This window comes from Vibrio sp. SCSIO 43153 (genome assembly GCF_023716625.1).
GTDB classification, from domain to species: domain Bacteria; phylum Pseudomonadota; class Gammaproteobacteria; order Enterobacterales; family Vibrionaceae; genus Vibrio; species Vibrio rotiferianus.
Genome location: NZ_CP071856.1, coordinates 1,038,085 through 1,095,755 on the forward strand (window position 1 = coordinate 1,038,085; position 57,671 = coordinate 1,095,755).

The window sequence follows — 57,671 nt, forward strand, 5'->3', positions numbered from 1 at the left end:
AGGCTTCGGCAAAGTGCAGTGCCATACCGATAAGAATCAAACGAATGGTGTTATTGCGTGACCATCGCCATTGATGTTGTCTCGCTAAATAACCAAGCACCACCAACAAAGTACTGAAGAACGGACCATTACGAGTGAAGAATGGGGCTGGTAGCTCTGTGAGCGTGATGTAACTGCCGGCGAATACACCATAGACATAAAGCAATACTGCTGTGGGAAGTAGTAGCTGTGTCATGCCAATTCGAACCAGAAATGCAATAAATGCCACCGCAATCACAAGGGCTGGTAGGAACCATAAATGGACTAAGCCACCCTCCAATAGCGAATTAATTGGGTTCGACATTAGATAACCCCAGTAACCCTGTCGCTCAGTGAGATAACCTACTTCAGCAACTACTTGCCAACGGAAGGGAACTAACAAACAGATCGCACTCCAAACCAGCCATATCTTAAGCAGAGGTTTGGCGTAGTTTTTCAGTGTTTCAACAGGATGTGTGCTGAGCTTAGGTTGGATTAGATAGCCGGAGATGAGGAAAAAAAGTGGCACAGCAAAGCGAGCCAACTGGTTGAGTATGTACCCAATCCAAGGCACTCCATCCCACTGCCAATAAGTGAGAGCCATCTGACAGTGAAGCCCAACGATCGCAAACATTGCGATGATCCGAGCGAACTCTAAACTGGCAATTTTCTTTGTGGTTGCCATAAATACTTACCTAAAAAGTGAAAAATCGCTGAGAAATTAGCAGCTAATAGCCCACTCATCGTGGTAAAAAATCAACTCATGTGCAATTGATGGTAACCAGTTTCCGAAATTCAGACCCATCTCAAATTTCGAAAATTTGTATTCATTGAGTTGCTCAATGTATTGCGAACGAGAGTGTGCCTGATCGTAATAGTTGGTTTGACCAGTAAACTTAACATTGAAAAATAGGACGATCGTGCTAAAAATGGTGTTATGAAAAAAGGAAAAGTAACCAAAGAGCTCATACTGCAGCGCGCGTTCCAACTGGCGAGTGAAAACGGCTTGGAAAGTCTCACCATTGGTGAGCTCGCAAAGCAGTGTGGTATGTCGAAAAGTGGCTTGTTTGCTCACTTCAATTCCAAGTTGAACCTTCAACTGTCGGTGTTGGAATTTGCCAATCAAGTATTCGCTGAGCGCGTAATTGCGCCTGCGCGCGAGTTAGGCGATAGCAACATTGAGCGTAAAGTACGTGGCTTGTTGGACACTTGGATGACGTGGAATCACTCTTTTCAAGGCAGCTGTATGTTCCTTGATGCTTGGAACGACACCGCAGAAGAAGGCTGTGCGTTGCAAGCAGCATTGCGCAAATCGATTGATACTTGGTTGAATTACTTAGAAATTCAGATCAAGAAAGGTAAAGAAAACCAAGAGTTTGTCGTCGATTTAGACACGCGGCAAGCGACCTTTGATTTGTACGGGCAGTACTTAAGTGCACACGTATTTTACTCGATCAAAGGGCAAGAAGAGAGCCAGAGACTGTTCTGGCAGGGCATCGATAACTTGTTTACTCGATGGAAGCGCTAACCCCGCGGTAACGGGTATAGTAAAAGATTCAAAATGAAGAGCGACAACGAGCGCTCTTTCTTATCAGCATAAAAAGCACGACCGTTCTATTTTGTGCAAAGCTGATAGTTAAGGAAATGATCATGAGTGAGAAAATTTACTTCAATACTTCGCAGAAATTCAGTGTTAAACGCAGCTTGGTCAACATCAGTACCCGCCTGCATCACACGTTGGCGCCGTCACATGCAAAAAAGACCGCGCGTAAACTGCTGCTTACTCCCGCTCGTACTCAGCCAAAAAATGTCGAGCCACAGGGGCTTATCAAAAGCGAAGTGCAAGGTCATGCCGGTGCAATTAAAACCTATCAGCTTGGTAGCGGTCCGGTATGGGTTTTGACTCACGGCTGGTCAGGAACTGCGAGTCAGTTCTACCCGTTGATGGAGCATATTGCGGCATCGGGTTACACGGCATTAGCGTACGATCATCCTGCTCATGGTGAGAGTGAGGGACAATACGGACATATTCCTGCGTTTGTGTGCGGTCTTGAAGATGTATTAGATTCTGTCGATGAGGTTGCAGGTTTGGTGGGGCACAGCATGGGTACCGCTTCAGCGCTAGAGTGCCGCCACAGTAAATTAGAAAACAAGCCTTTGCTGTTGATCGCGCCAGTGCTTAACTACGTTGAAAACCTATTTGGCAGCATTGCACGTTCGGGTTACTCAATGAAGTTATTCAAAGCGGTGGTTTCGGAAGTGGAAGACCAGTTTGGCTACCCATTGCAATCTATTGACCCGGAGAGGCGCTTAGCTGAGCGAGAAGCAAAAACTATTATTGTTCATGATGAGCAGGATAAGTTCACCAAACACAGCGTGTCTGCCAAAGCGGCGGACGAGATTGAACGAGTGGAACTGGTTACCACGCAGGGCCAAGGCCATGGTCGTGTGATGAAGTGTGATGAGGTATTCCAGAGTTTCGACCGTTTAATTGAAGCGAGCTGATCATTAAAGAGTGTTGAATAAATTCTGTTAGAACAACAAAGGACAGCCGAAGCTGTCCTTTTCTTGTTTTGACAATATTCAAAGCGAGTGATGTTGAATCACAACGCTTTTTAGTAGTGCTTAGTTACAGTTAGCTGGACCAACTTCTTTCCAAACACCCCATTCGCCAGATTGGCTAGGATCTTGGCCTTGAGTCCACCATTTCGCTTCCCAAGTCATACCAGCGTGTGTCACTTGGTCACCGCCAGTGTAAACCGCTGCTGCATCCCAAGCGTTAGTACAAGTGCCACCACCTGTGCTGTGCTTAGATACAACAACGGTTGCACTTGCTGAAGACGCTGCCTGACCATCGCTCACGCTGACAGTGAAACTTAAGCTTGTGTCTTGTGAGTATTCTGCTGCTGTGAACGTCACTTTCGCGCCGTTAACTGTTGCGTTTAGACCTTGAGGTAGCGTCCAATCAAACGTTAGTGTGTCGTTGTCAGCGTCGCTAGAAGCTGAAGCATCAATCACGACTACGTCACCAGCTTTCGCTGTTGCAGGTGCAGAAACTTTTGCAACTGGCGCTGTGTTTGGTGGATCAATCACGCCTGCTGGCTTAACCGTTACTACAACGAGATCAGAAGCGGTAGCGCCTTCGTTATCAGTTACCGTTAGTTTGAACGTTAGCTGCTCTTCTGCAGTCACTTCCGCTACATCAAAGCTTGCTGTCGCAGTGCTCGCGCCAGATAGAGCTACTCCAGTACCTGATACTTGCTCCCAAGCGTAGCTTGCGATTGTGCCATCAGAGTCAGTTGAGTTGCTGCCATCAAGAACAACACTTGCAGGACCTGTTACTGCTTGGTCTGCACCAGCTGCTGCCGTTGGTTTGCGGTTTGGTGGAACAACCACACCACCAGCCATGCCTTCGTGCATTGCGTTAAGGATGTCGCCGTTATCGGCATCAATTTCCCAAGAGAATAGACCTGCTAAACCTAGCGTTTTCGCGTAGTTACCTTTTGCCAATACAGAGCGGTGATCGTCAAATGTAATCAGTTCACCCGTTGAACGGTTCCACACCCAAGGTGCTTCTGCTTGATCATCATAGCCGTATTCAAAGCCGTTAATGCCTGTGTTGTTGGCGCCTAGCATGAATGACTTAATACCTTTGTAGTCAATCACGCCATCTTCCCAAACGCCTTGAGTCGTGCTGCCTTTCAGTTTACCTGTCGCAGTACCTGTCATTGGGTCGTTTGGATCCGTCAGCGTATCCGGTGTTACGCCTTCCCAACCACGACCGTACATTGCCGTACCTAGAACCAGTTTGTTCGCAGGAACGCCTTGCGCTAGGAGAAGTTGGATGCCGTTGTCAGCCGTGTAAGCTGGGCCTTTGTACGGTTCGCCGTTTTCATCAACGCCGCTACCATCACACTGACCAGGACGCATGAATGAGCCACAGTAAAGTGCCGTTTGGTGACCAGGAACGTTGTTCCAACCGCCGTAGAAGTCGTAAGTCATCGCGAAGATGTAATCCATGTATTGCACGGCATCTGCGTAATCAACGTCTTCAATTTTGTCGTAACCAACGCCAATTGCTGAAGTTAGTTCGTAGGTGCGGCCTGTTTCCGCTTCTAGCTCATCCAGCATTGCACGCAGTTCACGCATCAATGCAATGTACGCTGGGCCATCGTTTACTGGGTCGCCTTTATCTGCTGCAGCACCGCCACCACCAGGGAATTCCCAGTCGATATCCACACCGTCGTAGAACTTCCAAGTTTTTAGGAATTTCTTAACTGACGCGACAAATGTGTCACGGTTTTTCTTATCAACGAAGTCGTAGAATGGGTCAGAAAGCGTCCAACCACCGATAGATGGGATGATTTTTAGATCTGGGTTACGTTGCTTCAATGCCATCAGCATTGCGTAGTTACCCTTGATCGGTGTGCTGTATTCATGACCCGCTTGAGCAAAGCTCTTCTGGTATGCTGCCCATGGATCATGGATAACTACTTCATAGTCATTTACACCACGACAGGCGGTTTGTAGAGCGTTGAAGCTGTTACCACCAACCGATTTTACCGACTCGTTTGGACCACAGATTGGGATGAAGCCGTAAAGGATGTGAGTCAAGTTGTCGACAGGCATGTTATCAACTGTGTAATTACGGCCGTAAATACCCCATTCAACAAAGTAAGTACCCATCACAACGCTTGGGTCTGTATTGTAGGTTTTGTTGTTCGGGTCAACATTCATGGTTAGAGGCGGTAAGTGAGAACCGTCGGTATCCGCGATAGTGATCTCTGCTGGTGCGCTCTTAGCACAACCAGTCGCGTCACACGCTTCGATTTCCATTTGGTACAAGCCACCTTGGCCGTATTCAAATGATGCCGTGGTTTGGCTACCAGTGATAGGGCCTGTTGCCACTTTTACGCCATCAAAGTAGATGTTGTAAGTGTCGCCAGAAGTGCCACTCCACTGATTAAATTTCACGTTGATCTTAGCTAGCTCATGGTACTTAACCATGTCGTTGTAGCCAGATGTGGTTTCCATTGCCAGCTCAATTTTAGAAAACTGCAGGTTATTGGAACCGTACATATCGATACTTGGTGCGGTTGGAGCCGCGTGTGCAGCGCTAGAAAGTGCGAGGGCAACCCCTACTGCGCATAGGTTAAATCGAATCATAACTTTTCTCTCAATCCTTGAATTCATGCTCGCGAGTGAGCACAAGCTGTTTCTGCGCAAAGAAAATAGATCACTGCTGTTGATGCGCAAAAACATCATATTCAGCATTTCAGAGTCTTTTTTTTCGTCAAAAAAAATTAAAACGCTTTTCGAGTCACTTGCGAGAACTTTCTATCCATTCAACAGTTTGTTGCAGTCAAAATTGAATATCGAGTCAAGAATTTATAAATTTAATGCAAAGCTATTAATAATTGTTATGTTAATGCCGGTGGTTAAAAAATGAGATGTTTATCAATATTCTTCGCAAAAATAGAGGGGAATCAAAAGGAGGGCGACAGACCTTGAGCTGTTTGGTTAATAGTTCAAGATCTGACTCAATTGAAATGTGGCTATTTGTTGCCAAAGTGCTCACTTAATGCTGCTCGGCGTTTTGATGCTGAGCCAATATCTGAACCTTGAACTGTGTGCTCAAACCCTTTGAGAATAAAACGTTGATCCGGAATTCGGGGTTCAATACGTCGAATTTGAGGAGACAGGTGTGATCCCGAGATTTGATAAACCGTTTTACCCAAGCCTGTATTGAGAGTTATGAGCTTTCCATCAAATTCAAAATTGGTTGCAACAAAGCGATTGTTTCTGAATACGCCATCTGCGGAAAACAGTAATACTTCTGTTTGATAGGGCGGTGCACCAATCTCGATCCATTCTCCATAGATTTTGTCAGGATCGATGTAATCTAAATAAGACAGATGCAATAGGTAGCCAAATATGCCCAAGACCCCGCAAGCAACCGTCAAGAAGATACTCTTGATCAACGCGAACTTATTGCGTTGAAAGAAAGAAGGTGGGGCTTCTTTTTTCTCAATTTTTCTTCGCCGAGTATTTGAGGTCATGGTTCCAATTCCTTTTGGTTTCTTTATATCGTGGAAAGCACAGAGATAAAAAACAAACAATCTCGTCAGTTGAATGTGTGTTTTATGATTCCTTGCCCATTTTTACATTCAGTCACAATAATTTTAACAAGTGTATAGGCCATTTTCATATTGAAGGTAAAAGCTTGAGTGAAGGATAAAAACAAGGTACAACGAAGGCGACGTTATTAAGAGGAACGAAAAATAATGACTATTAAGGAAAATAGCTACTTTGCGGGAATGGTAAAGTCTTTGGGTTTTCAACAAAAAAACCAAGACGTAAGTGTAGGGGTAATGGAAACTGGAGAATATACCTTTGGAACCCAAGCGCCAGAGCGAATGACAGTTATCAAAGGGGCACTGCGCGTTAAGTTAGCGGATGAAAGTGATTGGAATACATATCAATCAGGGGAGTCGTTTGAAGTCGCGGGTAACTCATCATTTGATGTAGAAGTAAAAGACTCAACAGCCTATCTTTGTGAATACCTCTAATGTTGAAAACAGCCACTACTTAGTGGCTGTTTTCTTATCCCTTGTATCGAACTTCCACACACATTTGTGACTCGGTCACTTAACTGTTTGTAACTTAGGTATATACTTATTAATAAACTTACGTTTACAAAACAGAGGGGGCAGATATGGCAGTTCAACCTAAACACTCTGATCTACCTCCACGTTATGAGGCTACAGACTTCACGAAAGATCAGAGACAGCGATATACATCTGTTGCCAATGCAGCAGTAAAGAGGCGTGACTTTTACAAGAAAGCACTAGAAAAGAGTTTGGTTGGAAAGGTCAAGGAGCGAGCTCTTAAGCCTGTAATACAACCTAAGTCTGAAAAGCCCGGAAAAATGCGTCAGGCTATTTGGCTTGTCGTTATGATGGTCGTTGGTCTGTGGTTCATGTATATGTACGCGTAGCTAGGGTCTGTTGCTTTTTCGCGGTTAGATTTTGTTCGGATGGGGACGCCTAGTCATTTCACGGACTTTCTACTTAACGGTGTTACATTTGAGCATTGTGTCATCGTGCCAAGTAGGCTGTGTGATTCCTTGAGTGCTTGGATGTTTTGAGAGCAATCTTCATAGAAAGCGAATCGATTCTTACCTGTGTGTTTAGCGGTGTACATTGCTTTATCTGCGCATCGGGTGAGCTCAGAGAGATCATGTGCATCTTGTCTATAGATAGCGACGCCGACACTCATTGTGATTTCATTTATGGAGTCACAACTGTGGTACCCACCATGAAACAAGTTAACGATGCGAGAGAGGATATTGTTTAGATCCTTTTTGCTCCGTACGTCATAGAGCATGATGACAAATTCATCCCCAGCAAATCTTGCAATAGAATAATCGTATTGGTTTGTGTTTCTGTCTTTGTTTCTAATGCTATTTTTTAGCCGGGTGGCGAAATGCTGTAATACTTGATCACCCACATCATGACCGTAGCTGTCGTTAATTAACTTAAAGTCATCGATATCAAGAAAAACTAAAGCGGTTACTTTATCTCTGCCTTGCGCGTCTACCTCTTCCAGTTTTGATCTTGCCCACTTCTCGAAGCTCCAACGGTTCGCTAGCCCCGTTAGTTGGTCAAGGTATGCGAGCTCTTCAATGCCTTCACGATATAGATTTTGTATGTAAAGTATGACTTTTGAATAGTAATAAGCAAAGGTGTGACAGATAACACTAGCGGCGATCAACGAAAAAACAAATCGTTGGTATGAGTAGCTTTCCCCTTCAAAAATAGATAGAGGAAGGTTGGAAGCAATAATGATTAAACCTACAAATATGCCGTTTAAGATTAATCCTAGTTTAAATTCATTGATGAGAATTAGCGTTGCCAGTATTGGGTATAACCACAATAACTTACCCGTCTCGCTATCGTTATAGAAAAACAGCAGCAGCCCATCACATATTAATAGAGCACTGAGTATCAGATCGGAATGACTATGGCTATCATGGCATCGAATAGCATAACAGTTGATCAAACATCCTAAGGCACAGATGCCATTTAGTACGCTCAACCCATAGCTGCCTTGATTGTAGTGCGCTACCAAGCCGTATGACATAAACATTGACGCGAGAAAAGAGCACATAAAAGTGATCTTCTTTTGGCGAGTTAAGTGAATGTCCGCCATTTCTTCAAGGCGAGCTCCGGCCAGCTTTGACATCAAATATCCTTATAAAGACTTTATTTGGCTTCTTTTATCGATGAATAGGGTTTTTGGATACCCAATGGCTTACCATTTGATGCAGCGGCCACATGGAAAGTCTAGAAGTACTTTGTGTGATGTGTTGAGTATCAGTGGTTAACTGTGAAGGTGGTCATATTTAGCTTGGTGATTTTTGCTCAATCTGTAAATTAATTACCGTTATTGAAATCTTTCACAATACTGAAAAGTTTCAACGGTTCAGATCCATTTGCTCATGAAATACTCGAAAAGGTTGTGATGCAATCATGGGTATTTGATGAAATGAAAGCGATTTCAAATTGTGATTTATCTTTGTTTTACTTTTATCTAGTTGTTTATTAAGGATGAATCTGAAGTTAGGTTTCATGTGTTGTTTCATGTCATTTGGCTCGCTATTGACCTGTGAAGCGGTAGCGGCTTTTCACCCCTTTCATTCCTTAATATCCCTATTGAAATAACAACACATACAAATTTTAGGGATATAAAATGAAAAACTTTAAAGTTTTACCTCTCTCTCTTGCTGTGGCCGCTTCGCTTGCTTCTCTACCTTCTTTTGCTGCTGATGCCGATGTTGATGCATTAGAAAAACGTATCCAAGAGCTGGAAACGAAACTGGAAACGGGCTACGTCTTTGATCAGCAACCAGCCGTTCTCTCTTCTGAAACAGAAGTCCCACTTGGAATTGTTTTCTCAGGCTACGCTCGCTACGGAGCGGGTTATCAAGGCAGTGATGCTCTGACCGTTGGTACCGCGGGCGCGTTGAACTCGAATGCGACTGGTCGTCTTGGTAATGAACAAAACGGTGGTGAATTCCAGTTAGCAAAAGCATTCAAGAGCGATGGTGGTGCGATTTGGGATTTGGTCTTCATGTTAGATCACTGGGCGGACGCTTCATGGGCTGACGATGGCGGTGTAAACGTGAAGAAGATGTATGCTGGAGCTTCTAATTTATTTGAATCCCAACCTGATTTGTATGTGTGGGCAGGTCGTGATTTCCACCAACGTCCTCAAACAGACCTAAACGACTACTTCTGGATGATGCACGATGGCCAAGGTGGTGGTTTCTATAACCTAGACTTAGGCGGCGTGAAGTTTGACTTCAGTGCAGTAGGTCAAGTGGAAGGTGACATGGTGGGAGACAATGGCCGTTATGCACTGACCAGTAAACTACACGGTATCCAGCTAGGTGAATCTGCAAATCTCAGTGTTTATGCGAACTACGGTTTTGCGTCTGAAAAACTAAAAGATGAGGATGTGGGCGATGTTACCGCTTACCAAGTGGCAGGTGAACTATCTGCTGCAGGCCAACGTTTGATTGTTCGTTACTCAGACAATGCAAAAGACAGTGTGTTTGACTTAGCTGAAGACCAAACCGCGTTATTAGTGAGCTTTGATGGTAGTACCTCAATCACAGACAAAGCGGGTATTCAATACTTAGCGGCATACCAGTCATTGGAAGTAGAAGGCAATGAAAGCCGTGTGAACTACAACGCGATTGTTCGCCCTACTTACCAATGGAACGATATTCACTCTACTTGGCTGGAAGCTGGCTACAGCGTGGTGGATTACGATGATATTGACGCTACTAATAGCTCTTGGAAAATGACTCTATCGCAAAATATGGCAATCGGTCCTGAAACCTGGTCTCGTCCAATGCTACGTTTCTACGCAACAGTCGGTAATGCAGACAACGAATACACAGGCTTTGATTCCAATGGCGACAAGGTGGCAACCGATGTAGATACTCTAACGGTTGGTGCAATGTTCGAAGCGTGGTGGTAAGCCACACCTAGTTAACTACTGTCCATGTAAAGATGGTAAACACTTAAGGCAGAAGTATCAGGTGTTTACCATCCATTCATCTCTTAACTCTTATGTTTTTGCCTCCCTCGTGGAGGCTTTTTTTCGTTAAAAGGCTGCGGTCTGTGTTGTCTCATGAAACAGTTTCATGGGTGAAAAGAAAACTGCAAGTAGCCTCATTATTTATCAAATTACTCAATTTAGCCCCAAACTTGTTGTGAACTCTCTCACGCTAACCATCCAATGGATATTGAATAATTGCTTTATGAAAGCGGTTTCGAGAGTAATGAAACTCGTGATGTGCAGTCAGTAAAGAGGTTTCTTGTGGCGACGATTAAAGATGTATCTGAATACGCTGGCGTTTCTCAGGCTACGGTTTCTAGGGTCGTAAATGGCTCATGCCGAGTTAGCCATGACAAAAAGCTAAAAGTCGAAAAAGCAATCAAAGAGCTAGGGTATCGTCCCAACTCTATTGCACAAGCACTAGCATCCAGCCGCACTGGCAGCATCGGTATCATCGTTCCTGAATTGGGTGGCCCATTTTACTCAGGCATTTTGCACAGTATTGAAGAGCGTCTGCGCCGCATGGGTTACCACGTGGTTGTGACGGCAGGCTCCAACACGGAACAAAGTCAGCGTGAATCGGTAGAGTTTCTGCTTGGACGCCGAGTGGACGCTATGATTCTGCACACACAGAGTCTTTCAGATGATTATTTGATCGATCTAGATAGCAAGGGGATACCGGTGGTTTTAGTCAACCGTTATATCCCTGAAATGGCACACAGCTGTATCGAGATTGATAACGAATTTGGTGGCCGAATGGCGACCGAATACTTGTTGCGAATGGGGCATCGCAACATTGCATGTATAACCGGACCTCTGGACAGATCTGACGCACGGGGGCGTCTACAAGGTTACCGCAAGGCTCTTGAAGAAGCGGAAATCGCGTATGACGAAGCGTTAGTGTCCGAGGCCGGTTTTACAGAAGAATCTGGCATCAGTGCTATGCGTAAATTGCTTAAACGTGAAAGCGGTTTCACTGCAGTATTTGCGTGTAATGATCACATGGCATTTGGTGCTTATGAAGTCTTAAAAGCAGAAGGAATATTGGTGCCTGAGCAAATCTCGCTTGTCGGGTTTGATGACATCTTATTTGCACGTTACCTAACGCCAGCCCTTACCACGGTTAACTTCCCTATAGAACAGATGAGCGCAGAGGCGGTGCAACTTGTCATCCAAGCGCTGAACAAGAACAAACGTGATGTGAACTTCAAACTCACTCCTAACTTAGTGCCAAGAAGTTCGGTCAAGGAACTGAATACTCTCTAGAACAATAATTAAGGACAACAACATGAAACTGAAAACTTTGACGCTTGCCATGACTGCTGCACTTGGTGTTGCTGCGACGGTAAACGCTGCCGACGAAACTAAAATCCGCTTCGATGGCTTTCCTGACTTCGATAGTAGCTTGAAAGTTCTACTACCTGATTTTGAGAAAGAGACGGGTATTAAAGTTGATTACCTAATGAATAATCATGGCGACCACCATACGAAGCTGACAACCAACTTGGCGACGGGTTCTGGTGCAGGTGATGTGATTGTTGTTGATGTAGAGAAGATTGGCCCATTTGTGGCGTCAGGCGGTTTGGTGAACTTGTCTGAGAATTATGGCGCTGATAAGCACGCAGAGAGCTTTGCTCCTTACGCATGGGCGCAAGGCAAAGGTGCCGACGGTGATGTGTACGGCATGCCTGTCGATTTAGGTCCTGGCGTTATGTACTACCGCACAGACATCTTTGAAAAAGCGGGCATTGATATTAACGAAGCGATCAAAGATTGGGATTCTTATATCGCCGCAGGTGAAACGCTGAAAAAGCAAAATGTACAGCTAATCGCTTCGGCAGCTGATGTGGCACAAGCGATCATCTTCACTACAGTTCCTGAAGGTGAAGGTCTGTACTTCGACAAAGATGGCAACCCAGTTGTGACTTCTGAGCGCTTTGTGCACGCATTCGAAGTGGCAAAAGAGATCCGTGACAAAGGCTTGGACGGTCGTATTCTGGCGTGGTCAAACGAATGGTACGAAGGCTTCCGTAACGGCACATTTGCCACTCAGCTTTCTGGTGCTTGGCTACTTGGTCACCTAAACAACTGGATTGCGCCAGAAACAGCAGGCAGCTGGGGCGTGTCTAACCTTCCTGATGGTATTTACGGAAGCTGGGGGGGCTCATTCCTATCGATTCCAACCCAATCTAAACACCAAGATGAAGCGTGGAAGCTGATCGAATACATGACAACCAAGCGTGATATTCAGCTTCAACACTTCGAAACCATTGCAGCATTCCCTGCTAACACCACGACTTACGACGACCCAATGTTCGAAGAGAAAATCGAATTCCTAGGTGGTCAGCAAGCACGCCTATTGTTTGCTGAAGTGGCGCAGAACATCAAGCCAGTGGCACCAGCGAAAGGCGATCACGTTGCTCGTTCAATCATCTTAGAAAACGCACTGATGGAAGTGCTGGATGAAGGTAAAGACATTAAGACAGCGCTTAAAGAAGCTGAGCGCATGATTAAACGTCGTACGCGTAATCTGTAATTTTTGCCAATACTTAAGGCAAGGAGGGGGCATGTCCCCCTTCTAGGTAAGAGGTCGTTACTATGAATCAGGCAGCGAGCAAGGTTATGGAAACATCACAGCGTGAGAGCATTTTTTCTCGTCTAAATTTGAAAGCGCTTACACCGTATGGATTCCTATTGCCGTTTTTGATTATCTTTTCAGTGTTCGGAATTTTTCCGTTGCTGTTTTCTATTTTTCTTTCTTTTCATGAGTGGAACCCAGTCGAGGGTTTGGGGGCAATGGACTATGTGGGGTTCGAAAACTACCACATTGCTCTGACAGACCCGTGGTTGTGGCGCTCACTGAAAAACACGCTTTGGCTAGCCATCACATCAGGTGTGGCTCAGCACTTAGTTGCTTTACCTGTGGCGTACATCTTGGTGTCGCTGGGTGACCGTTTCCGTCATTGGCTGACATCGGCGTACTTCCTACCGTTCATTACATCTACGGTGGCAGCGTCGCTTATCTTCTTCAACATGTACTCGCCAAACTCGGGCATCATCAACCAAAGCTTGATGGCACTGGCAGACAGCACCTTGTTTGGTTGGGCATTCTCTTGGGTGAACGACTTCCAGCCAATCCGTTGGTTAGATGACGCGACCATGGTGAAGCCTTCCATCGCCATCATGGTGTTCTGGAAATACACCGGTTTCAACATCGTGTTGTACACCACCGGCTTAATGACGATTCCTAAAGACATCCTAGAAGCGGCACGTATGGACGGTGCAAACGCATGGCGTCGATTCTGGAGCATTTCACTACCAATGATTCGTCCATTCATCTTCTTTGCGGTCACCATGACCATCATCGGTAACTTGCAGTTGTTCGAAGAACCATTTGTTCTAACGCGCGGTACTGGTGGTACGGGTCAGTCTGGCTTAACCATCTCTATGTACCTCTACAAAGTGGGTTGGGAATGGTTAGAAATGGGTACAGCGTCAGCAATTTCATGGCTGCTCTTTACCTTGATTGCAGGCTGTACAGCGGTTCAATTCTTCTTCTTCGGTAAGAAAGGTCTAGGGGAGCAATAAGATGAGTACTAACACTTTACCTGCGGCGCAGCGTTGGCGTCCAAGCGATCGCAGCATCGAGATCTTCACCAAAGTATTGATGGTGATGCTCGGCTCCGTACTGATTGTTTCTGCCATCATGACGGTATTCCCGTTCATTTGGTCGGCGTTACTTTCAACCCGTGACCGTACCGAAATTTTTGGTACAGGCATCAGCTTTGCCATTGGTGATAGTTTAGCAGTCAACTACGCCAAGCTATTGGAAATTATGCCTTTCTGGCAGGCGATGTTTAACTCCATCTACATCGCGTTCCTAGGCACCACGATCTCATTGCTATTTTGTAGCATGGGTGGCTATGCGTTTGCAGTCTACAAGTTCAAAGGTAAAAACGTGTTGTTTGGTATGTTGGTTGGCTCGATGATGATTCCACCAGTATTGAGTCTGATCCCTTACTTTATGATCGTGAAGTTCCTTGGTTTGCTCGATAACCACTTAGCGGTTTGGCTACCGTTCACCACCACGCCATTTGGTATTTTCTTGATGCGTCAGCACGTGGTGGCATCGATCCCGAAAGAGTTGTTAGAAGCAGCGAAGCTAGATGGTGCAGGTGAATTCCGAACTTACTGGAGCGTGGTATTGCCACTGATGAAACCGGCGCTCGCGACGCTTGCTATCGTGCAGTTCGTCTTCTTCTGGAACATGTTCATGCAACCATTGGTAGTACTGACGACGCCAGAGAACTACGTGATTACTCAGGCACTGCGAAGCGTGCAGGGCATTCCAAATACGCCTTGGGGCGCGGTGATGCTAGGCACTACTATCTCCATTCTCCCGTTAGTAATTACTTACTTATTTGCTTCGAAACAGATGATTAGCGGTCTGACATCAGGCGCTGTTAAAGGTTAAGAGAAATTTAAGGCATAAAAATATAATGAATAAATTCCAATTACCCCAAGATTCTAAAATGCGCCGCCCGGAGTTCCTATTTGGTGTTGCGACCTCGTCTTACCAAATTGAAGGAGGCGCACAACTTGGCGGACGCACACCATCGATTTGGGATACGTTCTGCAACAAACCAGGCGCCGTCGACAATGCTGATAACGGTGATGTGGCGTGTGATCACTTTCATTTATGGAAACAAGACATTGAGATGATTCAAGGTCTTGGTGTGGATGCCTACCGTCTTTCGATGGCATGGCCTCGTATCCTGCCAGAAGATGGCAAGGTGAATAAAGAAGGGCTGAAGTTCTACGAACAAATCATCGATGAATGTCATGCTCGCGGTTTGAAAGTGTTTGTCACTCTTTATCACTGGGACCTGCCTCAATACCTTGAGGATAAAGGTGGCTGGCTTAACCGTGAAACGGCTTACAAGTTTGCAGAGTATGCTGATGTAGTTAGTGCTTACTTCGGTGACAAGATTGATTCTTACGCAACACTGAACGAACCTTTCTGTTCTGCTTACCTAGGTTACCGTTGGGGTGAGCATGCGCCAGGTATCAAAGGTGAGCGTGAAGGTTTCTTGTCAGCACACCATCTGATGTTAGCTCATGGCTTGGCGATTCCACACATGCGTAAGAACGCACCAAATACAATGCACGGTTGTGTGTTCAATGCTACGCCTGCATACCCATACACAGAGGCAGACGCGGAAGCAGCAGAGTACAGCGATGCAGAAGGTTACCACTGGTTTATGGACCCAGTGTTGAAAGGGACATACCCAGAAACCGTACTTAAGCGTCAAGCGCACAATATGCCGATGATTCTAGAGGGTGACCTCGATATCATCCGTACTGACCTAGACTTCATTGGCATCAACTTCTATACCCGTTGTGTAGTGCGATTTGATGCGAACGGCATGCTAGAGAGCATTCCTCAACCAGAAGCAGAGCATACGTTTATTGGTTGGGAAATCTACCCACAAGCACTCACCGATCTATTGCTTCGTCTAAAAGCGCGTTACTCAAATCTACCGCCACTGTACATCACTGAAAACGGCGCGGCGGGTGATGATCACCATGTTGCTGGTCAAGTGAATGATGAGCAGCGTGTACGCTACTTCCAATCGCATTTAGAAGCGCTGGATGAAGCGATCAAAGCAGGGGTAAATGTGAATGGTTACTTCGCCTGGAGCCTAATGGATAACTTCGAGTGGGCGTATGGCTACAAACAACGTTTTGGCATCGTGCACGTTGACTACCAAACTCAAGAGCGCACCTTAAAGCAGAGTGCGATTGCGTACCGAAACATGCTGCTAGAGCGAGCTGAGGAGAACAAATAATGGCTAAAGTAGAATTCAAAAACATCAAAAAATCTTACGATGATGTGGAAGTCGTCAAGCACTTCGACTTTACCGTGCAAGATGGCGAATTCGTGGTTTTCCTTGGACCGTCTGGTTGTGGTAAATCGACCACACTGCGTATGTTGGCAGGTTTAGAGAGCATCACAGCCGGTGAGATTTACGTTGGCGATAAGCTGATGAATAAAATCGACGCCAAAGACCGTGACCTTGCGATGGTGTTCCAAAGCTACGCGCTTTACCCACACATGACGGTCTACGAGAACATCGCCTTTGCGCTTAAGCTAAAGGGCATGCCGAAAGATCAAATCGACGTTGAAGTGCGCAAAGCGGCGAAAATGCTGGAGCTGGACGCGCTGTTGGATCGTAAGCCAAAAGAGCTGTCTGGTGGCCAGCGTCAACGTGTGGCGATGGGACGTGCGATGGTGCGTACGCCAAAAGTATTCTTGTTTGATGAGCCATTGTCTAACCTTGATGCCAAGCTGCGTGGTGTGATGCGTGAAGAGATCAAACACCTTCATCGCGAACTGAAAACGACGACGATTTACGTAACCCACGACCAGATTGAAGCGATGACATTGGCGGATCGTATCGTGATTCTGAAAGATGGTTATGTGGCTCAGGTGGGCACGCCAACTGCAGTGTTCCAACGCCCAGCAAACAAGTTCGTGGCACAGTTCATTGGTAACCCATCAATGAACATGCTAGATGCGAAGCTAGTGGGTGAAGAAGGCAACTGGGAAGTCGAACTGGGTGATGTTCGTATTCCTCTGCCAGAGCGTTTTAAAGCCCATGCATCTAAGAACCTAGCGCTGCACTTTGGTGTTCGTCCGACGGACATTCATTTGCGTTCAGAGCAAGTGGATCACGACCGCGTACTGCCGTTCCCGGTGAAAATCAAAGATAAAGAGCTATTGGGTGCGAGTATTCTGTTGAAGACAGAAATCGCTGGTCAGCCATTGATGGTGGAAACGCAAGCGGCTGAAGTGGATGTGGATACGCTGACTCTATACTTGGATTTGGATGCAATTCACCTATTTGATGCGTTGAGTGAAAACTCTCTAGCAACATTCTAATCTGACATATGAAAGCCAGTGCGCTTAAGGCGTGCTGGCTAATTACCAAGCTCTCATTTCTTATCGTTAAGCGTTGCCGTACTCCTTTCGGTTAAATATATTTCTATCATTAGCTTGCATGTTGGTAACTATGAAAAAGAAAAAACGCGCTCCATCCATTTACGATGTCGCCAAACTCGCTGGGGTTTCACCGAGTACGGTCTCTCGTTTTCTCAATCGCACCACCTTTATTTCTAAAGAGAAAACCATAGCGATAGAAGACGCGATCAAAGCGCTCGATTACAAACCGAACTATCAGATGAATCAGGGCACTAATACGCGCTCTATGACGATTGGTGTGTTAGTTCAAAATCCTGAAAGCCCGTTCACTAGCCGTATCTTTAACGATATGGAACGATTCCTTGGGCCAAAAGGGTATTCGCTCGTGATTGCTTCGGGGTACTGGCAGCACAGTATGCAGTTACAAGCGTTGGATTATCTGGCAAAGAGTAATGTTGATGGTGTGATTGTGGTCGCTGGCAGCTTAACCGAGCATGAATTAGTGGAGTATTCGCGAAAAATTCCGGTCGTTGCGGTTGGTTATAGCTACACCAGTGAAAAGCTGCATTCAGTCAACATCGATAACGTTCTAGGTGGCCACATGGCAACGCTGCATTTGTTGCAACAAGGCCATGTGAACATTGCTCATATCAAAGGGTTACTCAACCAACCAGACGCGGTTGCGCGTTTTGTCGGTTATAAGAAGGCACTCACTGAAGCGGGGATCAAAGTGCGGAACAACCTCATTAAGCAGGGCGATTTCAGTAGCGAAGTCGGCTATGAACGCACCGTTGAGTTGATTGAATCTAAAGTGCATTTCTCGGCGTTGTTTGCCGCCAATGATCAGACCGCTTATGGGGCGATTAAAGCGCTGCACGACCACGGTTTTAAAGTGCCGGAAGACGTCTCTGTGATTGGCTTTGACGATCTGCCTACGTCGAAGTATTTCACGCCGGGGCTGACCACACTACGTCAACCTGTTGAAGAAATTGGGGTAGCCTGTGCCGAGTCGATTCTTGGTTTATTGACTGGCGAGCAGTGCAATACTCGACTTCCACCGATCGATCTGATTGTGCGTGATTCAACGGTATCGAAATTCCGTCCTCAATAAGCCAATACCCAAGTAGCCAATACTCAAAAGCTAGGGTTACTTGGGTATCACTGCTCTAAGCGGGTAATAAGTCCGATTGATAGTAAGCCAGTTCACTGGGCAGAATAGGGTTGGTCAAATGAAACACACGGCGCTGGTGGAGCTTCATTGCACGCACATCTGTGCCGTAGGTTTGTTCAAATAACTCATCCAGTTCACCATTATTCAAGCTGCGTTCCAGCCCCAACTTGAGCTCTGTAAATAACTCGGCCTTTTCTGGATGGCAGTAAAACACCAGTGGGAAAGGGTAATAGAGCATAATGGTTGGTTCCACGACCAAATCGGGAACAAGGTACGCGTATTGTGTCACGATCGCTTCGGCTTCATTTGCACCTAATGCCATGTAATCACATTCGCCACTCTGTACGGCTAATAAGCGCTCTTCTAAACTGCCATGCTCTTCGACTTGATATTGATTAACGCGAAACAGATCGGCATCCGCCCAGGTTGCAGGAATACCAATACTCATTTGTTTTAGCTTCGCTTCACTCAATCCTCGAAACTCTGCCAGTCGGTCTCTACGGACAATCAAAACTCGGCAGCCTAATAACCCTTTACATAAAGGCTGTGGAAGCATCAGATAACTGCCTTGAGTAAACTTCTTATTGCCAGCAACGGTGACGAGCAGATCAGTTCCGTGAGAGAAGACTTGCCCTTCATCTTTTGCATTTGGATATTCTGTTAAGTCATTGTTTAATAAGAATTCATGCTGAGAGTTTTGGAGCACAAGTTGCAAGGCCTCCCATTCATATTGCTGACGAATCGTTGATTTATTGCCATTCCAAAATTGCACCATGGTGCTCTCCTTTAAGTGGATCTCATTAGATTATGATTTCACTGCTTATTTAATATTGAAAGCGCTTTCTTTTGTTTCGTGGAATTTTGTGTACGAGCGCACGAAGAGTGAATCAATGAATGAACTTTATTAGGAGTGGCTATTGTCAAAAATGATCGTGACATCGCGCATGATCAAACTTGCATGAGCTCACAAAATACAAGGTTTTGGAGTTGATTTTAACCTATTGAAATTAATAGATTAAAAATTAAAGTGAGATCTAGTGCTATTTTAAGTTATTGAATATATTGATTTTGTTTGATTGTGATCAGAGCTTTGTTTTTGCTCACTTTTATTGAAGAACCTAAGCATTTTTACGAGTATCTATCGCATAAAGAAAGCGCTTTCTTTATGTCGGTTTCGAGCCTGTCAGCGTCGTCAGCGATGATGAACTGATGAAACCATTCTACAAAGTTCGCTTCATTTTTTTGAAATAAAAAGAAAGCGCTTTCTTTTCGTATCCAACATTATAAAAGGACAATGTGATGCATAAGAAAACTCTGCTCGCTACATTTGCTGCCAGCATGATGCTTGCTACTACTGCTCAAGCGGACACCATCAAACAAGGTGGTACGCTGACGGTGCCAATCATCAATACCGGGTTTGTTGAAAACTTTAACCCTTACACGACGAAGGACACCTTACACGGCATTATGTTCGAGCCACTGTTTGTATTGAACAACATGACGGGTGAAACGCATTACCGTTTGGCGGAATCGGTTGAATACTCTGATGATCTAAAAACCATTACGTTGAAACTACGCGATGGCTTGGAATGGTCTGATGGTGCACCACTTACAGCAGAAGACGTAGTGTTCAGCTTTGAGTTGACAAAGAAAGCGCCGGCATTTGATGTAAAAGCTATTTGGCCAACGGGCAACCTAACGAGCATTGCAGCGACAGATAAACAAACGGTGGTATTCAACCTAGCAGAACCAGATTCAACTTTCCTTTGGAGCATCGGCGCTTACCACATTGTCCCTAAACACACTTGGTCGAAAGTAACAGATTACACAACGTTCACTAACCCTAATCCAGTGGGCAGCGGCCCGATGACGACGGTGAAGTACGTAAAACCTCAGCAGATGGAACTGTGCCGTAACCCGCACTACTACCTAGAAAACCGCCCTTACTTAGACTGTGTAAACTTCCGTTCTTACAACGATAACTCACAGATCCAGCCGGCTCTGATCAAAGGCGAGATCGACTGGGGTTCAAACTTTATTGCAGATGTTGAGTCCACGTTTGTTGGCCAAGACAAAGAAAACAACCACTTCTGGTACCCAGCGAACGATGCGATTCACTTGTACGTGAACACCAAGAAAGCCCCGTTTGATGATCTGCGTGTACGCCAAGCCTTGTCTATGGCGCTAGACCGTGAAGCCATTGTTGATATTGCGGCTTACGGTTACCCAACGGTGAACTATAACGTCGGTGGTATTGCTGAGCTTTACAAAAACCACATTGATGAAGATGTGAACAAAAAGTTCGGTCACTTAACGCAATACGATGCGAAGAAAGCGCAGAGCTTACTCGATGAAGCTGGTATTGTTGACCGCAATGGCGACGGCTTCCGTGATAACGCTGATGGTTCTACCGTTGAGTTTGATATCGAAGTGGTTAACGGCTGGACGGACTGGATTCAGGTCGTGCAAATGGTGACAGAATACTTCGCGGATGTTGGCATCAAGGCGAACGTGAAAACCGTTGACTGGGCGGTATACGACAAGAACTTGAAAGACAGTGCGTTCACCATGTCAATCAACTGGTCAATGGTGTCGGATAACCCAATCCTAGCATTCCAAGAGTACTACCACACATCACGCGTTGGTAAAGGCTTCCACGCAGGTCACGGTGTGCATTCTCCTGAAATCGATAAGCTGATCGACAGCTTCGGTAAGATTGGTGATGCAGAGAAACAAGAAGCAATCATCTCTGAACTTCAAGAGTTCACGGCAGAGAACATGCCATTTATCCCGCTGTTCTCAAACCCAACTTGGTTCCAATACAGCACGAAAAATATCGTTGGTTGGCCAAGTGAAAAAGACCCTTACATCCAACCGGTTTGGTATGACGGCGGCAAGCGCGTGATCATCCTGAACAACCTACACCTGAAATAACTAACAGTTTCAATTTGTAGGTAGGTTTTTTAATTAACATCGGAGCCGCAACCGTAATTGCAAAAGTAAGTGCGTGTTGTGGCTCGTAAGTTAAAGGTTTGATATGTCGTTTCTAGCTCGCCGATTTGGCTTTTATTTTACTGCCTTTCTGATTGCGATCTCTTTCAACTTCATGTTGCCACGCCTTATGCCTGGTGACCCTGTTGATGCCTTGTTTGCTGCGGCGCAAGGTCGAATGGATCCTGCTCAGATGGATGCTGTACGTGAGATGTACGGCTTTGTTGATGGCAACATCTTTGTTCAATACATCGCTTACATGAAAAGTGTTTTCACGCTTGATCTTGGTCCATCGGTTTTGATGTTCCCAGTCAGCGTATCTGAAGTGATTGCGATGGCACTGCCATGGACCATGTTCCTCGCGCTAGGTTCTCTGATCGTGGCGCTGATTATTGGTGTGAGTATTGGTACTTATGCCTCTTACCGTCGTGAAGGACTGTTTGGCCAAATCGTGCCGCCAGTGCTGGCCTTCATTAGTAACTTCCCTTACATCGTTACTGCTTTATTGCTGTTCTACTTCTTCGGTTTGAAGATGGAATTGCTGCCGTTGGCTTACACCTATGACCCGTCGTTGGAGCCTGGCTTTAACTGGGAATTCATCAGCAGTGTAGCGAAACACGCAATCTTGCCAATGGGCTCAATGGTCGTAGTCGGTATCTCGACATGGGTGTTCAACATGCGTAACGCGATGATCAACGTGCTGGGTGAAGACTACGTCACCATGGCAGAAGCGAAAGGCTTAAGCAGCTACAAAGTGATGAGCCGCTACGCAGGTCGTAACGCGATTTTGCCTGTTGCAACAGCGATTGCGATGGCGATTGGTTTTTCATTCGCAGGCTCAATCATGACAGAGGTGGTGTTCAACTACCAAGGTTTGGGCAACATTCTACTGAAGGGCATTGTGGCGCGTGATTACCCACTTATCCAAGCCATCTTACTTATCTTAGTGACGGCGGTTCTGACTGCCAACTTCATTGCTGATCTGCTGTACGTGTGGCTTGACCCACGAATTTCGAACTAAGGTGCATCATGGAAAAACTAATCAATACCCCAACGCCTTCTGAGCACGATGAACTGATGACTCGTGAGTCGAAATTCTCTTGGAAGCGAATCAAAAAAAGCTTCGGCAAAGTGTACGCTTTTTTCTATGGCAACCCGCCTGCCATTATCGGTGGTTTGCTGTTGTCGATTGTTCTAGCTGGTGCGATTTTCGCTCCTGTGCTAGCAACGCATGATCCTGACCGTCGTGTTGCGAGACCACACGTAGCGCCAAATGCAGAGCACGTACTAGGTACTACTCGTAGTGGCCGCGATGTCTACAGCCAAGTGTTGCACGGCGCGAGAAAGTCGCTCACGGTTGCGATTTCAGCTGGTGTGATTGCAATGAGCCTAGCCGTCATTATCGGTGTCTCTGCGGGCTACTTCGGCGGCAAAATCGATGAGCGTCTTAATTTCCTAACTAACGTTTTCTTGGTGTTCCCTCAGCTCCCGTTGCTGATTGTGCTCGCCGCTTTCTTAGGGCAGGTGGGGTCCCTCGTCATCACCATATTGCTCGGGATAACCTCCTGGCCCTGGGGGGCACGTGTTATTCGTTCGCAAACCATGGCGATTCGAAATAAAGAATTCATTATCTCGGCAGAAGTAATGGGTGAATCAAAAATCCGCATCATCCTAGTCGAAATCCTACCGAACCTTGTCTCGATTGTATTTGGTGGTTTCTTGGGCACAGTGATTTACGCAATGGGCTCAGAGGCGGGTCTTGGCATCCTAGGTTTGGGTGACGCAACAGAAGTGAGCTGGGGCTCGATGTTGTACTGGGCACAAACGTCTTCGTCTCTATACACCGGCGCTTGGTGGGAGATGCTAGTCCCTGCGATGGCTCTCGCAATCACAGGTGGTGCACTGGCACTGATCAACATGTCGATTGACCAAGTGAGTAACCCGAAACTTCGTACTGGTCCACACATTAAGCTGTGGCACAAACTGAAAAAAGAAGCAGATAAGCGCCGAGGTCTAAGATGAGCAACTTATTAGAAATTAACAACCTATGCGTTGATTACGTATCACCAAACGGTGTAGCGCGTGCGGTGAACAACGTCAGCATCAGCATTGCTCCGGGTGAAACGCTTGGTATCGCTGGTGAGTCTGGCTGCGGCAAAAGTACCTTGGCATTTGCTATCTCGCGTCTGCATAAAGCACCGGCTCTGATCTCTGAAGGGGAAATTCTCTACAAAGGTCAGGACGTGTTGAAGATGAACGATAGACAGCTGCGCAACTTCCGTTGGAATGACGTGTCTGTGGTGTTCCAAAGTGCAATGAACTCTTTAAACCCAGTGATTACCATTGGTGAGCAGCTAACAGACGTGATTCTTGCGCACCGAAAAGTGACTTACCAAGAAGCGTATGACCGTGCGGTTGAGCTGCTTGGCGTGGTGGGCATTCACGGCGACCGTATGGCGAGCTTCCCACACCAATTGAGTGGCGGTATGCGTCAACGTGTGGTGATTGCTGTTGCGCTCGCGCTGGAGCCAAAACTGATCATCATGGATGAACCAACCACCGCGCTTGATGTGGTGGTAGAGCGTGAAATCCTCAATGAACTTTACGAACTGAAGAGCAAATTTGGTTTCTCGATTCTTTTCATCAGTCATGACTTGAGCTTGATGGGCGAAATCGCAGACCGCATTGGTGTGATGTATGCGGGCAACCTAATTGAACTTGGGGATGCGAAGAACGTATTTGGTGATCCTCAACACCCATACACCAAAGGTTTGATTTCTTCATTCCCAACCATTCACGGGCCGAAAGAGCGTTTATACGGCATTCCGGGTAACCCTGTGAACCTACTGAAAATTCCGCAAGGGTGTAACTTTCAAGCGCGTTGCAATGCATGTTTTGCAGCGTGTCAGAAGAGTGATCCAACCTTGGTGCCAGTTACGAATGGCAACCTAGTGTCATGTCATTTGATGTAAACGGGAGAGAATAATGGATAACGTAACAAACCCAGAGGTGATTCTCTCAGTTAAGAATCTAGTGAAAGACTTTCCTATTGGTCAGTCTGCAAAAAGCAACTTGATGCGAGCGGTGAATGACGTCACGTTTGAACTGCGCAAAGGGGAAGCGCTGGCTATCGTAGGTGAATCTGGCTCAGGCAAAAGCACGGGCGCACGCGTTCTGACGCGCATCTACGACAAAACCGATGGTGAGGTAACGTTCAAAGGCCAAGAGTTGGGTGAATACATTCAAGAGCACGGCGAGCTGGAATACGCGCGCCAAGTGCAGATGATTTTCCAAGACCCATTTGGCTCGTTGAACCCAGTTCATACCATTTACCACCATATTGCACGTCCGCTTCTGATCCACAAACGTGCGGAAAAAGACGCGATTCCAAAGCTGGTTTACGAACTGCTTGAGCTGGTTGGTCTGTCTCCGGTGAAAGAAACCGCAGAAAAATACCCACATGAGCTAAGTGGCGGTCAGCGCCAACGTGTTGCGATTGCTCGTGCGATTGCCGTCGATCCTGAAGTGATTCTGGCGGATGAACCTATCTCAATGCTCGACGTGTCAGTTCGCTTGGGCATTTTGAACTTGATGTCTGATCTGAAAGACAAGCACGGCATTTCTTTCATGTACATCACCCATGACATCGCGACCGCACGTTACTTCGCAGAAAAAACCGCCGTCATGTACGTGGGCCATATGGTCGAGTGGGGCAACAGCGACAACGTGACACAAAATCCACAACACCCATATTCCCAGTTATTGCTCTCAGCGGTGCCTGAAGTGGGAAATTCAGGCAAGCGCGATTTGATGGCGAAGAAGGGTGAAATCCCGCTATGGAAGCCAAGCAGCGTAGGCTGTCCGTTTGCCAGTCGCTGTTTAAAAGCGACCGAAGTGTGTACTCAATCAGTGCCTGAAGCGACGAAAGTCGGCGAAGACCATTACGCCCGCTGTCACCACTTAGGATAAAGACAAATTAGCTAATTAAAAAAAGCGTAGAAAGAAAGCGCTTTCATAATTATTGGAAGAACATTATGACTTTTGAACATTATTCTTGCCCAACCGTAGAGGGAAGCTTCGTCGATTTGGACGGCGAGCGATACTACAAGATTTCTCATGTCGACCAAATGACCCCGTTTTTCATCAGTGTCGTGTCTGCCAGTGACCATTGGCTGTTTATTTCATCCACGGGTAGCTTGTCGGCGGGGCGTATTCGTCCCGAGAACGCGCTGTTCCCTTACAAATCTGTCGATCACATCCATGAGAGTGCAGAAAACACGGGTTCAAAAACCATCATTAAAGTCGCTAGCGAACAAGGCGTGGCGATGTGGGAACCGTTCAACCGCCATCATGATGGCTTGTACCAAGTTGAGCGCCATCTGTACAAAAACACCATTGGCGACAAGATTGTTTTTGAAGAGCTTAACCACACGTTAAAGCTTAAATTCCAATACAGCTGGAACACCAGTGAAGAGTTTGGTTTTGTTCGTCGCTCGCAAATCACCGATCTGTCAGGCACAACTCGAGAGATTGAATTGATTGATGGCCTGCAAAACCTATTGCCATCGGGCGCACCATTGTCTGCGTTGCAAACTCGTAGCGCTTTGGTCGATGCCTACAAATGGAATGAGTTGCTTGATGGCAGTTCACTAGCGCTCTTTACCATGTACGCAAAACTCAGTGATCGCGCTGAGCCTGCGGAATCTTTGCTTGCAACGACCGTATTCAGTGTCGATAACGATTATGGCCAGCGCTTATTGAGCAGCAGCCAAGTGAGCGCGTTCCGTCAAGGTCGTGAAATCAAGAATGAAACTCTGACCAAAGGCGTACGTGGCAGCTACTTGATTCACAAGTCTATCAAGCTAGAAGCAAACCAACACAAGTCTTGGTTGATCATTGCGGACATCGATAAGAACCACAGTGATGTGACAACGATGCGTAATCGCCTTGCGCAGCCAGTGAACATGGCGCAACAAGTTGAGCAGAGCATCGCTGCCAATCAACAAGAGCTGATAAGTTTGATGTCTGGTGCGGATGCTTGGCAAATCACCGCGGAAGAAGAGACCAGTGTGCACCACTACGCGAACGTGCTGTTCAATAACATGCGTGGTGGGGTATTTGAGAACAATTACACCCTAGATAAAAAAGATGTGTTGGCGACGATTCGTAATGCCAACCGCCTTGTGTTTGAACGTCATGCTGCGCTGTTTAATGACCTGCCGGAGCAGTTTACCCATGCTGAGCTTGTGAGTCTGGCTAAGCAGAGTGAAGATGCACAGTTAATCCGTTTAAGTTACGAATATTTGCCGCTGACGTTTGGTCGTCGCCACGGTGATCCAAGTCGTCCTTGGAACCACTACGAAATCAAATTGAAAGACGACAATGGCGAGCGTTTGCTTTCTTACCAAGGTAACTGGCGCGATATTTTCCAAAACTGGGAGGCGATTGCGCTGAGCTATCCTGGCTTTATTCAATCGTTCCTAGCCAAGTTTGTGAATGCATCCACAATGGATGGCTATAACCCATACCGCATCACCAAAGATGGTATTGACTGGGAAATGCTGGAGCCAGATGACCCATGGAGCAACATTGGTTATTGGGGCGACCATCAAATCATTTACTTACTCAAGTTCCTAGAACTGGCAGACAAGTATCAGCGCGATGACCTGTTAGCGATGATGCAAACGGATGTGTTCAGCTACGCGAACGTACCTTACGAGTTGTGTGATGTTGAGAAGTTGTTCGTCAATCCAAAAGACACCGTGACGTTCAATGATGAGTTGCAACACAGCATCGAACAACACGTATCTGCAATGGGCAGCGATGGTCGATTGGTGCTTGGTAGCGACAACGACGTGTACATGGTCAACCTGACTGAGAAAGTGCTAGTACCACTGTTGGCGAAACTGAGTAACTTGGTACTTGATGGCGGCATTTGGCTCAATACTCAGCGACCAGAATGGAACGATGCGAACAACGCGATTGTGGGCAATGGCTTGTCGATGGTCACGCTGTACTACATGCGTCGCTATGTCGCGTTCTTGCAGCAACTGTTGGCAGATGCACCTGCGTCGGTCAGCATGTCGAAAGAAGTGTTTGAATGGCTACTTTCAACCACTCGTATCTTGTCGGAAGCGGCAAAAGAGATTCGCCAAGAAACCGTAACTCGCCAAACCCGCAAAGCGATCCTGACTCAGTTGGAGAAAGCCGCCGAAGATTTCCGTCAGCGCGTATACCGTGTGAATGGTTTCTCGGGCAAAACCACCGTTGAAGCATCGGCTATCAAGCAGCTACTTGAGGTGAGTTTGACCGTGCTGGATTCGAGCATTGCTAACAACTTGCGTGAAGACGGCCTGTTTAACGCTTACAACATTCTGACTTACTCTGCGGAAAGTCTGCAGGTGGAAGAGTTGTACCCAATGTTGGAAGGTCAAGTGGCAGCCCTGAGCGCTGGCGTGCTGACACCAGCACAAGCGGTGAATTTACTGGATAATTTGTTTGCCAGCGAGATGTACCGCGAAGATCAACACAGCTTCATGTTGTACCCAGATCGTGATTTGAGTGCATTCATGAACAAGAACAGCTTAACGGGCGCGCAAATCAATGCGGTGCCGGTGTTAAGTTCGATGCTGAAGAAGGGCGATCAACGCTTAGTAAATGCGGATGAGCAAGGTCAATTCCACTTCCATGCGAGCCTAGAGAACAGCGGTTATCTTAAAGCTCAGATTCAGCAACTCCGTGGTGATTATGCTGATGTTGCTGAAGAAGAATGGGAAGCGATTGAAGCCCTATACGAAGATGTGTTCAATCACAAAGCGTTTACTGGCCGCTCAGGCACTATGTTTGGTTACGAAGGTTTAGGCTGTATCTACTGGCACATGGTTTCTAAGCTGTTGCTCGCGGTACAAGAAAACTACTTGGCAGCGCGTGAACTGGACGCTGATAGCGAAGATACGCAAAAGTTAGCGGAATACTACTACCGAGTTCGCGCTGGTATTGGTTTCAACAAAACGCCAGAAAACTACGGCGCATTCCCAACAGATCCGTACTCTCACACACCAAAGCATGCTGGTGCGCAGCAACCAGGTATGACAGGGCAGGTGAAAGAAGAAGTGATTACGCGCTTTGTTGAGCTGGGTATCTTGGTTGAAGAGGGCGAGATTCGTATCGACCCACGTTTGCTTCATCGTCATGAGTTCTTGACCGATTCGGCACCGTTCTCTTGCCAAAGTGTGGCGGGTCAAACGCAAAGCTATGTGGTTGAGAAAGATCAGTTGGCGTTTACTCTGTGCCAAGTGCCGTTTGTGTATCAACTTGTGGAGTCGGAGATTCAAGCTGGTATGGTATTAACCAAATCCAATGGTAAGCAGCTTGTTGTTGAGGGTTTGGCGCTATCGAGCGCGTTGAGTCAGCAAATTTTTGCGCGCTCTGGAGAGGTTGAGAAAGTCGTTGTGTCGATTCCAACATCGCTATTAAGAGCATAAATCGCTGAAAAGCAAAGGCCCCGAACGATATCGGGGCCTTTTTGTATCTGTATTCAGCCAAACCAGTTGGTACGACTGGAGTGTGGAGATCATCGTTTTCCGACGGACTCTCGCACGATTAACTCTGGTGTCAGTTTATGCTTAAGTGGGCGCTCTTGTTTATGTACTAAAGCAATTACCCCTTGAGCGGCCTCACGGCCCATTTCTCGTACTGGGAAGTTTACCGTGGTCAGTTTTGGACGAATATGTTGGCTATGGCTGTCGTTATCGAAGCCGACAACAGAAATGTCCTTCCCAATCTCTAAACCACGTTCGTACGCGACGTCATACACCGCGAGTGCGATATTGTCGTTATGGCAGAAGATGGCGGTAATTTCAGGATCGCGGTCAAGCAATCGACGTGCACAGGTATGATTTAAACCACGGTCTTCATGGTCAAAACGACCTTCGACAATTAAGTTGCTGTCGTACGCAATGCCATGTTCACTAAGAGCATTTCGATAACCCTGTAAGCGATCTCGGCTATCAATTTTGCTTAACTGACCTGTGATACAAGCCACTTTGGTGTGGCCATTTTCAAGCATGTGTTTTGTTGCTAAGTAGCCGCCCAATTCGTTATCGATAAAGATGCACTTATCTGCAACCTCAGGAATGTAACGGTTGAGCACGATGGTTGATGGTGTCTTCTCAATAACTTCAATCAATTCATCGTCTGACAGCATGTCTGAGTGAATGATCAAACCGTCGACTTGCTTAGAGCGTAGGAAGTTAATCGAATCGATTTCACGTGAATGGGACTCTAAGCCGCTGGTCACGATCAGATGGTTATTGCTTTCGCGTACGGTGTTTTCTGCGTTATGCATTAAAGGGCCGTAGAAAGGACCATCTAAAGAACCAACCAACATCCCGATACTGTTTGAACGGCTAGACGCCAAGGCTTGAGCAAACGCATTCGGCTTGTAGCCCAGCTTTTCAATCGCATCAAATACCTTTTTACGGTTGGCTTCTTTGACTGTCGGATGGCCGTTTAGCGCTCGTGAGACAGTAGATTGAGAAACTTTTGCCAGCTCAGAGACTTCTTTAATCGTGATCAATGGGAAGTACCTTATCCATTCTAATTATCGAACTATGTTACTCGCCGTTTTCTATTCGTCATAGAGAAGGCATCACATTTGTCGACTTGGTCGCGCTCTGGTCTACCAAGCGAGATCCATTGGTGTATAAATTCAACGAAAATGCGCACGTGAAATCACTCGCATCTGAAAGTTCGAAAGTGCTTTCAATAACATTAAGACTCATCAGCCCATAAACAAAGAGAGTAAAGGACAGAAGCAAAAGCGAATGTGATCTTATTCTCTAATTTTCATCAGCTTATGAAGCAATAACGAGATTTTACAAATTCTGTTTATTGAATTATCTCCCTTTTTATACTTAACCTCAAGAAAGCGCTTTCCTAAATCTCATGTCAAAGCAGCATTTCAACACCAAGGCCTATGCTTTTAGACGTATTGTAGTGAGCTTTTTAGAATGTGTTACAGGGGCTTTGCTTTGAGGAGTGTGATTGTTTCAGGCGCGTCCTTTAAGGGCGACTTAGCTTTGATGGATTTTAGCACTGAAATAGTGGAAGGCCCTTTTTTACATGGGTTCTAGAGCATCGATAGAGCTTTAGAACGGTGTGATATTCACATTGTTGCATCCTGAAAATCGGCATCGAGCTGGTGCTATGAATGCAGGCTCATTATCCGTTAATGAGCTTTTTGAGCTGCTTGTATGATCAATCACTCAAACTAATGATCAAATGTATCAATGATGTGATCCATACACTAAGAAAACGCTTTCTTGGTGAGTGTGATCACTTTTTAGCTCGCTTTTTGTCCATATAATGCCGTCAAAAGCGCTAGGGAATAGCCGTTTTGCTGATATTTGGGGGATTTCTGTCTTTTTTCCTCAAACATCAGCTCAATTTGCTCATTTCTGGCAAAAAATTTTGCTTCATTAAGAAAGCGCTTTCTTGGAAATGCAAAATATAATAATGATGGAGTTATCATGAAAAACTTTAAGGTTTTACCTCTTACCCTAGCAGTGGCTGCTTCGTTTGCTTCTCTACCTTCTTTTGCTGCTGATTCTGAGATTGAAGCGCTTGAAAAACGCATTCAAGAATTGGAAACAAGAATTGAAACTGGCTACGTCTACGATCAACAACCTGCTGTATTAACACCAGAAACGGAAGTGCCATTAGGCATCGTATTCTCTGGTTACGCACGTTACGGCGCGGGCTACCAAGGCAGTGATGCTCTGACAGTGGGCACGGCTGGCGCATTGAACTCAAACGCAACAGGTCGTTTAGGTAATGAACAAAACGGCGGTGAATTCCAGTTAGCTCGTGCCTTCAAGAGTGATGGTGGTGCAATCTGGGATCTCGTGTTTATGTTGGATCACTGGGCAGATGCTTCATGGGCTGACGATGGCGGCGTAAACGTGAAGAAGATGTACGCTGGTGCGACAAACCTATTCGAATCTCAGCCAGATCTTTATGTTTGGGCAGGTCGTGACTTCCATCAACGTCCACAAACCGATTTGAACGACTACTTTTGGATGATGCACGATGGTCAAGGTGCGGGTTTCTATAACCTAAACCTTGGTGGTGCGATGCTGGACTTCGGTGCGGTAGCTCAAGTTGAAGGCGACATGGTAGGTGACAATGGTCGCTACGCAATCACAAGTAAACTTCACAGCATCAAACTGGGCGAGTCTGCGAATTTAAGCCTATACGCCAACTATGGTTTTGCTTCTGAGAAATTGGATGGCGAAGATGTTGGCGATGTAACGGCATACCAAGTCGCGGGTGAGCTATCGATGTCGGGCCAACGTGTGATTGTTCGTTACTCTGATAACGCAAAAGACAGTGTGTTTGACCTAGCTGACGGCCAAACAGCAACTCTAGTCAGCTTTGATGGTAGCACTTCATTGACTGACAAAGCGGGCATTCAATACTTAGCTGCTTACCAAGCGCTTGAAGTGGAAAGTGATGAAAGCCGCGTAAACTACAACGCGATTGTTCGTCCAACTTACCAATGGAATGATATCCACTCTACGTGGCTAGAAGCGGGCTACAGCGTGGTGGATTACGATGATATCGACGCAACCAACAGCTCTTGGAAAATGACGCTATCGCAAAACATGGCGATCGGTCCTGAAACTTGGTCTCGACCAATGCTGCGTTTCTACGCGACAGTGGGTAATGCAGACAACGAGTACACAGGTTTTGACTCAGTAACAGGTGAGAAGATTTCATCAGACGTGGATACTGTGACAGTAGGTGCCATGTTCGAGGCGTGGTGGTAAGCCAATACGTGGATTCTTAACTCAAGTGCGGCTCTTGGGGGGCCGCGCTCACTCCATTGGCAATATGCGAGAGGTAATGCCCGAGCCGAGAAACGATTTGCAACATACTATCTTGAATCGACTTGGGCATGTTATGGGGGAGCTCGATTATATTGCAGTGAATGGTTACCCATTCATAGCCGCTGGCATAGCGGCTTTTTTTATGCCAGTAAGAAATGTTCTTTGCGGTAACTTCTCGGACTGTGCTGAAACTTCTGTTTAAAGCATTTCGAGAAATAGTTGCTGTCCGAAAATCCACACTGTTCGGCGATGTGCTGTACCGAGCGCTCGTTCTCTTCACACAATAACTTTGTCGCGTAGTTCAACTGTACATCACGCAAATACTGGTTCGGTGATGTATCTAAAAACCGGCGAAACAGCCTTTCTAACTGACGTTTACTGATGAAGGCTGCTTTCGCAATTGCATCGCTGTTTACGCCGACATCACTGAAATGCTGCTCAATAAATACCAAGGCTCGGCTGAGTGCAAGTGTGGTTTGTGGCAACTCTTGGCTCTGGTCTTGATACATTCGGGAAAGAGCAATCACCAACTGCTGCATTAAGCTGGTTAGCATGACTTCAAACCCAGGCTGCGAGGCTTCATATTCCGTTTTTAAAACCGATAACAGGCGCTCGATTTCTGGCAATTGCTGACGGTCGAGGGTTAGTTTGGCTTTGTACTCGGTGGTTTGTCTCGCGATTGGTTCGACCTTGAACATGGCTTGGTAGCCGGACAACTGGCGCATGGAAGGGATTTCAAAAAACGGCGTGTTGGAGTCAAACATCAAGTTAATGATCTTGAGTTTGTTTACGTCTCGAAAGCCATGCTCGATGTCGCCATTAATCACAAATACATCACCTTTGTGTAGCGGGTATTCGTATTCCGCGACCGTGTGTTTACCGCTGCCACTGACCACCAAAAACAGTTCAGAAAAGTCATGTTTGTGGGCGGCAAAATCACAATGGTGATGTCCGTCGACGTAGGCAAACTTGAGATGACTGTGCTTCTGATGTGCTTTGAGTTGGTAGATGATGCTCATGTCGCGATATTCCTTTTTACTGTCGCCATTTTGGTAGAATGGCGCATCCGGTCAGCATACTATTTCCACTTAGAAAAACGAATTTTCATCGACGTATTTTGCCCGTTTTTGCTGGGCTGGCGACGTTTTTTAACTTGCCTTCAATGCCTGTTTAGCTGGTGAAAAGCACGATGCCAATAACGAATTGCGCGACTTTAATGACCCGTTGTCATTCAGCGCGCTGAAATACGAAATAAAAATGAACGGTTGTGGGTTGTGTATGAACAATAAACAAATTAGCCAAGCGCAAAAGAACCTCGTCCCTGTAAGCCGACAAGCGGCAGCTGAAGGGATTGTACTTCTCAGAAATAATGACGCGGTTTTACCTCTGATCGCGCAAGATACTCTTTCTCTGTTTGGTCGCTGCCAAATTGATACGCACCGCAGCGGCACAGGTTCGGGCGGGGCAGTGAATGTGCCTTACGCGATCTGTGCGCTAGACGGGTTGCGCGCTAATGCAAAGGTTCATTTGAATGAAGAGTTGGTCGCGGTCTATCAAGATTGGATTGCAGAGCACCCATTTGACGATGGCGGCGGTGGTTGGGCGGCGGAACCTTGGTTCCAGCAGGAAATGCCACTGACTGATGAACTTGTGGCCAAAGCGGCATCCAGTTCCAACAAAGCCATGGTGTTTATTGGTCGTACCGCTGGTGAAGACCAAGACAACGCCGACGAGCCGGGCAGCTACCGTTTAACTGCAGAAGAAGCGGACATGATCGCTAAGGTCAATCGCCACTTCAACGACGTGATCGTAGTGATGAACGTCACCAACATCATGGACATGGCGTGGTTAAACACTATCGAAGGCAATCAATCCATCAAAGGTGTGCTCTACAGCTGGGCTGCGGGTATGGAAGGCGGTCATGGTTTGGCAGATATCGTTTCTGGCGAGCAATCGCCAAGTGGACGTTTGACCGACTCGATTGCTTATGATCTTGCCGACTACCCATCATCGGCGAACTTTGGGCGTAAAGACTGCAACATCTACGTTGAAGATATCTACGTGGGATACCGTTACTTTGAAACCTTCAATCCTGAAGTGGTGCAGTTTGAGTTTGGTGCTGGCCTATCGTACACCGATTTCAGCCGTGATTTGGTCGAGTTCACAACCGAAGGGCAAGGCGCAGATGCTGTGCTGCACTTTGATGTTGAAGTGAGCAACGTTGGCTCTGAATTTGCCGCCAAAGAAGTGGTGCAGCTTTATGTTGAAGCGCCCCAAGGCAAGCTAGGTAAACCTGCTCGCGTGTTGGCGGGCTTTGCTAAAACAGAAACACTTAAGCCTGGCGCGAGTGAGTTGGTTCGTATCTCAGTACCTGTTGCTTCGCTAGCTTCTTACGATGACAGCGGCGCGACCGGACATCGCAGCTGTTATGTGCTGGAAGCGGGTTGCTACCAGTTCTGTATCGGTGAAAGTGTACGTCACGCTAAGCCAGTTGCGGCGACGTTCCAATTGGATGACACATTAGTCGTTGAAGTATTGAGTGAAGCTTGCGCGCCAATCCATGAATTTGAACGCATGAAGCCTGCACAAAAGAGCGACAATGGCACGTATGCGATGAGCCATGAAATGACGCCACAACGCAGCGTTTCTTTAGCTGAGCGTATCCAAGCTAATATGCCTCGCACGTTCAAACTGACCGGCAACCAAGGCATTAAGTTGATGGACGTGAAACAAGGCAAAGCGAGCCTAGAGGACTTTGTCGCGCAGATGTCATCGGAGCAACTTGCCACTATCGTTCGTGGTGAAGGTATGTGCAGTCCGAAAGTGACGCCGGGAACAGCTGCCGCGTTTGGTGGTGTGTCGGACAGCCTGTTTGAACTTGGTATTCCAACGGCAGCGGCAGCAGATGGCCCGTCAGGTATTCGTATGGACAGTGGACACAAGGCAACGCAGGTACCAATTGGCACTTTGCTTGGTTGTACTTGGAACTCTGCTCTAAACGAAGAGCTTTTCTTCCTGATTGGTGAAGAGTTGCGTGCCAACCACATTGATACCTTGCTTGGCCCTGGCATCAATATTCATCGTCACCCTTTGAATGGACGTAACTTCGAGTACTTCTCTGAAGATCCGTTTATGACGGGCGTAATGGCGGCAGCGCAGACTCGTGGTTTAAGCAAAGCAGGCGTATCGGGCACCATCAAACACTATGCGGCGAACGATCAGGAAACCGCTCGTGTGGATGTGGACAGCATCATGTCTGAGCGTGCACTGCGTGAAATCCATATCAAGCCGTTTGAGATGGCAGTGAAGCAAGGTAATGCGACCACCATCATGACGTCTTACAACCCAGTGAATGGGCATTGGGCGGCATCCAACTACGACTTAAACACCACTATTCTGCGTAATGAGTGGGGCTACACCGGCATTGTGATGACGGATTGGTGGGCGAAGATGAATGACCCAATCGAAGCGGGTGAAGAGAGTAAAACCTTTACTTCATTTATGGTGCGTGCACAAAACGATCTTTACATGGTGGTCGAGAATGATGGTGCAGAGAGCAATGCGATGGGCGATGACACGTTACAAGCGCTAGAAAACGGCACACTAACCATTGGTGAGTTGCAACGCTCTGCGATGAATATCTGTCGCTTCATCATGGCCGCTCCAGTTATGGAACGACCACTGAAAGCTTACGAACCAATCAAAACCTTTGTTGCACAAACTGAGCAACCGAGTGAAGAAGCGCATTTCGTTGAACAGGAAATTACCTTGAATACGAAAGTGAACGCTTCGGTTGTGCTTCAGGTTGGCGAGGAAGGTGTATACCAGTTCAATGGCATGATGAAATACGAGCGTGACTCTCTGGCACAATCTTCTTGCAGTCTATTCCTCAATGGAGACTTTAGTATGACGTTACCAATGCATGGCACGGATGGTGAACTGATTACTGTAGAAGGTTTGAAGGTGAAGTTGAATCCTGGGTTCTACACCCTAGATATCGACTTTGTTAAGCCGGGTTTAGAGCTGGAAAAAATCAAAATAATCAAGCAGTAAATAATGAATGATAGCGTAAGCTTATGGTTTTGTTGTTGCTGGGTAAATGGTGGGGAATGTTTCTTGTAAATACCCCTAAAAGTAACGTGACTTTGCGTTCAAAAGTTATACAATCCGCGCACAAAATTAGTCGATAACTCAAACTGCTTCACAGTTCTCTGTGGGGCAGTTTTTAGTTTTAGGAAAGGTCAAACACATGCCTAAAAGCCAGAATATCAACCAGCGTATGTCCATTGTGGCATTAGCTTGGCCAATACTTGTGGAAATTTTGCTACGGACGGCTTTAGGAACCAGCGATGTATTTATGTTGAGTGGTTACTCAGACAAAGCGGTATCCGCCGTTGGGGTAATCACACAATTAACATTTTTCCTAATCATTGTATCCACCTTTGTAAGCAGTGGTACGGGGATTCTGATTGCGCAATATAATGGTGCAGGACGCGAGAAAGACTCCGTTGATGTGGGTGTTGCAAGTATCGCTTTATCCGTGCTTGTCGGCGTATTCTTGAGTGTGCTGGCTGTGATTGGGGCGGTGTTCTTCTTGCCATACTACGGCTTAGAAGCCCAAGTTGAGCAGTACGCTCGAGAATACTTACTGATCAGTGGTGCAATGACGTTTAACGTGACCATCGGTATCGTCTTTACTACGATTTTGCGGAGCCACGGTTATTCGCGATCACCAATGGTGGTGAACCTCATCTCTGGAGTGTTTAACATCATCGGTAACTACATTGCGCTTTATCAGCCGTTTGGCCTACCTGTGTACGGAGTCGAAGGGGTTGCGGTTGCGACGGTCGTTAGCCAAGTGATCGGTACATTGATGCTTGGTGTGATCCTGACCCGAAGTAGCATTGACGTGCCAATGTCAAAGCTAAAACAAGTGTCGGGTGGCGTTTACAAGAAGATTTTGAAAATCGGTGGCATGAACGCTGGTGAAGTTTTGTCTTACAATATGGCGCAAATCTGCATCGTTTATTTTGTAGTGCAGATGGGAACATCATCACTTGCGGCATTAACTTATGCGCAAAATATCGCCCGTTTCTCTTTTGCATTTGCCTTAGCCATTGGCCAGGCGTCGCAGATTCAGACTGGTTACTACATCGGTAAAGGTTGGATAACAAGTATTCTAAAACGTGTTCAAATTTACTTTTTAGTGGGTTTTATCGCATCAACAACGGCGACGACGTTGATTTACCTGTTCCGAGATGAAATTTTAACCGTCTTCACCGATCAGCCAGAAATTTTGGCATTAACCGGTGCTTTGATTCTGGGGTCTATCTTGCTGGAAGCGGGACGCGTGTTTAATTTGATCTTCATTTCGGCACTGAAGGGGGCTGGTGATATCAAATTCCCGGTACAAATGGGTATTTTAAGCATGTGGGGACTGGGGGTGTTATTTTCCTATGTCTTCGGTATTCATATGGGCTACGGCGTGTTCGGTGCTTGGATGGCGATGGCGCTTGATGAGTGGGTACGTGGGATCATTATGGCAAGGCGTTGGCGTTCACAAGTGTGGACTAAGTTTCGAGTCAGCTAAAATCAAAAAGGGCCCTGAGTAAGGGCCCTAATCATTTAATGGTTAAGCACTAATAGCTGAGGTGGCTATACCAATTAGACCACCAAAAACACCGCCCCAAACAACAAGCCAGCCTAGGTGCTCTCGAATCATCTTTTGTACGATTTCTTTTACCAATTTTGGCGTCAATTCACTTAGGCGTTGATCTATGATGCCCTCGATGTTCTGTTTAATTTCATCCATCATTGCTGGTGATTCAAGCTGTTCTTTTAAAGCTTGTTTGATGGTGTCACTCTGACTGAGCTCAACCATCGACTCCTGCATTTTCTCAACAAACGGCTGTTTTAAAGGTTGAAGTGCTTCTGAGCCGCCAAACATTGCAAGCATACCGCCGAATGACGAAGTTTCGATTACGCCAACAAGCTTGTCAAAAGCAGGCTCGAAGTCTACTTTCTCAATGACAGGTTCTAAGTCGATGTTAACCCCACCTGACATTTCCTGATTCAGGAATCGGTCGATGTTTTTTTCAGTAAAGAATTGCTCCATCATTAATTGTTTGATGGCGAATTTAAATTCTTCAAAACGAGCGGGAATTACGCCTGAACCATATAATCCAGGTACTTTCTCAAACAGCATGTGTATGGCTAACCAGTTTGTAATTGCACCAGAAAACGCAAACAGCCCCGCGAACCAAAGGTAATCATTTTGAATATGGTAGCCAGCCCCCATTAACGCTAGGGCCAGAATATTTGTCATTAAGCTCTTGTTCATGAAATGGAACTTTCGAATAAGTGATAGATTTATGGGGGGAGATTTTAGGGGATTACTAGAAAAAACAAAACCCGACAATCATTGTCGGGCCACTGCTTTTATCTACCCTATTAATATAGGGTTTAAGTAGTTTGTTGGTTTCGCAACGTTTTAGATGCGGAAGATCTTACGACAAAGTTGGCATTTCCATCGTTCTGAATAGCCGAAAAGCTTGTCAGCCCAACTTTGTTTTACTTGTACGATCTGCATTGAACCACATTTACACATAAGCTAATCACCTTATTATTAATGTAATAACTAAGCCATTTAATGAGTATAGCTGTTTCTCAAAAAGTGAAATTACAAACGATCCAGCGTATGACTCTGCGTTGTGTCCACTGCTTACGATTACGCAACGGGGCGGTATAATACCACAACTATTGTGATATCGATCCCATATTTTGTTTCATATTTAAGATTTTGTATGTGTGAAGTCACGAAAGCTCTAACGACAGTGGAATGATGAGGAGAGGTGAAGTGCTAATAGTAGCGAGCCAAACGTTATGGCTCGCTGTGGTTAAATGTCTATCGTTCTCCGTTTAATACTACGGAGAGTTGCCTTTTCAGGAGAGTCTGAGGCACGATTGAGCCGAAGCCAGCTTCCATTGCCTTATCAATCAACTCATTTTTACTGTTTGCCTCAAATTTTGTGCGTAAGCGTGCTACGTGGCCTTCTACTGTTTTAGTTGAAATGCCCATTACTTGAGAGATGTACTGAGGCTTCTTTCCATACAGGAGCAAAAATAGTGTTTCTTGCTCTCTGTTGGTCAGTTTTTCTGGCTCTGGTTTTAGGTTAGAGAAGCGGAAAATAGATTTTTCATCATTATGTACGCCGATTGCTCGGCATACCCAATATCCAACCTCTATGATTGCGGTATCCGTCAACTCTCGTCCATAAAAAATGGTGCCGACAATATTACCGTCATCATCGCGCCAAGGTGTTTTGGTAAAAATGTGCGCCCGCCAACGGCCGTCGGGGTATGGGTGTATATCGAGAATCTTAAGAGATTCACCACTTTCAATTACGTAGTGGTCTTGACGTTGAAACTCAAGTGCACACTCGGTCGTTGGGCTCACCATATCAAAATCGGTTTTCCCTATGCACTCGTCGGGAGAAGTATGCCCCAAAAGCTCCGCGTATTCTTGGTTTACATAGCGGAATACTGAGTCTTTATCTTTACATCCCCAACAACCCGGTAGCTGTCGGAGAAGCGACTGTTCTATGGCATTGACTGGAATATTCACAAGATGGCTCACTTATTACTGCTTATTATACTGCTGAACAAAGAAGCAACATACGTTTGGTATGTGATCCAGCAGGCTTATCCCAACAGATAACATTGATTGGTATTACAGATACTAACCTTGATCATGCTTTCGTGATTTGTGTAATGAGCGAATATGAGTTCGTGAGGTGAAGCCTCGAGTTTCATTACACTGGGATGGAATTAAGTGCGGCCATACTATCAGTTTATGCCATTGTTTTCATTGGCTTGAGACAAAAAAAAGCCAGCCTGAAGACGGGCTGGCAACACAAGATAAATCTTGTCGACGTGTAGAAGAGGTTCTAAATTACATAGCGAGGGTCTGCTAAGTAAATTAGAGGTATCAATAAGATACCGATGAGCTCCGGGTCGTATGCCTCCGAAGCTCGAGATCTAATGTATTGAATTAGAGGCATATTCGAAAGGGGGGAAATCCCTCTATGCTACTGTTTTAAAGAAAAAATCTTCTTTTTAAGCGATTATTTCTCTTGCCAGATTCGTGCTATCCATGAATTTATCGTCATTTCGGCTATATAGCGTCAGAAGTGTGAGTCATAGGGAATGAGGATCTTCGTCCTGTGCGCGGCCAAATTATAGATATTTATCTATCTTTCGGTTTTTGTTAATAAAATTGGTTGAGCAATGACCGTAGGTTACGCTCGCATGATCATCGTTCCGGAACTATGATCATGTTGAGTGCTTTGATCATGTTGATTTGATCTTGTGCGATTGAATTGGGGAAGATTTGCAACCCAACCGAGAAGGTATATGATGCCAAGGTGTAAGCCGACCGTGTAAAGACGACAGTTCGAAATGAGTGATTCAGATAACCCGAAAGCCCCGCTATATAAAGAGATCATGCTGCCTAAGCCAGCAGAGCTGATCACGCTTCCGTCTTATATGGATTGTCATGATCATGCTTATACCCAGATTGTGATCGGCTTGAAAGGACAAGCAGAATTTGAAGTCCGCGGACAGGGTAACTTGGTTGGTCCTGGACAAGGATGCATCGTAACGGCGTCTTCTGATCATGCTTTCGGTGGCGTGATTCATCAGTCTGATATTTTGGTGCTCAACATGCCAAAACCAGCGAGTGACGAACCAGAGATGCTTCAGAAAATCAATAACCTAGAGCGATCTCACCTTTATTTCCAGTTGGATGGCCAAATCCAAAAGCTGATTCAGATGCTGGTGCAAGAGATGCGCAATCATCCCGACGACTTACTGCTTAGCCGTGCTTGTAATGACACTGTGATTGCTCTGATGCAACGTCATATATCGGCATTTGAAACGTCTAGGAAAGAGTCTCGCTTTGATTTGGAAGCGATTGACCGCTATATCGAGCAGCATCTTAGTCATAAAATCAGTGTGGCACAGTTGGCAGGGAGTGTGTTCTTGGGCGAAAGCCAGTTCCACAGCTTGTTTAAAGATCAGATGGGCATTACACCGCATCAGTATGTGCTAGGTAAACGCATCGATATGGCGCGTGATTTGATTGAGCAAGGTAACTTAACGCTTGGACAGATTGCTGAGTTTACAGGTTTCTCGAGCCAAAGTACTTTCACGCATACTTTTACTCGTTTACAAGGATTGTCACCTTCCCAGTATAAGAAACAGCATTAATATTATGCTTCTATTTTTATTCATTAAATTGCTTATTGAGAAATAGCCGCGCATGGATCGCGGTTTTTTTGTGCATGTATTTTTGTCACCAAGCTGAACTTTTTTGTTTATTTCCCCGATAACTTTCCACTTTTTTGTCCATTCCTCGCAAAATAGCAATCTAAATCCTTCTTATTCAAATAAAAATTCTCGAAAAATCGTCATTTTTTGTTGTAAATGACATGCAAAGATGAATTTTTACAACACAATATATTATGTAATTGCGTGTGACTATGTAGATGTTTTGTTATAAAAGCGAGTTTTTAGCAAAAAGCTCGGAGTTTTTGACAAGTATTCTTCTCGGGCTCAAAATACACTGCCAGCCATTGATGATCCTCGAAGCGGTTTTCGAGGAGAGAGATTGAGGAAAACGCATGTTTACAGCAACGAACGTGTTAACACCGGAATTTATCGAGCAGCCGCTTGATAAGTTGTGGTCACTGATCTCGCCATTGTACATGGTGGACGAGTCTCAATGGCTAGAGCAATTATTGCCACTAGCAACGCCGACAGCGGAAGAAAAGTCGGCAATCACGACCCAAACAACCCAGCTTATCGAAGCCATCCGTGCGGACAAGAAGTCAATTCAGATGATTGATGCGTTACTGCTGGAATACAGTTTAGATACCCAAGAAGGTATCTTGCTGATGTGTCTTGCAGAAGCCTTGATGCGTATTCCTGATTCTGCAACGGCAGATGCTCTGATTAAAGATAAGTTAAGCGTTGCTGACTGGAAATCTCACCTTAAGAGTTCTGATTCGGTCTTCGTTAACGCTTCGACTTGGGGCTTAATGTTAACGGGTAAAGTGATTGGTCTTGGTGAGCAAGAAACCCAGAGCCCAGGTCAGGCTGTAAACCGTCTGGTAAATAAATTCTCAGAGCCTGTGATTCGTAAAGCCATGTATCAGGCAATGAAGATCATGGGTCATCAGTTTGTACGTGGTCGTACGATTGAAGAAGCGCAGAAAAACGGTCGCCCAATGCGCGACAAAGGTTTCACTTACTCATTTGATATGTTGGGTGAAGCGGCGCTGACTACGGCAGACGCAAGCAAGTACTTCAAAGACTACCTAATGGCGATTGAAGCCGTTGGTCGTGAAACGTACGGTAGCGATACAAGTCCTGCACCTTCTGTTTCTATCAAGCTTTCAGCACTTCACCCACGTTACGAAGTGGCGAATGAAGAACGCGTGATGACAGAGCTTTACGACACCTTAACGCAACTGCTCAAGCGCGCTATCGAAGTGGATGTTGCCATTACGATTGACGCAGAAGAAGCGGACCGTCTTGAGCTGTCACTAAAACTGTTTGAAAAACTGTATCGCAGCGACCTTTTGAAAGGCTGGGGCAAGTTTGGTCTGGTAGTTCAAGCCTACTCGAAACGTGCATTGCCTGTATTGGTATGGCTAAACGGTCTAGCGAAAGAGCAGGGTGATTTGATCCCGCTTCGTCTAGTAAAAGGCGCGTACTGGGACAGCGAAATCAAGTGGTCACAACAAGCAGGTTACGAGAACTACCCAGTTTACACGCGCAAAGAAGCGACGGATGTTGCTTACCTAGCGTGTGCGCGCTTCCTACTAAGTGAAGGCGTGCGCGGTAATATCTTCCCGCAGTTTGCTAGCCACAACGCACACACTGTTACTGCGATTGCTGTAATGGCAGAACACAAAGATTACGAATTCCAACGTCTGCATGGTATGGGCGATTCGCTTTATAATCATGTGATGGACACTTATGGTCAGCCAGTTCGTATTTACGCGCCAGTTGGTAGCCATGCGGATCTACTGCCTTACTTGGTTCGTCGCTTACTAGAAAATGGCGCGAACAGTTCGTTTGTGCACCGTTTGGTCGATGCGCGTTGTCCTATTTCAGAGCTGACGCATCATCCTGTTGATGTGCTGACCTCTTTTGAGACGCTACACAACGGTCAAATTCCAATGCCAACCGGCATTTTCCCGGAGCGTAAAAACTCATACGGTGTCAACGTTGATATCGATAGCGAAGCGAAGCCGTTTGAAGCGCAGGTTGAAAGCTTCCTTACACAGAAGTGGACAGCGGGTCCGATCATCAACGGCGAAAAACATGCCGAAAGCATGATCAAGGAAAGTGCTGCTGAAATCATTACCGCACCTTACGATCGCCGTATCGAAGTAGGTCAGGTGGCTTTCGCAAGCCTTGATCATGTTTCCGCTGCAATCGAAGCGGCTGATGCTGCATTCCCTGAGTGGAAAGGCACCGCGATAGAACAAAAAGCGCAGTGTTTAGAAACTTTGGCTGACCTAATGGAAGCCAACCTTGCTGAGCTGGTGGCGATTTGTCATCAAGAGGCGGGCAAGACGATTCATGACAGCATTGATGAAGTGCGTGAAGCGGTCGACTTCTGTCGTTACTACGCGAAACAAGCGCAAAACCTTCAAGCGTTCGAGTTGGAAGGATTTGATGGCGTGAAGCGCATTTCTAGCCGCGAAGGGTTAGGCGTGTTCGTTTGTATCAGCCCATGGAACTTCCCTCTGGCGATCTTCCTTGGCCAAGTCACAGCGGCATTGGTGGCAGGTAACACTGTTGTGGCTAAGCCTGCTGAGCAAACCAGCTTAATTGCGGCGCGTGCGATTGAATTGATGTTAGAAGCTGGTTTCCCGGCTGGTGTGATTCAGCTATTGCCAGGTCGTGGTGGTGAAATTGGTCATGCACTAACGTCTCACGATGCGATTGCAGGCGTGGCATTTACTGGTTCGACAGCAACGGCGCAGCGCATCAACGTGACGCTTGCCGAGCGCAGCGCGAAGCCAGTACCGTTTATCGCTGAAACTGGCGGTCAAAACGCGATGATTGTGGATAGTACGGCACTGCCAGAGCAAGTTGTGCGTGACGTGATTCGTTCTGCTTTCGCTTCTGCAGGTCAACGTTGTTCTGCCCTGCGTGTCCTGTTTGTTCAAGAAGATGTTGCGGATCGCATCATCAACCTTATCCAAGGTGCGATGAATGAACTGCATGTTGGTATTCCTTACCTACACAAAACGGATGTGGGTCCGGTTATCGACAGCAATGCAAAAAATAAACTCCTTGCTCACCTAGAGCACATGACAAGCACGCAAACCAAAGTTGCACAGCTGCAATTGGATGAAGCGTGTCAGCACGGTGATTTTGTGTCGCCAAGTGCATTCGAAATCTCGGGCATTGATGTTCTGAAAGAAGAGCAATTTGGTCCTATCTTGCACATTGTTCGCTTTAAAGCGTCTGAGTTGCCAAACGTGGTTGAGCAAATCAACCAAACCGGTTTTGGTCTCACAATGGGCATCCACAGCCGTAACGAAACCACTTATCGTTGGATTGAAAAACACGCTCGTGTGGGTAACTGCTACATCAACCGCGATCAGGTTGGTGCGGTCGTTGGCGTTCAGCCATTCGGTGGTCAAGGCTTGTCGGGTACGGGGCCGAAGGCAGGTGGTCCTCACTACCTATACCGCTTCACTCAACAACATCTTGTTCAAGCAGAGAAAGCATAAGGAGTCGCATTATGGTTCATCAAATCACGTATTTTAAAGATGCATTCTCTGCGTGGGAGCAGTGGAATCTGACCGATTTTGATTACAAATGTGAGCATTTGCTGGCATTTAAATCTGCGATTGAAGAGCAGCATAGCGTGGTGGGCAAAGTGGTGTCTTACCACTTGCAGCAAGCGTCTGCTCTGTTGGCAGAAACTCATCAGTTAGTGGGGCCTACGGGCGAAACTAACGAGCTGTACGCAGCGGGTCGCGGTGTGGCTTTGGTCGTTTGTGAGAACAACCTAGCAAATACCGAGAACGCTCTGTACAGCACCTTTGCAATGATCACCTGTGCTCTGATTGCAGGCAACAGCGTGGTGATTTGCAGTGACAATACAGAGCTTACTCAATTGGTTAAGCAGGCTGTAGCGTCAGCAAACTTCCCATCTAACTTAGTCCAAGTGGTTGCGTACGATGCGTCTTCCCCGTTGTTAGACAGCGACGTACGTAGTGTGGGTTATGTTGGGCATTCACAGGTTGAGCATGCGCTTAACCTGCAACTGGCTAAGCGTGACGGTGCTATCGTCGGCTTAGTTTCTGAAACGGATTTAGAGTCACCGACATTGACTCATGATCCTCATCTATCGTTGCGCTTTATTACTGAGCGTACACGAACGATAAATATTACAGCGGTGGGCGGTAACGCGACTCTACTCGAGTTGGGAAGCGACTCCCACTAACCTGACTTGTGATGCCAACCTAATCACAAAGAGTCGTAGAGCTCATTTGGGTTGGTATCTCTTGCTTTGATGTATTGCTGCGATGGCAAAATATCAAAGAGGGCAAGGAAGGAAATAATTATAACGAGGACTATCAAATGATAGAAAATAGCTTTGCTATCACGACCACTTTTGTGGCGTATTTACTAATTATGGTTGCCATTGGCGTTTACGCGTATAAGAGGACTTCCAATTCATCTGACTACTTCCTAGGTGGTCGTAGCCTTGGTCCATGGCCAGCGGCACTTTCTGCGGGCGCATCAGACATGAGTGGCTGGTTGCTACTTGGTCTTCCGGGGTATGCGTATGCAGCAGGTATTGAAGCGTTCTGGCTAGCAGGTGGTCTGCTTGTGGGTACATGGCTAAACTGGTTAATCAGTGCAAAACGTCTACGTACTTACAGCATCCAAACTGATGCGCTAACGCTGCCTGAGTTCCTGTCGCGTCGCTTTAACGATAAGTCGAAACTGATTCAGACAATCTCTGCGTTCTTCATTCTTCTATTCTTCCTTTTCTATACCAGCTCAGGCTTGGTAGCAGGGGGTAAATTGTTTGAGACCGTATTCGGCTTGGATTACAGCATTGCCGTTATCATTGGCACGGTGTGTGTGGTTTCGTACACGCTATTCGGTGGTTTCTTAGCGGTATCTTGGACGGACTTGGTGCAAGGTCTACTGATGGCGGCAGCACTAATGATCGTGCCCGTTGCAGTAATGGACGGTGGTCTAGGTCAACTAGCGACGGACATGCACAACATTAACCCAGAACTATTAACGCTATGGAACGACGTGAAAGGCGAGCCTCTATCGGCTATCGCAATCATCTCGTTGGTAGCATGGGGGCTAGGTTACTTTGGTCAGCCACACATCCTAGCGCGTTTTAAAGCTTCTCGTTCAAACAAAGACCTAACAACAGCGCGTCGTATCGCTGTGGGTTGGACTGCGCTTTCTATGGCGGGTGCAATGCTAGTTGGTCTTGTTGGTCTAGTGTGGGTAACGGGTCACCCAGGCACGCAACTAGAAGATGGCGAAAAAATCTTCATGCTATTGGTGAACACGGTATTCCACCCAGTGATTGCAGGTATCCTATTGGCGGCAATCCTAGCTGCGGTAATGAGTACTGCGGATTCACAACTTCTTGTGTCTTCATCTGCTTTAGCTGAAGATTTCTACAAGCAAGTGATTAAGCCGGATGCGACGTCTGAAGAAATCGTGATGATTGGTCGTATTGGCGTTATCGTGATTTCTCTTATCGCGCTATTCCTAGCAATGACACCAGACAGCTCTGTTCTAGGTCTTGTATCTTACGCATGGGCAGGCTTTGGTGCTGCGTTTGGTCCGGCAGTTGTACTTAGCCTTTACTGGAGCGGTATGAACCGTAACGGTGCACTAGCAGGTATCCTAATCGGTGGTGTGACTATCGTGGTTTGGAAACAGCTATCAGGTGGTTGGTTCGATGTGTACGAAATCGTACCGGGCATCATCTTCTCAACGATTGCGATTATTGTCGTAAGTAAGTTGACTGGCGGTGCAGCACAAGAAGTACTTGAGCAACACAAAGAATACGAGAAGAAGTTGGTTGAACTAGACTAATTTCTCTCAAGTGAAAACAAAGCCCGCGTTTATCGCGGGCTTTTTTGTGTTTGTTCGATAGCAATTTGAATGATGCACCAATACCTCAATGAAAGAGTTTCTGAGGTATAGTGAAAAACGTGTTGACCCGTCTATCAGTGTAGGGCTGATGCTATGCCTGTAGCGACAAAAGGAGCCATTATGCTAACCGTAACCCAACTGGCCAGAGAGTGTGGACTCTCTCGTACTACGATTCTCTACTATGAACGCGAAGGCTTGCTAGCGCCTGCGCATCGCTCAGAAAACGGTTATCGCTGGTATGGAGAAAACGAGATTCAGCGTTTAAAAACCATCTCGTCATATCGCTCTTACGGGTTACCGATTTCCAGCATACGCACTTTGTTGGCACAGAAAGGCAAATCTCAAGCGGAGATCTTGAAAGACCATTTCAATGAACTCGAACGCGAGATTCAGAATCTGCGAGCGCAACAAAAAGCGATCGTGGTGCTACTACAAGAACCACAACTGATAGAGGATAATATTGTGACTAAAGAACGTTGGGTACAAATCATGCAGGCGGCGGGTTTTTCTGAAAATGACATGGTGACATGGCACCAGAAATTCGAAGAGATGGAGCCTGCTGAACACCAAAAGTTCCTTGAATCTTTGGGTATTGAGCAAGACGAAATTGGGCGCATTCGCGCTCTATAATTAGCGTTTAAACAGCGTCTTAAAAACCGGTTAAATAAAAATAAGCCTCTTTGTGAGGCTTATTTTTTGTGGCGCTATATTTAATAAAAAAGTTTAATAACAAACTGCCTAGTTACGGATTTTTGAGTAAACCACAGTGTTACTCAATTCCCCTGAAGTAGAGAGGCGGTCGTGTCTCAACTCGCCTTCAAAGTCATAACCACAACGCTCTGCGACGGCGCGGCTTTTTAGGTTGGTTGAATCTGCGGTAATCGCAATGCGTCTTGCGCCGAGGTCTTCAAACGCGTAACGCTCTAGTTCAAGCACCGCTTCGGAAATATAGCCGTTGCCCACCGCTGCATCATCCAGCCAGTAGCCGATTTCAAACGATGGCACTTCTTGATCACGAATCATTAAGCCTACCGCACCAATTAAGTGGTCGCTTTCTTTCTCAATGATGAAGTAACGTAACTCCCCTTCAAAACTCTCAAAGTTGGCGATGGCTTTTTCTGTCCCCTCAATCATGGCTTCTAGTGTGAGCACATGTGGCACCCAAGGAAGATACACTTCGAGTGTCTTCTGGCTACGCAATACTGCATGGTGCGCTTCTTCTGCACGATCTAAACAAGCAGGGATTAGCTTAAGACGTTTCGTTTCCATATCGACTCTCCTTTGGGTGAAAAATGAACGAAAAATCATTTAAACAGATGTACTTAGAATGATCTAGCTGTTCGTATACCCAAATAACCTCGAGATGCTAGGTTCAGCGAGAATGACTTGGTTTGTATACGCGGCGGCGATTTAAAGGTCTAGTGGGTCTAAATCAAGAATCGGCAACAAAGTATACAAGCCAAGGCAGCTCGCCCTTTGGGAGCGTGTTATTGACTCGATTGCTACGTCAAACAACTTGGAAAGAGCTAGCTATTACGCTGCGTTATTTTCCTTGACCTCGAATCAATGACAACGCTCTGAATCCTGCATCTTGAAGTCATTTGGGTATACAATATTATTCACTTGGTTCGTTTTGAAGAACCTGAGAGAATTGTATGGTTATTCAAACCACTAGGTTCACTATGAAACTTTTAGTAAGAAACTTGGCTCGTCAAACGACTGAGCAAGACATGCGTGCACTGTTCTCTGCACACGGCAAAGTAGAGCTTTGTACATTGGTTCTTGATCAAGAAACCGGTTTATCAAAAGGCTTCGGTTTTGTGATCATGCCAGATGAAGCAGAAGCGATTGCTGCACTGGAAGCGCTGAACTTGAGCAACGTAGCGAAAAGCAAGATTCGTGTGAAAGTCGCTCAAGACTAAGATAGAGAAAAGCCAGCCTCACTGCTGGCTTTTTTGTATTTCAAGAGAGGAAGGGAGAGCTAATCGCATTGGCACATAACGAATTCCTTCTTTCTCGCAGAGATCATCGGTGCGTTCAAAACCGTGCTTTTGATAAAACGACACTGCGTTGGGTGCTGAGCGAAGACGCACATAACTTCTTGGTTTATCTTGGGTTGAGCCCAATATCGTATCGAGAAGTTGTTTACCCAAGCCATGACCTTGAACTTCGGTTGCTACGAACAAGTGGGTGAGATCGTTATCTTCTTTTAAAGCGGCAAAGCCAACCACCTTACTGTCGCGGAATGCCGCTAAGGCAAAGAAGTCTGGATGCGTTATTGCTTGGGTCACATCTTGTCCGATTCTTGCGAGAAAGCGCCGTTTTCCTTCTTCGGTAAAGTGCTCAAGGATGTGGCGTTGCGTGATTCTGGAAACGAGTTCAGCCACCTCTATGGTGCTCTTCACATCTGCTTTGACTATTTCAATCATCAATCATCAATCATCTCTTCGAGCTGTCTCATTAATTGCGCTAATTGCAGTTTATCGAAGTTGTTGGAATTTGGAACCTGATAAGAATCTTTAGCGGTGTAGAGCATCAAGCAGTTACCATTGAAAGGTTCTTTCTCAATTTGAACCTTGCTGATTTCATTCAATGGAATACGAAAATACACAGTAGAATCTTGATGGTACTTCAAACTATTAGAAGCGGACTCAATGCTGATCGATTTTGGCGTAAACCACTTACGCTTAGATAGATGTAATACGAACAGCAATAGGGCAAATACAGCCATTCCGGCCCCTATTAACCATAGGTAACCGCCTATATAAGCAAAGTAGGTGAGTGATAGAAACCAAATGCTGAATAAGAACGGATTGTTCTTTGGCAGGTTTTGTGAGGTCTCATGAATGATCACTTCGAATTTCCTCGCTGCTTATGTTCGACAGCTTACGCAGAGCTTGTGTAAGCGGCTGAGATTTCACTTCAATTAAAATCAGGTTTATTAGCCCACCAACTGAGATAGCCGCAAGGACCGCGCTGATGCCACTTCCTTTGGTCACTAAGCCATACAGACCGGTACTCAGCATAAGGATAAACGTCGCCATTTTGATGGTTAAATGGCGCTGAACCAAATAGTGACCTGTTTGGTAGTCCTTAATCACGTAAACGTATTGCCCAAAGCTACCGAGTTCTACTCTGACTTTTCTATCTAGCGCATGACAGCGGAACCCTTGTTGATTGAGAGATTTTGCGAGGCTTTCCATGCCAATGACTCCATGTTCTATCTAGTTATCTTTTGCACATCATAATGTCACGATGAGAGCCTCTTAGTTTCGCTTAACTACAAATCTAAGAGGCAAGTCCCACCGTACACTCAATGCTTTCTTTAGTTTGCGGAACGCTTTCAGGTTTAGTTATTCGCATCAAATCTGCGTTGGTAGACGCAAACTTCACGTTCTGCTCCTTGCATGCCGAGGGTTTTGTTTCCTACATAAGGCACATTTAATTTTTGTATCACGGATTTTGAGCGTTGGTTTTCTACCAAGTGCATCACTCGAATACCGATGAGTTGGAAATAAGATTTAGTAAACTCAATCAGCGCTTGAGATGCTTCGAATGCATAACCTTTCCCCCAATAAGGCACGCCAATCCAATAACCTAGAGTGCCATAACCGTCCTCAATTCTTGGTAAACTTACCGCGCCAAGCAGTTCTCCGGTGCTACGTAGCGTTATGGCATACGCTATGCCTCTTTGCTCATTAAACATAGGACCATGCCCATCTATCCATGTTTTCGCCATAGTCAGTTCATAAGGATGCGGAATGTTCGCGGTCATATCTGCAATGATTTTTTCTCCGGCGAGCAACGCGACGCGTTCACTATCTTCATGCTGGAAAGGTCGCAGAATGAGTCGTTCAGTAAAGAGTTTTGGTTGTGTTGGCATAACGGAGTCACCTTACAGATTGAATGACCCAAACATCCAAGTCTGGTCGGTAAGTAGTGTCGAAGTAGCCCAAATCATCGAACGCAAATCGGACGCCAGTTTCGTTGGCTCTTGGTTGGTTGCCACAAATCACATTAAACATCGTGCTGAGGAAGCGTCCGTGAGACACCACCAAGTAGCGGCCACTGCCACGTCTGATGATAGATTGAAGGGCAAGGCTTGCTCGGGCGTAAAGCTCAACACCGCTTTCCCCTTCATTGGCAGAGACAACGCAAGGTTGATATGGGTTGACGAAATCAGCCATAGGATATTTGTGCTTAGATTCACTAAATGGCAAACCTTGTAATGGTCCGTTGTCACGCTCCATCAACTCATCATGAGTCGTTATGCTGACATTTAGCTGTTCAGAAAAGATCTCGGCGACGTGTCGCGCCCGCTGCATTGGGCTGCTCAAGATTGCGTCGTACTGGCGCCCTTCTTCAATAAACTGTTTTGCTCTATTTTGTGCTTGCTGAATACCTACTTCAGTCAATGGGCTGTCGAATCGTCCTTCGTGTACTTTCAGGTCGTCGGCTTGTGAACGCCCATGACGGACAAAGGTGATATGAATCATCTAACTTCCTTGTTTTGTATTAGTTTCCTCAACCCGATACGTGCTTACTATGCATCTATCGGCATCGTGGCGAAATACTTGCAGCTAATGAAAGTATTTGCGTAGTCACTGATAGCGTCATATTACATACGTTTGTATTATTTTTGCACAAGTGGTGCCACAAAATGAGACCGACTTAGGTCTCAGTTTTCAGGCATATATGCAGAAATTTTTGGAGGAAGAGCACAAAAAACAAAGGGCATTTATTATTGTGGAATTTTTTTGAACAAAATATGTCAACTGTCAGTAGTCCAGTAAAAACAGGGAGAGGAAGCATGCCGGAGATTTATTGCTCAGCCTGCAGAAGAACAACGCAGCACAAAGTGATCATGAAGCGTTGTGAACCTGATCAAATCGAAACACTGACTGGAAAAGTGGTAAGCTTTACGCAGTTGATGGCAAAGTTTGTGACAGGTGAGCACTACTATGAAATGGAACCTCAATACTATTGTCGATGCTGTAATCATCGCGCTATAGGTGAAGTTATTCAACATCCAGCGCGACAGACGTCAGCGATCATGTGATCGAGATTTATTAAGCAGCAAGTTCTTTTTGCGTAGCGAACGGTAATCCATCAATCATTACTGGCCAACCATATGAGGCATACTCTGCGGCTAATGATTTTGCGACTTCGTGTGATACTGTCGTGTAAGTCCACTCTCCAAGACCGAACGGCTTGTACGCAAGTTGTAGGGTTAACATTGCTTTCTCCTAATTATTTTTCCTCATTATTGCCTTAGAATTTGGCTCGGTTCTTTCCTATTTGGCTCATTTTATTCTCTGCAGAGTTCAGGGATAAGTTTTTTCATTAACATTATTATCTCGCCTATAAACTCATAGAAAAATTTCCAAATTTTATAAATCAAAGTTATGTAGATTTAGCCATCTTGTTTTTGTCGCTGAATTTTTGTGCTACGCAAACGTTAAAATAATGACAGATTCACACGTTGTTGATTTGTCTGTTTGCAAAACAAATGGTAACGATTAAGGTAGTGGACGCTTAAGTTGTTGCGAGGATGTAATTGATGAGTTATCACATGGATAGGATTGACTTGCAGATATTAAGTATTTTGCATTCTAAGGGGCGCATACCTGTTGTGGAGTTAGCCAAGCTGGTTAATCTCACGACGTCACCATGCTCAGAACGAGTCAAAAGGTTGGAAAAAAGTGGCTATATTAATGGTTACCATGCAGAGCTTAATGCTGAAAAACTAGGGCTAGATGTCCAAGTATTTATTCATATTCGTTTAGACCAAACCAGTTTCTCTATCTTTGAAAAGTTTGCGAAGGCGGTCGAGTTGATGCCAGAAATAGAGGAATGTTATTCGCTGTCAGGGGATTTCGATACCATGATAAAAGTGCGAGTCAAAAGTATGAAAGCTTATCAGGAGTTTATGTCGAGTAAGCTAGGGACTCTGCCTGGTGTTATTCAAACCCGAAGTGAAGTCGTAATAGAAGAACATAAAGTAGGTCGAGGTGTTAACCCAGATCTCCTAGGGACACTTTAGTGTTGTCGGGCCATGAGTAAAGACGCTGAAACTCAGCGCCTTGGAACAATGGTCTTCTCGATGCTGTTGGGCTAGAACTCGCACTCCGCTTTAAAGCACATGCGTTCCTTACTATATGGATGGTCCAACTCCAACATCTCTGCGTGCAAATGCAGACGGTTGGCTTTTTCGCCATACAAGCCGTCGCCAACCATTGCCATGTTCAACCCCATGTGGTGCGCGCTGTGTACACGTAGCTGGTGGGTTCGTCCTGTTTTCGGGTACATGTACACCTTGCTGCGTCCGTCTTTCACTTCAATCAGCTGCCAGTAAGTTTCTGCAGGTTTACCGTGCTCAAAGCACACCAGTTGACGTGGGCGGTCATCTGGATCACCACGCATCGGGAGTGAGATTTTACCTTCAGGCTCGGTTAACACTCCTTCAAGCAGCGCCATATAGCGCTTTTGTACGCCGCGGGTGATGAACTGCTTCTGCAGGCTTTTGTTCGCTCGTTTGGTTAAAGCAAATACTAAAATGCCTGATGTCGCCATATCGAGGCGATGAATCACAAATGGCCCTTCGACATCCGGGAACATTGTTTGAAGTCGTGTGTACGCCGAATCCTTGATGGTTTTGCCCGGAACGGAAAGCAGACCCGAAGGCTTGTTGACGATCACCATGGCTTCGTCTTGGAAGAGAATTTCCAGCTCTTTATCTTCCGCCCAGTTCTCTGCTAATGGGTTTGGTTCCACATCCAAGCCTTGCAGCATGTGCCCCAAAATCGGTTGGCATTTGCTGTTGCAAGATGGGTAGAACTTCTTGTGCTGACGCACTTCAGATTTCGGCGATACGCCCCACCAAAATTCAGCCAACGCAAGCGGTTGATAGCCATGTTTGTATGCGAACTGAAGCAGTTTCGGCGCTGCACATTCACCTGCACCTGCTGGTGGTACTGGGTTGGTAGTAGGAGCAAAAATGTCCACCAAATCGCGCTCTGCGCTGTGGTTATCCAAGAAGCGGTATTGCTTATGCAGTTTGTGCTGCAGAGCATTAGACAGATCTTTGCGCTGCTCTTTTAGCTCTGCCAATCTTTGCTCTAGCTCAGCAAGGCGTGCTTCTTTTACTGCCAGCTTTTCATCCCACGCTTGCTTGAGGTACTTGAGCACATTCTTTTCAGCGACACTTTGTTTGCCTAAATCATCCAGTAGCACTTTTAGATCTTCGGGACTTAGCGTTTGTTCGCCTTGCTTACGTTGCTGTTTACGCTCTGCACGCCCCGCAATCATCACTTGGCGCTGGGTATTTTCTTCTTGTTGATACGCTTCACGGTCTGCTTTGATTTCTGCTTTCAGTTGTGCCAGTTCAGGGTTGGCAGCAAAGGCTTTGTATTCCGCGTTCGCAGCATTAATGGCATCCGTCTCTCCACGGAAGAAGCCCTCTTCTGTCAGCATGTCGAATACAGGTGGAACAAAACCAGGTAGTAAATTTTGATCGGCAATCTTGCCTGAGAAAGCGCTGAAGTAGCCAAGCTCACCTTGTGGGCTACGCACCAATAAAACGCCGAACATTTTGCCACGTCCACTTTGCTCATCCTCAAGACCAAAATCATGTTCGAAGTCGGTTTGTGTTGTGAGGTGCTGCTGTAATTGCTCGGCAGCCAACACACACAATGGGTGAGGTGTGTAGTAGAACGGAAACGTAAACTGCGCCGGTAAATTATAACCAGAAATGTCTGCAGTAAAACGAGTAAAGCAATGTTCAGGCGAGTGCATAATTGTGAGTCCGCATGAAATAAAAATCGAGCACGGATTGTACCTGTTTTAAAGTGGATTGCTATCTTGAACCTAGTTCACCCTGCTCATTTCAGCTTGAGATTCACTCAAGATCCTGTACCTTACCAAGATTGTTTTTTGCAGCCTGTTTTCATTCACAGAGTGACCTGTGCTGCTTCATTTTTTGAGTTAAAGTCATGTCACAAGCTAGCATCAAGTTCATTGCCACCGATATGGATGGCACCTTGCTTGACCAATATGGTCGTTTAGATCCTGAATTCTTTGATCTGTTCTTACAGCTCGAAGAGAAGGGCATTTTGTTCTCGGCAGCATCAGGTCGTCAGTACTACAGTTTGCGCGATACGTTTGCGCCGATCCAAGATCGCATGATTTATGTGGCGGAAAATGGCACCTTGGTTATGTACCAAGACAAAGAGCTCTACAGCTGTACCATTCCAAAATCGGAAATTGATGAAATTATAAAAGCGGCTCGTGCAGTAGAAGGTACCCACTTAGTATTGTGTGGTAAGCGTTCGGCTTACATCGAAACCAAAGATCCTAAAGCCTTAGAAGAGTTCCAGAAGTACTACCACCGCTGTGAATATGTGCCTGACTTGTTAGAAGTGGAAGATGAGTTCATCAAGGTCGCAATTTGTCACTTTGGTGGCTCAGAAGAGTTGGTTTATCCAACCATGAAAGCAAGGTTTGATGATACGCATCAGGTTGTGGTGAGTGCGAAGATTTGGTTGGATGTGATGAACGCAGAAGCGTCAAAAGGCTCGGCAATCAAGCACCTTCAAGAGACTATGGGCTTTGGACCTGAAGAGACGATGACATTTGGCGACTACTTAAATGATCTCGAAATGCTACAAGTGAGCGAGCACTCATATGCAATGGAAAACGCGCATGAAGCAGTGAAGAAAATCGCTCGTTTCTCAGCACCAAGCAACCGCGACTCTGGAGTGATGAAAGTGATCAGAGAGAAAGTGCTTTAATCGCTTTTTTGCTCATCATGTGAACATAAAAGCCCCGCCATGTGATGAGCGGGGCTTTTGTTCATTTGAAACTTAGTGAGTCTAAACGTAGAGGCAAATTAGCGTACGTACTTAGCCGTTGCGCTAACAAGCCAATGTTGCAGTTTACCATTAGGGTTTTCTACCCACAGGTCGTTATGGTAGCGGTAGATGCGGCCATTCACGGTTAGAGCAAGCGTATTCTCACTCGTTTGTTCCATGCGAATAAACTGGTCAGAAGTTACCAAAAATGGCTCTAGGTCTTCTGTACTTGCACCCTTGTACACTAGGAAGTAACCAAACATGTTACCTGCGTCAGGGTCAGTAGAGTGAATGCGGTGCCCAACCAGCGTGTAATCGTCGTTGAGTGCTTCTTCGAGGGTTTGTGCACCTACAGTTTCGTGAGATGGGATGAACACCCAAGCCAACACACCTATCGCGATCACTAGCAGTAATAGCACTGCTCGCATGAAGTTTTTCATCATGGTTATCCGTTTATTGTTGGAATTTCATTTTGTACATGCGCTTATCCGCTAAATTGATCAGGAAGTCAATGTTGTCGCCGTCATTAGGGTAGCTTGCTGCACCTAAGCTGGTTGAAAGTGTTTGCGGTTCATTAGACACCATTATTGGTCGCTCAAAAACGGCGTGAATGCGATGTTCTGCATCTTTGATTTCACAGTCCTCATTCGACTCAATAATGACAGCGAACTCGTCTCCGCCCATTCGGTACGTTGAGAACTGATGTAACTCCATTAGTTTCAATCTATTCGCCACCTCTTTTAACGCAATATCGCCCGCTTGATGGCCTTTGGTATCGTTGATGGTTTTGAAGCCATTGAGATCAAGCAGAAGCAATGAAAATGGCAGCTTGGCGCTCTCAAGACGGCGTAGCTCGAAAAACATCGCACTGCGGTTAGGGAGGGCAGTTAAACTATCACTTAATGCCATCTTCTTGTGGTATTTGGATTCACTTTGATAGAAGTACGCCAGAAGGGCTACGGTCATAACGAATATCGTTAACAGAACGTATTGTGCAAACATTAGCTGTTTAGCTTGATTTTGCTGTTTTTGATAGAGGGGGCTAGCAACCCTAAAATTTTGAGTTACATAGTCAATCATTTCTAAATATAGGTTTTGTGCACCTCGGTAAAATTGGTTCGCCGCTATACTGCTGCCAGTTTTTGCTTCAACAAGCGTTGGTTCTAGTTTTTGGAAGCGGGTAAACAACCCAGAGAAATAGCGTCTGACTTCATGTCTAGAGAGAAAGGAGTCAGCCTCACGGTTGTTTATCAATAAGTCAAAACGGCTCCATGCGAGCTCATATTGCAACTCTGCACCATCAATATTCATGACGCTTTCGTTGAGTCTTCTTGCTTCACTGACAAGCTCTGATAGTTCTTTAGATAAATGAAATAGGAACCAAGTAGCTTGGTTTTGTTGATCGGAGTATGAGCGAGCTA

Annotated in this window: 50 protein-coding genes (2 of these 50 only partly in view); 30 read left to right on the forward strand and 20 right to left on the reverse strand. The window is 46.0% G+C overall.

Annotated elements, in window-relative coordinates; translation table 11 throughout:
• On the reverse strand, window positions 1-703 hold the 5' portion of the coding sequence (locus J4N37_RS20805) for an acyltransferase (protein WP_252042176.1). The gene continues 323 nt to the left of window position 1, outside the view; only the first 703 of its 1,026 coding nucleotides appear in the window; the start codon lies at window positions 701-703; the stop codon falls past the left edge of the window.
• A 252-nt stretch (window positions 704-955) separates the two neighbouring features.
• On the opposite strand from J4N37_RS20805, the gene J4N37_RS20810 reads away from it, so the two are divergent.
• Window positions 956-1,546 carry a TetR/AcrR family transcriptional regulator gene (locus J4N37_RS20810; protein ID WP_252042177.1) on the forward strand — a complete coding sequence of 197 codons (591 nt, stop codon included), beginning with the start codon at window positions 956-958 and terminating at the stop codon, window positions 1,544-1,546.
• Window positions 1,547-1,668: 122 nt separating this feature from the next.
• Window positions 1,669-2,523, forward strand: a complete 855-nt coding sequence (locus J4N37_RS20815) for an alpha/beta fold hydrolase (RefSeq protein ID WP_045383117.1) — start codon at window positions 1,669-1,671, stop codon at window positions 2,521-2,523.
• Window positions 2,524-2,643: 120 nt separating this feature from the next.
• Here the strand turns inward: J4N37_RS20815 and J4N37_RS20820 are convergent, their stop codons facing one another.
• Together J4N37_RS20820 and J4N37_RS20825 are read right to left on the reverse strand one after the other, a co-directional pair.
• Window positions 2,644-5,184 (reverse strand): glycosyl hydrolase family 18 protein, encoded by a 2,541-nt coding sequence (locus J4N37_RS20820; protein ID WP_252042179.1) that lies wholly within the window; start codon window positions 5,182-5,184, stop codon window positions 2,644-2,646.
• Between the two features lie 389 nt (window positions 5,185-5,573).
• Window positions 5,574-6,077, reverse strand: coding sequence for a DUF2850 domain-containing protein (locus tag J4N37_RS20825; RefSeq protein ID WP_010453559.1), 504 nt, complete (start codon window positions 6,075-6,077; stop codon window positions 5,574-5,576).
• A 225-nt stretch (window positions 6,078-6,302) separates the two neighbouring features.
• On the opposite strand from J4N37_RS20825, the gene ppnP reads away from it, so the two are divergent.
• A complete protein-coding gene (gene ppnP, locus J4N37_RS20830; protein ID WP_010453558.1) occupies window positions 6,303-6,587 on the forward strand; it encodes a pyrimidine/purine nucleoside phosphorylase in 285 nt (94 codons plus the stop codon).
• Between the two features lie 146 nt (window positions 6,588-6,733).
• The gene (locus tag J4N37_RS20835; protein WP_010453556.1) at window positions 6,734-7,015 is read left to right on the forward strand and encodes a hypothetical protein; all 282 of its coding nucleotides are present in this window, start codon (window positions 6,734-6,736) and stop codon (window positions 7,013-7,015) included.
• 53 nt (window positions 7,016-7,068) lie between these two features.
• Here the strand turns inward: J4N37_RS20835 and J4N37_RS20840 are convergent, their stop codons facing one another.
• Window positions 7,069-8,262, reverse strand: a complete 1,194-nt coding sequence (locus tag J4N37_RS20840) for a GGDEF domain-containing protein (RefSeq protein WP_252042180.1) — start codon at window positions 8,260-8,262, stop codon at window positions 7,069-7,071.
• Window positions 8,263-8,769: 507 nt separating this feature from the next.
• On the opposite strand from J4N37_RS20840, the gene J4N37_RS20845 reads away from it, so the two are divergent.
• The 8 genes from J4N37_RS20845 (at window position 8,770) to J4N37_RS20880 (ending at window position 18,239) form a co-directional block, all read left to right on the forward strand.
• Entirely contained in the window at window positions 8,770-10,065 is a 1,296-nt protein-coding gene (locus J4N37_RS20845) for a carbohydrate porin (protein ID WP_252042181.1), read from the forward strand.
• Between the two features lie 342 nt (window positions 10,066-10,407).
• Entirely contained in the window at window positions 10,408-11,412 is a 1,005-nt protein-coding gene (locus tag J4N37_RS20850) for a LacI family DNA-binding transcriptional regulator (RefSeq protein ID WP_010453548.1), read from the forward strand.
• Window positions 11,413-11,434: 22 nt separating this feature from the next.
• A complete protein-coding gene (locus J4N37_RS20855; protein WP_252042182.1) occupies window positions 11,435-12,682 on the forward strand; it encodes an ABC transporter substrate-binding protein in 1,248 nt (415 codons plus the stop codon).
• Between the two features lie 62 nt (window positions 12,683-12,744).
• Entirely contained in the window at window positions 12,745-13,734 is a 990-nt protein-coding gene (locus J4N37_RS20860) for a carbohydrate ABC transporter permease (RefSeq protein WP_010453544.1), read from the forward strand.
• A 1-nt stretch (window position 13,735) separates the two neighbouring features.
• Window positions 13,736-14,620 (forward strand): carbohydrate ABC transporter permease, encoded by an 885-nt coding sequence (locus J4N37_RS20865; RefSeq protein WP_009706754.1) that lies wholly within the window; start codon window positions 13,736-13,738, stop codon window positions 14,618-14,620.
• A gap of 25 nt (window positions 14,621-14,645) precedes the next feature.
• Window positions 14,646-15,995 carry a GH1 family beta-glucosidase gene (locus tag J4N37_RS20870; RefSeq protein ID WP_252042183.1) on the forward strand — a complete coding sequence of 450 codons (1,350 nt, stop codon included), beginning with the start codon at window positions 14,646-14,648 and terminating at the stop codon, window positions 15,993-15,995.
• On the forward strand, window positions 15,995-17,089 hold the full coding sequence (locus tag J4N37_RS20875) for an ABC transporter ATP-binding protein (protein ID WP_252042185.1): 1,095 nt from the start codon (window positions 15,995-15,997) through the stop codon (window positions 17,087-17,089). Before J4N37_RS20870 ends, J4N37_RS20875 begins: the two co-directional genes overlap by 1 nt.
• A gap of 130 nt (window positions 17,090-17,219) precedes the next feature.
• The gene (locus J4N37_RS20880; protein WP_252042186.1) at window positions 17,220-18,239 is read left to right on the forward strand and encodes a LacI family DNA-binding transcriptional regulator; all 1,020 of its coding nucleotides are present in this window, start codon (window positions 17,220-17,222) and stop codon (window positions 18,237-18,239) included.
• Window positions 18,240-18,294: 55 nt separating this feature from the next.
• Here the strand turns inward: J4N37_RS20880 and J4N37_RS20885 are convergent, their stop codons facing one another.
• Window positions 18,295-19,074: a transporter substrate-binding domain-containing protein gene (locus J4N37_RS20885; RefSeq protein ID WP_252042187.1), complete on the reverse strand. Its 780-nt coding sequence runs from the start codon at window positions 19,072-19,074 to the stop codon at window positions 18,295-18,297.
• Window positions 19,075-19,598: 524 nt separating this feature from the next.
• Here J4N37_RS20885 and J4N37_RS20890 point away from each other — a divergent pair.
• The 6 genes from J4N37_RS20890 to J4N37_RS20915 all read left to right on the forward strand — a co-directional run bounded on the left by J4N37_RS20890 (window position 19,599) and on the right by J4N37_RS20915 (window position 28,774).
• Window positions 19,599-21,233 (forward strand): ABC transporter substrate-binding protein, encoded by a 1,635-nt coding sequence (locus J4N37_RS20890; RefSeq protein WP_050909110.1) that lies wholly within the window; start codon window positions 19,599-19,601, stop codon window positions 21,231-21,233.
• A 103-nt stretch (window positions 21,234-21,336) separates the two neighbouring features.
• Window positions 21,337-22,311, forward strand: a complete 975-nt coding sequence (locus J4N37_RS20895) for an ABC transporter permease (RefSeq protein WP_005428401.1) — start codon at window positions 21,337-21,339, stop codon at window positions 22,309-22,311.
• An 8-nt stretch (window positions 22,312-22,319) separates the two neighbouring features.
• Window positions 22,320-23,312: an ABC transporter permease gene (locus J4N37_RS20900; protein ID WP_009706761.1), complete on the forward strand. Its 993-nt coding sequence runs from the start codon at window positions 22,320-22,322 to the stop codon at window positions 23,310-23,312.
• Window positions 23,309-24,262 carry an ABC transporter ATP-binding protein gene (locus tag J4N37_RS20905; RefSeq protein WP_252042188.1) on the forward strand — a complete coding sequence of 318 codons (954 nt, stop codon included), beginning with the start codon at window positions 23,309-23,311 and terminating at the stop codon, window positions 24,260-24,262. The genes J4N37_RS20900 and J4N37_RS20905 overlap by 4 nt, the downstream gene beginning before the upstream one ends.
• A 13-nt stretch (window positions 24,263-24,275) precedes the next feature.
• Window positions 24,276-25,259 carry an ABC transporter ATP-binding protein gene (locus J4N37_RS20910; RefSeq protein ID WP_038888527.1) on the forward strand — a complete coding sequence of 328 codons (984 nt, stop codon included), beginning with the start codon at window positions 24,276-24,278 and terminating at the stop codon, window positions 25,257-25,259.
• A gap of 65 nt (window positions 25,260-25,324) precedes the next feature.
• Window positions 25,325-28,774 (forward strand): 1,3-beta-D-glucan phosphorylase, GH149 family, encoded by a 3,450-nt coding sequence (locus J4N37_RS20915; protein WP_252042189.1) that lies wholly within the window; start codon window positions 25,325-25,327, stop codon window positions 28,772-28,774.
• A gap of 89 nt (window positions 28,775-28,863) precedes the next feature.
• Here J4N37_RS20915 and J4N37_RS20920 read toward each other — a convergent pair whose 3' ends face one another.
• Window positions 28,864-29,868 carry a LacI family DNA-binding transcriptional regulator gene (locus J4N37_RS20920; protein ID WP_050919652.1) on the reverse strand — a complete coding sequence of 335 codons (1,005 nt, stop codon included), beginning with the start codon at window positions 29,866-29,868 and terminating at the stop codon, window positions 28,864-28,866.
• Window positions 29,869-30,633: 765 nt separating this feature from the next.
• Window positions 30,634-30,822 carry a hypothetical protein gene (locus tag J4N37_RS20925; protein WP_045392203.1) on the reverse strand — a complete coding sequence of 63 codons (189 nt, stop codon included), beginning with the start codon at window positions 30,820-30,822 and terminating at the stop codon, window positions 30,634-30,636.
• Between J4N37_RS20925 and J4N37_RS20930 the strand changes: the two genes are divergently transcribed.
• Window positions 30,821-32,119 carry a carbohydrate porin gene (locus J4N37_RS20930; protein WP_240306045.1) on the forward strand — a complete coding sequence of 433 codons (1,299 nt, stop codon included), beginning with the start codon at window positions 30,821-30,823 and terminating at the stop codon, window positions 32,117-32,119. The two genes, J4N37_RS20925 and J4N37_RS20930, sit on opposite strands and share 2 nt — an antisense overlap.
• A 200-nt stretch (window positions 32,120-32,319) precedes the next feature.
• Here J4N37_RS20930 and J4N37_RS20935 read toward each other — a convergent pair whose 3' ends face one another.
• Window positions 32,320-33,198: a helix-turn-helix domain-containing protein gene (locus J4N37_RS20935; RefSeq protein WP_252042190.1), complete on the reverse strand. Its 879-nt coding sequence runs from the start codon at window positions 33,196-33,198 to the stop codon at window positions 32,320-32,322.
• Window positions 33,199-33,457: 259 nt separating this feature from the next.
• On the opposite strand from J4N37_RS20935, the gene J4N37_RS20940 reads away from it, so the two are divergent.
• Window positions 33,458-36,232 (forward strand): glycoside hydrolase family 3 protein, encoded by a 2,775-nt coding sequence (locus J4N37_RS20940; RefSeq protein WP_252042192.1) that lies wholly within the window; start codon window positions 33,458-33,460, stop codon window positions 36,230-36,232.
• Between the two features lie 196 nt (window positions 36,233-36,428).
• Window positions 36,429-37,769 (forward strand): MATE family efflux transporter, encoded by a 1,341-nt coding sequence (locus J4N37_RS20945; RefSeq protein ID WP_252042193.1) that lies wholly within the window; start codon window positions 36,429-36,431, stop codon window positions 37,767-37,769.
• A 42-nt stretch (window positions 37,770-37,811) separates the two neighbouring features.
• Here J4N37_RS20945 and J4N37_RS20950 read toward each other — a convergent pair whose 3' ends face one another.
• Both J4N37_RS20950 and J4N37_RS20955 read right to left on the reverse strand, forming a co-directional pair.
• Window positions 37,812-38,519, reverse strand: coding sequence for a DUF445 family protein (locus J4N37_RS20950; protein WP_010453508.1), 708 nt, complete (start codon window positions 38,517-38,519; stop codon window positions 37,812-37,814).
• 564 nt (window positions 38,520-39,083) lie between these two features.
• Entirely contained in the window at window positions 39,084-39,803 is a 720-nt protein-coding gene (locus J4N37_RS20955; protein WP_038887021.1) for a helix-turn-helix transcriptional regulator, read from the reverse strand.
• An 833-nt stretch (window positions 39,804-40,636) separates the two neighbouring features.
• Between J4N37_RS20955 and J4N37_RS20960 the strand changes: the two genes are divergently transcribed.
• From J4N37_RS20960 to J4N37_RS20980, 5 genes are all read left to right on the forward strand, one after another.
• Window positions 40,637-41,446 carry an AraC family transcriptional regulator gene (locus J4N37_RS20960; RefSeq protein ID WP_071235806.1) on the forward strand — a complete coding sequence of 270 codons (810 nt, stop codon included), beginning with the start codon at window positions 40,637-40,639 and terminating at the stop codon, window positions 41,444-41,446.
• A gap of 413 nt (window positions 41,447-41,859) precedes the next feature.
• Complete coding sequence (putA, locus tag J4N37_RS20965; protein ID WP_252042194.1) at window positions 41,860-44,991, forward strand: bifunctional proline dehydrogenase/L-glutamate gamma-semialdehyde dehydrogenase PutA; 3,132 nt, start codon at window positions 41,860-41,862, stop codon at window positions 44,989-44,991.
• An 11-nt stretch (window positions 44,992-45,002) separates the two neighbouring features.
• The gene (locus tag J4N37_RS20970) at window positions 45,003-45,710 is read left to right on the forward strand and encodes a 1-pyrroline-5-carboxylate dehydrogenase (RefSeq protein WP_009706663.1); all 708 of its coding nucleotides are present in this window, start codon (window positions 45,003-45,005) and stop codon (window positions 45,708-45,710) included.
• A 137-nt stretch (window positions 45,711-45,847) separates the two neighbouring features.
• Window positions 45,848-47,341 carry a sodium/proline symporter PutP gene (gene putP / locus J4N37_RS20975; RefSeq protein ID WP_038887026.1) on the forward strand — a complete coding sequence of 498 codons (1,494 nt, stop codon included), beginning with the start codon at window positions 45,848-45,850 and terminating at the stop codon, window positions 47,339-47,341.
• A 180-nt stretch (window positions 47,342-47,521) separates the two neighbouring features.
• Window positions 47,522-48,031 (forward strand): MerR family transcriptional regulator, encoded by a 510-nt coding sequence (locus J4N37_RS20980; protein ID WP_088879682.1) that lies wholly within the window; start codon window positions 47,522-47,524, stop codon window positions 48,029-48,031.
• Between the two features lie 108 nt (window positions 48,032-48,139).
• On the opposite strand, the gene J4N37_RS20985 is transcribed toward J4N37_RS20980, so the two are convergent.
• Window positions 48,140-48,670 carry a GNAT family N-acetyltransferase gene (locus tag J4N37_RS20985; RefSeq protein WP_252042195.1) on the reverse strand — a complete coding sequence of 177 codons (531 nt, stop codon included), beginning with the start codon at window positions 48,668-48,670 and terminating at the stop codon, window positions 48,140-48,142.
• 413 nt (window positions 48,671-49,083) lie between these two features.
• Between J4N37_RS20985 and J4N37_RS20990 the strand changes: the two genes are divergently transcribed.
• Window positions 49,084-49,323: an RNA recognition motif domain-containing protein gene (locus J4N37_RS20990; protein ID WP_010453495.1), complete on the forward strand. Its 240-nt coding sequence runs from the start codon at window positions 49,084-49,086 to the stop codon at window positions 49,321-49,323.
• Window positions 49,324-49,341: 18 nt separating this feature from the next.
• Here the strand turns inward: J4N37_RS20990 and J4N37_RS20995 are convergent, their stop codons facing one another.
• From J4N37_RS20995 to J4N37_RS21015, 5 genes are all read right to left on the reverse strand, one after another.
• Window positions 49,342-49,830, reverse strand: coding sequence for a GNAT family N-acetyltransferase (locus J4N37_RS20995; protein WP_252042196.1), 489 nt, complete (start codon window positions 49,828-49,830; stop codon window positions 49,342-49,344).
• Entirely contained in the window at window positions 49,830-50,255 is a 426-nt protein-coding gene (locus J4N37_RS21000) for a hypothetical protein (protein ID WP_010453491.1), read from the reverse strand. The genes J4N37_RS20995 and J4N37_RS21000 overlap by 1 nt, the downstream gene beginning before the upstream one ends.
• Window positions 50,242-50,604 (reverse strand): hypothetical protein, encoded by a 363-nt coding sequence (locus J4N37_RS21005; protein ID WP_252042197.1) that lies wholly within the window; start codon window positions 50,602-50,604, stop codon window positions 50,242-50,244. Before J4N37_RS21005 ends, J4N37_RS21000 begins: the two co-directional genes overlap by 14 nt.
• A 146-nt stretch (window positions 50,605-50,750) precedes the next feature.
• Window positions 50,751-51,284 carry a GNAT family N-acetyltransferase gene (locus J4N37_RS21010; RefSeq protein ID WP_252042198.1) on the reverse strand — a complete coding sequence of 178 codons (534 nt, stop codon included), beginning with the start codon at window positions 51,282-51,284 and terminating at the stop codon, window positions 50,751-50,753.
• Between the two features lie 7 nt (window positions 51,285-51,291).
• Window positions 51,292-51,897, reverse strand: coding sequence for a histidine phosphatase family protein (locus J4N37_RS21015; protein WP_252042199.1), 606 nt, complete (start codon window positions 51,895-51,897; stop codon window positions 51,292-51,294).
• Window positions 51,898-52,211: 314 nt separating this feature from the next.
• On the opposite strand from J4N37_RS21015, the gene J4N37_RS21020 reads away from it, so the two are divergent.
• Complete coding sequence (locus J4N37_RS21020) at window positions 52,212-52,460, forward strand: hypothetical protein (protein ID WP_045394728.1); 249 nt, start codon at window positions 52,212-52,214, stop codon at window positions 52,458-52,460.
• 10 nt (window positions 52,461-52,470) lie between these two features.
• On the opposite strand, the gene J4N37_RS21025 is transcribed toward J4N37_RS21020, so the two are convergent.
• A complete protein-coding gene (locus J4N37_RS21025; protein ID WP_156145290.1) occupies window positions 52,471-52,638 on the reverse strand; it encodes a hypothetical protein in 168 nt (55 codons plus the stop codon).
• Between the two features lie 323 nt (window positions 52,639-52,961).
• On the opposite strand from J4N37_RS21025, the gene J4N37_RS21030 reads away from it, so the two are divergent.
• Complete coding sequence (locus J4N37_RS21030; protein WP_045394730.1) at window positions 52,962-53,444, forward strand: Lrp/AsnC family transcriptional regulator; 483 nt, start codon at window positions 52,962-52,964, stop codon at window positions 53,442-53,444.
• A 71-nt stretch (window positions 53,445-53,515) separates the two neighbouring features.
• On the opposite strand, the gene J4N37_RS21035 is transcribed toward J4N37_RS21030, so the two are convergent.
• A complete protein-coding gene (locus J4N37_RS21035; protein WP_252042201.1) occupies window positions 53,516-55,195 on the reverse strand; it encodes an RluA family pseudouridine synthase in 1,680 nt (559 codons plus the stop codon).
• 197 nt (window positions 55,196-55,392) lie between these two features.
• Here J4N37_RS21035 and J4N37_RS21040 point away from each other — a divergent pair, with 197 nt between their 5' ends.
• Window positions 55,393-56,190: a Cof-type HAD-IIB family hydrolase gene (locus J4N37_RS21040; protein ID WP_038887037.1), complete on the forward strand. Its 798-nt coding sequence runs from the start codon at window positions 55,393-55,395 to the stop codon at window positions 56,188-56,190.
• Window positions 56,191-56,288: 98 nt separating this feature from the next.
• Here the strand turns inward: J4N37_RS21040 and J4N37_RS21045 are convergent, their stop codons facing one another.
• Both J4N37_RS21045 and J4N37_RS21050 read right to left on the reverse strand, forming a co-directional pair.
• Window positions 56,289-56,693 carry a hypothetical protein gene (locus J4N37_RS21045; RefSeq protein ID WP_252042202.1) on the reverse strand — a complete coding sequence of 135 codons (405 nt, stop codon included), beginning with the start codon at window positions 56,691-56,693 and terminating at the stop codon, window positions 56,289-56,291.
• A 10-nt stretch (window positions 56,694-56,703) separates the two neighbouring features.
• Window positions 56,704-57,671, reverse strand: the 3' portion of a protein-coding gene (locus J4N37_RS21050; RefSeq protein ID WP_252042203.1) for a GGDEF domain-containing protein. 124 nt of this gene lie beyond the right edge of the window; only the last 968 of its 1,092 coding nucleotides appear in the window; its start codon lies beyond the right edge, outside the window; the stop codon is at window positions 56,704-56,706.

What these genes read in the sequence shown, in the direction of transcription:
- J4N37_RS21010 (WP_252042198.1), bottom strand. Translation starts at nt 51,284, where the DNA reads ATGCCAACACAACCAAAACTCTTTACTGAACGACTCATTCTGCGACCT.
- J4N37_RS20820 (WP_252042179.1), bottom strand. Translation starts at nt 5,184, where the DNA reads ATGATTCGATTTAACCTATGCGCAGTAGGGGTTGCCCTCGCACTTTCT.
- putP (WP_038887026.1), top strand. Translation starts at nt 45,848, where the DNA reads ATGATAGAAAATAGCTTTGCTATCACGACCACTTTTGTGGCGTATTTA.
- J4N37_RS21030 (WP_045394730.1), top strand. Translation starts at nt 52,962, where the DNA reads ATGAGTTATCACATGGATAGGATTGACTTGCAGATATTAAGTATTTTG.
- J4N37_RS20840 (WP_252042180.1), bottom strand. Translation starts at nt 8,262, where the DNA reads ATGTCAAAGCTGGCCGGAGCTCGCCTTGAAGAAATGGCGGACATTCAC.
- J4N37_RS20935 (WP_252042190.1), bottom strand. Translation starts at nt 33,198, where the DNA reads ATGAGCATCATCTACCAACTCAAAGCACATCAGAAGCACAGTCATCTC.
- J4N37_RS20970 (WP_009706663.1), top strand. Translation starts at nt 45,003, where the DNA reads ATGGTTCATCAAATCACGTATTTTAAAGATGCATTCTCTGCGTGGGAG.
- J4N37_RS20930 (WP_240306045.1), top strand. Translation starts at nt 30,821, where the DNA reads ATGAAAAACTTTAAGGTTTTACCTCTTACCCTAGCAGTGGCTGCTTCG.
- J4N37_RS21035 (WP_252042201.1), bottom strand. Translation starts at nt 55,195, where the DNA reads ATGCACTCGCCTGAACATTGCTTTACTCGTTTTACTGCAGACATTTCT.
- J4N37_RS20855 (WP_252042182.1), top strand. Translation starts at nt 11,435, where the DNA reads ATGAAACTGAAAACTTTGACGCTTGCCATGACTGCTGCACTTGGTGTT.
- J4N37_RS20910 (WP_038888527.1), top strand. Translation starts at nt 24,276, where the DNA reads ATGGATAACGTAACAAACCCAGAGGTGATTCTCTCAGTTAAGAATCTA.
- J4N37_RS20880 (WP_252042186.1), top strand. Translation starts at nt 17,220, where the DNA reads ATGAAAAAGAAAAAACGCGCTCCATCCATTTACGATGTCGCCAAACTC.
- J4N37_RS20835 (WP_010453556.1), top strand. Translation starts at nt 6,734, where the DNA reads ATGGCAGTTCAACCTAAACACTCTGATCTACCTCCACGTTATGAGGCT.
- J4N37_RS20845 (WP_252042181.1), top strand. Translation starts at nt 8,770, where the DNA reads ATGAAAAACTTTAAAGTTTTACCTCTCTCTCTTGCTGTGGCCGCTTCG.
- J4N37_RS20925 (WP_045392203.1), bottom strand. Translation starts at nt 30,822, where the DNA reads ATGATAACTCCATCATTATTATATTTTGCATTTCCAAGAAAGCGCTTT.
- J4N37_RS20950 (WP_010453508.1), bottom strand. Translation starts at nt 38,519, where the DNA reads ATGAACAAGAGCTTAATGACAAATATTCTGGCCCTAGCGTTAATGGGG.
- J4N37_RS20980 (WP_088879682.1), top strand. Translation starts at nt 47,522, where the DNA reads ATGCTAACCGTAACCCAACTGGCCAGAGAGTGTGGACTCTCTCGTACT.
- ppnP (WP_010453558.1), top strand. Translation starts at nt 6,303, where the DNA reads ATGACTATTAAGGAAAATAGCTACTTTGCGGGAATGGTAAAGTCTTTG.
- J4N37_RS20990 (WP_010453495.1), top strand. Translation starts at nt 49,084, where the DNA reads ATGAAACTTTTAGTAAGAAACTTGGCTCGTCAAACGACTGAGCAAGAC.
- J4N37_RS20915 (WP_252042189.1), top strand. Translation starts at nt 25,325, where the DNA reads ATGACTTTTGAACATTATTCTTGCCCAACCGTAGAGGGAAGCTTCGTC.
- J4N37_RS20890 (WP_050909110.1), top strand. Translation starts at nt 19,599, where the DNA reads ATGCATAAGAAAACTCTGCTCGCTACATTTGCTGCCAGCATGATGCTT.
- J4N37_RS20900 (WP_009706761.1), top strand. Translation starts at nt 22,320, where the DNA reads ATGGAAAAACTAATCAATACCCCAACGCCTTCTGAGCACGATGAACTG.
- J4N37_RS21005 (WP_252042197.1), bottom strand. Translation starts at nt 50,604, where the DNA reads ATGGAAAGCCTCGCAAAATCTCTCAATCAACAAGGGTTCCGCTGTCAT.
- J4N37_RS21045 (WP_252042202.1), bottom strand. Translation starts at nt 56,693, where the DNA reads ATGATGAAAAACTTCATGCGAGCAGTGCTATTACTGCTAGTGATCGCG.
- J4N37_RS20875 (WP_252042185.1), top strand. Translation starts at nt 15,995, where the DNA reads ATGGCTAAAGTAGAATTCAAAAACATCAAAAAATCTTACGATGATGTG.
- J4N37_RS20940 (WP_252042192.1), top strand. Translation starts at nt 33,458, where the DNA reads ATGAACAATAAACAAATTAGCCAAGCGCAAAAGAACCTCGTCCCTGTA.
- J4N37_RS20885 (WP_252042187.1), bottom strand. Translation starts at nt 19,074, where the DNA reads ATGGTGCAATTTTGGAATGGCAATAAATCAACGATTCGTCAGCAATAT.
- J4N37_RS21025 (WP_156145290.1), bottom strand. Translation starts at nt 52,638, where the DNA reads ATGTTAACCCTACAACTTGCGTACAAGCCGTTCGGTCTTGGAGAGTGG.
- J4N37_RS20960 (WP_071235806.1), top strand. Translation starts at nt 40,637, where the DNA reads ATGAGTGATTCAGATAACCCGAAAGCCCCGCTATATAAAGAGATCATG.
- J4N37_RS20945 (WP_252042193.1), top strand. Translation starts at nt 36,429, where the DNA reads ATGCCTAAAAGCCAGAATATCAACCAGCGTATGTCCATTGTGGCATTA.
- J4N37_RS21015 (WP_252042199.1), bottom strand. Translation starts at nt 51,897, where the DNA reads ATGATTCATATCACCTTTGTCCGTCATGGGCGTTCACAAGCCGACGAC.
- J4N37_RS21020 (WP_045394728.1), top strand. Translation starts at nt 52,212, where the DNA reads ATGCCGGAGATTTATTGCTCAGCCTGCAGAAGAACAACGCAGCACAAA.
- J4N37_RS20860 (WP_010453544.1), top strand. Translation starts at nt 12,745, where the DNA reads ATGAATCAGGCAGCGAGCAAGGTTATGGAAACATCACAGCGTGAGAGC.
- J4N37_RS20870 (WP_252042183.1), top strand. Translation starts at nt 14,646, where the DNA reads ATGAATAAATTCCAATTACCCCAAGATTCTAAAATGCGCCGCCCGGAG.
- J4N37_RS20865 (WP_009706754.1), top strand. Translation starts at nt 13,736, where the DNA reads ATGAGTACTAACACTTTACCTGCGGCGCAGCGTTGGCGTCCAAGCGAT.
- putA (WP_252042194.1), top strand. Translation starts at nt 41,860, where the DNA reads ATGTTTACAGCAACGAACGTGTTAACACCGGAATTTATCGAGCAGCCG.
- J4N37_RS21040 (WP_038887037.1), top strand. Translation starts at nt 55,393, where the DNA reads ATGTCACAAGCTAGCATCAAGTTCATTGCCACCGATATGGATGGCACC.
- J4N37_RS20905 (WP_252042188.1), top strand. Translation starts at nt 23,309, where the DNA reads ATGAGCAACTTATTAGAAATTAACAACCTATGCGTTGATTACGTATCA.
- J4N37_RS20995 (WP_252042196.1), bottom strand. Translation starts at nt 49,830, where the DNA reads ATGATTGAAATAGTCAAAGCAGATGTGAAGAGCACCATAGAGGTGGCT.
- J4N37_RS20895 (WP_005428401.1), top strand. Translation starts at nt 21,337, where the DNA reads ATGTCGTTTCTAGCTCGCCGATTTGGCTTTTATTTTACTGCCTTTCTG.
- J4N37_RS20815 (WP_045383117.1), top strand. Translation starts at nt 1,669, where the DNA reads ATGAGTGAGAAAATTTACTTCAATACTTCGCAGAAATTCAGTGTTAAA.
- J4N37_RS20810 (WP_252042177.1), top strand. Translation starts at nt 956, where the DNA reads ATGAAAAAAGGAAAAGTAACCAAAGAGCTCATACTGCAGCGCGCGTTC.
- J4N37_RS20825 (WP_010453559.1), bottom strand. Translation starts at nt 6,077, where the DNA reads ATGACCTCAAATACTCGGCGAAGAAAAATTGAGAAAAAAGAAGCCCCA.
- J4N37_RS20985 (WP_252042195.1), bottom strand. Translation starts at nt 48,670, where the DNA reads ATGGAAACGAAACGTCTTAAGCTAATCCCTGCTTGTTTAGATCGTGCA.